The organism is Prosthecobacter vanneervenii, from assembly GCF_014203095.1.
GTDB classification, from domain to species: domain Bacteria; phylum Verrucomicrobiota; class Verrucomicrobiia; order Verrucomicrobiales; family Verrucomicrobiaceae; genus Prosthecobacter; species Prosthecobacter vanneervenii.
Genome location: NZ_JACHIG010000001.1, coordinates 574,757 through 631,722, shown reverse-complemented (window position 1 = coordinate 631,722; position 56,966 = coordinate 574,757). Strand labels below are relative to the sequence as shown.

Genomic DNA, 56,966 nt, shown 5'->3' with positions numbered 1-56,966 from the left:
TCGGCCTCGCATGGCATGATGGAGCACTTTATGCCACCCAGCGCGCCGAGGTCACCCGCCTGCGCGATACCGACGGCGATGGCAAAGCCGACGAATACCTCTGCGCCTCCACCGGCTGGGGCGTCTCCGCTGCCTACCACGAGTACGCCTACGGCCCCGTCTTCGACAAAGAGGGAAACATCTACACCTCGCTCAATTGCAGCATGGGCAAGACCTGGAAAGGCGCGGGCGATGAGGCCACCCATCCCCTCTGGCGCGGCTGGGTCGTGCGCACCACCCCTCAGGCCCAGCTCGAGCCCTTCTGCGCCGGATTCCGCAGCCCCTGCGGCATCGGCCAGAATGCCGAGGGCGACATCTTCATAACCGACCAGCAGGGCAACTGGATGCCCACCACCCCGCTTTTCCACGCCCGCAAAGGTGCCTACTTCTCCCACGCCGACTCCATCCCCGATGCCCAGCGTCCCGAGTCCCCCGTCAAGATCGCCCTCAAGCAGCCCGACGGCATCACAGTCGCCGAGGCCATGAAAAAGGTGCAGGGCTACACCCCGCCCGCCGTCTGGCTCCCGTATGTCAAGATGGGCCAGAGCGGCACCGGCATCGCCTGCGATCTCAGCCCCGGCAAATTCGGCCCCTTTGAAAAGCAGCTCTTCCTCGGCGAATTCGTCCTCAGCGGGGTCAATCGCGTCTTCCTCGAAAAAGTCGGCGGCGAATACCAGGGTGCCTGCTTCCCATTCATCGATGGCCTCCAGTGCGCCGCTCTCGCCCTTGGCTTCCTCCCCGATGGCTCCCTCATCGTCGGCCAGTCAAACCGCGGCTGGAATAGCAAAGGCAACCGCCCCTTCGGCCTCCAGCGCATTGTCTGGACGCACAAGACCCCGCTCGAGGTCCGCACCATGCAGCTCACCAATTCCGGCTTCCGCTTCACCTTCACCCTTCCCGTGGATGCCGCCAGCCTCACCGCCCTCACCGGCACCAGCTACACCTATCCATTCCAGAGCAAATACGGCGGCGACGAGCTCGACACCCAGCCCCTCAAGATCGACTCCGTACAGCTCAGCCCCGATGGCCTCACCCTCCACGTCCAGTGCCCCACCACCCTCCGCCCTGGCTACGTCCACGAGTTCGAGCTTCCACCACTCAAAGCCAAAGACGGCACCCCGCTCTGGCACCGCATGGCCTACTACACGGTCAACAAGCTCATCACCGACTAAAGCCTGGGGCCCCTGGCTTTGATCAGCACGCACACACCGCACACCTGGGCCTCGATGTTCCCAACGCTCCGCCACGAGTAGCGCAAATTTGGACTGCGGTCGCGAAGCTACCGCTTTCGTGAGTCTCGTGTCGTCAAACCTACCCACCACTCACAGCGAAAGCCCTTCATCCTGCTCATAGCGATGACTCCACCCCTTCATAAGTGGATCTCAAATGAAGAGGCGATTGAAAAGGTCCTGCAGCCGCATACACAAGCCACCGGAGGGGGGCATCTTGATCCCACCCACCTGCAGCGGCTTCGAGGATGTTCGAGGCCGCTGAGCGATGCGGAAGCGTGTGGGATCTAGACGATTCCACGCCGCCAGCCCCTAGTTGGCCGCATTGAAATGCCGGCATCCAGAGAGAGACCCGTTTTAAGCTCTGCGTGGTATCATTCCAAAAGGATCTCGCCACCGCCCCCTCGTTTCGGGTAAAACCCACCGCATGACACCCAGCGCTGGTAGGGCTGCTTGTCCTCAAGCAGCCGCGCACGTCTCCAGGCTTGATTTTTCACCAGACTCAGTCGCTCAGCCTCTAGCAGAATCCTCTCGCCACCGCGCCCTCGTTTCAGGTAAAACCCACCGCATGACACCCAGGCTCTGGAAAGCGCTCCTGCCATGCCTCGTACTGCTCGCCTTCGGCAGTTCTCACTCCCAGTTCGCCCCGGCCACGCGTCGCGGCATCTATCGGGGCAGGGAGGTCCAGTTCCCGCAGGACCCACGCCAGTTCAAAGGCTGGCGTCACAGTGGCCACAAGGCCCCCGTGTGGGATCTCCACCCCGACCTCCCGCACGACGTCTTCACCTTCGCCCGCCTCTGCTACCCCTTCCGCCGTGGCGGCCGCTGGACGGCCGACTACCCGGAGGCCGAGCTCAATTTCTCCTTCCGCCTCCACCAGCTCACCTCCATCCAGGTCAGCCCTTATCCAGTCATTCTCGACATCGACCCCGATCAGCTCCGCCATCACCCCTTTCTCTACGTCTCAGAGCCCGGCCACATGGATATCACCGATGCCCAGGCCCGCATCCTGCGTGACTACATGCTCAATGGCGGCTTCATCCTCATGGACGACTTCTGGGGCGGCGATGAATGGAAAGCCTTTGAGCCCGTCTTCAAAAAGATCTGGCCCGACCGCAGCTATGTCGAGCTCCAGCCCGACCACCCCATCTTCCACAGCGTCTTCGACCTGCCCTCACCACCCCAGGTCCACAGCAATGTCTATTGGGAACAGATGAATAAACAGGGCCGCACCGCCATGCACAACGAGATCCGCCCCGACTCCGCCACCCCGCACTTCCGCGCCGTCTTCGACGATCGCGGTCGCATGGTCATGCTCATCTGCCTCAACAACGACCTCGGCGACGGCTGGGAGCAGGAGCAGAGCGACCCCTGGTACTTCACCCACGTCTCCGAAAAACACGCCTACCCCCTCGGCATCAACATCGTCTTCTACGCCCTCACGCATTGAGCCAGTACGATAGGCACTCCTGCCTGTCGATCAGCGCTCCCGCCATCCCCCTGACTAGGCGCACCCCAAAGCCCCCCGGCGCGCGGGCCTCCGAGCCCGCAGCACTACGCCAAAGCGCAAACTTCCGCCTTCCCCCTCATCCCCATAGCCCTTCGGCCAACCGCCACCTCTCCTCTCGCAAAAAAAAACAAACCTCTACAGCGCTCCCATCTGCACGGTGAAAAATCTCGCTTCAGGCTCCCTTCGTCCGCTGCCCACTCTTCATCCCATCCAAAAGCCTCCGCATCTCCATCACCTCCTCCTCGCTCAGCTTCGTCCCCGGCGCGTTCAGGTAGGCCGCCAGCGCCTGCGTCAGCGATCCCCCAAAAAACGTTCCGATCACCCGGCTCAGCGTGCTCTGCCCCACCTCCTCCCGCGAGTGCACCGGCTGGTAGATAAACTCCCGCCCCTCCTGGCGGTGCTTGAGCTGCCCTTTCCCCTCCAGGATCGTCAGGATCGACCTCAGTGCCGCCCGCGTCGGCGCCTTCTCCATCCCCTCCAGAATCTGCGACAGCGTCGCCTCCCCCTGCGCAAACACCAGGTCCATCACCTCCCGCTCACGACGGCTCAATTGGGCAATCTTCTTCATGGGTTGAAATTTCAACCCATCTTGGCCCAAGAGTCAATGTCAAAGATTGGTTTTTCAACCCTAAGGTGAAAGGGGGGGGCTGTAAATCCTTATCAATTGAGGCTAATCAGTTCTGGTAACGGCTCCAGCTAACGTGTCCAAAATGAAGTTCTTTAAGCCGGTTCCATCGAAGTCCTCGGCTTTCATCCTCTGGAATAGCAACCAATTTTTGGTTTTGGCCCATTTGCTACCATTGGTGCCAAATACCTCAAAAGGACCGAGCGCTTTGTGGCCTGGAATTAGCTCATCAAGTGCAGCTTGAGTGATATAATTTTCAGTTGAATGCCGATCCGTCGGAAATACTTGAAATCCCAGCGAGTGACAGAGATTCAGAAATGGTTTCAGATGAGGAGCGACATCCATTTCGTACGAGGTGCGTTCACTGTCAAAAATCACCGATATCGATCGAGCATTAAGACGTTTTAGCTCGTTCAATTCATCACTGATCATGGCGGGATCTGCGCGTAGCCAATCAGAGCCATTAAGAGACCAGATTAAAAAGTGTTTCTCCAAGTTAAATTTTCTCAAAATTTCCCTAAATGATTTGATGTCTGTTCGCCCTTCAACAAGCAATAAATGATTACCACCAATTTCAGCATACTGGCTGTAACCAAGCTCGGAAATAGATTGAACCATCGTTTCCGTTCGATGTTCGCCATATGGTAAGCAGCGTCGCCTTCCATCTGATTCTCGAGTGATGGTTACAATCTGATCGGCCACGCTTCGTGCAAGACCCACAGAGTGTGAGGTGGCGAGCAACCCATATTTCGCTTTAGAGGCAAGTGTCCGAACGAATATCTCTTGCATTCGTGGGTGTAAGCCGATCTCAGGTTCATCTATGAAAATGAAGGCAGGTCGGCGTGTCATGGCATTACCCAAAACGATTACGTAATGAGCAATGCCGTCCCCTAGTTCATTGAGAGCGAACCTGCCATCGTCGGTGTGTAAATGAAGCTGGGCACTATCCTGAGATACTGAAATAGAAAATCGATTGAACCCAAATAATTCTTTGAGTTCTTGAACTAATGCTTCCACTTGATTGCTGTGATCAATTCTGATGCCGTTCGCCCACAAGTCCCACTCTGCCACAAATCTCTTGCCGATTTGAATATCATACAATTTATCAGACACTTCGACGGCGGGACTTCGAAAAGAGCCAACGTACATCGAGGAATGAAATAAGTCATGAACTATAGAAATTAATTGGTCGGAAGGATTTCCTATGGTATTAACTGTTACTGCTAACTGTGAATTGTGTGGTTGGGCATTTACTGGTCGCAACTTCAAAATCCATCCGGAAGTTTCATCTTCGATTTTTATGGTTATAGCATGGTTTGGGGTTGATCTGTTGCATAGCCTATCAAATGAAGTCTGCATTGAGACATTCAAAGACCGGGTGCCTCCACGCGAATGTCTTAATTCTTGTACTAGTATTAAGGGGCGCAGTTCAAAAAAGGCTTTTAAGAGTGCACTTTTTCCAACATTGTTAACTCCAAGAAGAAAGGTTATGCCTTCATGCACTTCGAAAGTAACAGGCGCACAATTAGGAAATGCTCTGTAATTTTGAAGAGTAATTTTTACAAAGCCCATAATTTAATCTTCGCGGTTTTACTTTTAGCGCCTTTTGTGTGTTTATAAAAAACTGTTGTCTGCTGGGTTCCCTCACCACGCCGCCACCACCTCATACGCATACCCTCGCAAATACTCCGTCTCCGGAATCGTCGCCAGGATCGGATGATCCGGCCTTTGCGTATACGTCGTCACTCGCCTCAGCGTCTTCTTCGCATCCACCGCCGCATCCGTGATGCTGCTGTGAAACTCGCTCGCGCTCACATGATGCGAGCACGTAAACGTCGCAAAGATCCCGCCCGGCTCCAGCATCTTCATCGCCCGCAGGTGGATCTCCTTGTACCCACGCAGCGCATCGCGCACCGAACTCTTCGTCTTGGTGAACGACGGTGGGTCCAGGATGATCAGATCATACTTCGCCCCCGCCGCCTCGCTACGCTTCAGGAAATCAAAGCAATTCTCCGCGATGCACTCGATCTTCGCGCCCGCGATCACCGCATTCTTCTTCGCCACCTCCGTCGCCGGTTCGCTGATGTCCACCGCCGTCACCTCGCTCGCACCCGCCAGCGCGCAGGCCTGCGCAAAGCCGCCCTGATTCGAAAAACAGTCCAGCACCCGCCGACCCTTCGCCAGCCGCGACACCTGCTGATAGTTGTCCAGCTGGTCCAGATATAGCCCCGTCTTCTGCCCCTCGATGAGGTCCGCATGAAACGCGCTGCCCTGATACCGCACTACAAACGGTTCCGGCGTCTCCCCGCTGATCACGCCTTTGACCAGCTCCATTCCCTCCGCCTTGCGCACCGCCACCTCATTGCGCTCCACGATCCCGCGCGGCTTCAGCACGTCATTCAGCGCCTGCACGATCAGCTCCTTCCGTTGATCCATCGCCAGCGTCAGCGTCTGCAGCACCAGAAAGTCCCCGTAGCGATCCACGATCACCCCCGGCAGCCCGTCCGACTCGCTCCACACCAGGCGGCACAGCTTCAGGTCCACCCCCGACTCCTCACGCACCTTCACCGCCCGCTGAATCCGCCGCGTAAAAAAGTCCAGGTCCAAATCCTGCCGCCGATACGAAAACAGCCGCGCCGAGATCTGCGACTGCGGATTATAGATCGCGCTCCCCAGCGGCTTCCCCCTCACATCCTGCAGATGCACCACATCCCCCGGCTTCGGATCCCCAAAGCGTTTCTGGATTTCAGTGGCATAGACCCAAAGGTGACCATGAAAAAGACGCGCACGAGGCTGGACAGTAAGAGCAGGCATGGTTGGAGGGAAGGGGAAGGGTTGTTAAACAGGAATGAGCCGAAGTTAAAGCTCTTCGTGCAAATGACGAATGAGTAAATCCGAATGTCGAAATAATGACCAGCTTCAAAGGACAAAGGTCGCTCTGTCGAATGCCTTGTTTCGTCATTTGGCATTCGGCCTTATTTAGTCATTCGGGCTTACTCATTCGTCATTGTTCGAGGCTTACGACGGCCTTAATCACCCTCGCCTCCGGCTTCAGCCACTCCTCCATCTTACCCGGCAGCTCCCCAAACACGCACCGGTGGCTCATCCACGGCCTCGTATCAATCTGCCCGCTTTGAATCATCCCCAGGATTCTCGGAAAATCGGAGGCCACCGCATTCCGGCTCGCCAGCAGCGTCAGCTCTCTCCGGTGAAACAGCGGATCATCAATCCCCACCGGCTCCTTCGTGATCCCCACATACACGATCCTCCCGGTAAATCGCGCATACCTCAGCGCCCCCGCCATCGACCCCGCATGCCCCGTCGCATCAAACACCACCTGAAACGCCCCTTCATCAGCCAGCGACTCCGTCACCCGCACGCCCGCATAGTGTTTCGCCACAAACTCACGCCGCGCCGCATTTAGCTCCAAAACGGTAATCACCGCACCCGCCGCCCGCGCAAACTCCAGCACCGTCAGCCCGATGGGTCCCGCGCCAATAATCAAGACCTCATCACCCGCCGCCACCTGCGCCCGGTTCACCGCATGGCAGCCGATCGCCAGCGTCTCCACCAGCGCCAGTTGTTCAAAGCCCAGCGCGTTGCACACATGCAGCTTGTGTGCCGGCAGCACCATCCGCTCCCGCATCCCGCCATCGCAATGCACCCCCAGCACCTGCAGCGTCTCACAGCAGTTCGTGCAGCCGCGTTTGCAGGCATGGCACGTCCCGCAGTTCAGATAGGGCTCCACCGAGCATCGGTCACCCGCTTTCAAGTGCGTCACCCCATCGCCCACCGCCAGCACCTCCACCCCCAGCTCATGCCCCAGGATGCGTGGAAACTCAATGAACGGCATCTTCCCCAGATACCCGCTGAAATCCGTCCCACAGATCCCAATCGCCCGAATCCCCACCAGCACCTCCCCCGGCCCCGGCTCCACCGCCTCCGGCAGCGTCGTCCATTCAAAAGTCCTGGCAGCGGTCAGTGTGAGGGCACGCATGAAAGTAGGAAAAGGTGGTGGTGGGGTGATTGGTAATTTACGACTTATGATTTACGATTTTGTCTGGCTCGACGTTTCGTGGTGCTGCGAGTGGCATTGAAAATTTTAGTGAGTTCTTCGGATTCTTGCAGGAGGCCTTTGAGGCGTTTAGGTGGAAGAAGTTCAGCGCGTTCGGCCAGTTCGATCCAAAATCCAGATTCATCCGCCTCCTCCAAGACGATAGTGATCTTGTTGATGAAATCGGCATCAGACTTTGCCCGCAACGCCGCCCTGTAGTTTGCCGCCACCGAGGTGCCACTTCTCGCGATTTGTCCGCCTACCGTTCTCCCGGTAGTCGTCTTCGGAAGCGCATCCACCATCTTCAGTACCCGAACAGCAAAGTCCATCGTCCTTTCCTTAAGCTCATGGGAAGTCATAAGGTTCCCATCTCAAATCATAAATCCTCAATCGTAAACCCTAAAATCCTCCCTTCTCCAAGACTCAACCATCAAAGCCTCTCGGACACTTCCGGAAATCATAAATCATAAATCGTAAATCATAAATCCTTCACCCCATACTTCCCACCCTCAACGATGACCTGCGGCACGCGGTGTTCCTTCTCAAACACCTCATACACTGGCACAAGCTCTCTCCAAAACTCCACATGCTCCGCTTCCGCCTGCGCCATCCGCTCCTTCGTCATCCGAAACGGAAACACATGCACCGGCACACTCTCGCCACTCTGCACCGCCGCCTCCACCACTAGATAAATCTCCTCGATAACCCGGTCCGTCATCGCAAAGCACCCGATGCTGCACACGTCCCCATGCACCATGATCAGGCTCCCTGTCCGCCCATGCGCCAGATCATACGCGTTCGGATACCCCACATTAAACGCCAGGTGATACCGGCTCGCCGGATTCAGCTGCTTCTGCGCCACGCTGTAAAAACCCTCCGGCGCCTGCATGTCTCCCTCCCGTGTCTTCGGCCCCAGCGTGCCTGAAAAACACGCAATCGGGTACGTCCGAAACAGCCGCCACTCCGCCTTGTCCCCCTGCATCCATAGCTCCAATTCCCGGCTCTCTTTAAAGATGCGCACAAACACCGGCTGCCCCAGACGACACTCCTTGGCGGCCAGCTCTTCATTCAGCCGTGGCAGCAGTCGCTTTCTCACATCACTCAGCCGCTCCGCCGTAGGCATGCTCTGCCACTTTTCGGCGGCGGGTGGCTCAGGGTAGGGCAGGGGCATGGCTTGGTGAGTGATGATCTGCATGGCGGGTCGGATCCAGGCTTCGGCTTTCTTCACCAGAGAATCTCCTCTCGGGCTGGCTGCATCAGCTTTTTGAGCTGGCGGCTTCGACATCAGGCTCGAAGCCTTCGAGGAAGACGCAGCCGCCGTCGTGGTCGGACTCAGCTCGTTAAACGCCATCTTCAACCCATGAGCGCACAGCACAATCATCGCCGTCGCGAAAGCCGCAGCCACGAAATTCATGACGCGCGCCTTTTTCATGCTGCGTCCTCTCTTAGCTTACCGGGGCAGGAGTGATCGTAGGCGGCAGTTGTTTGGCACGCACGATGTTCATCGCACCGTTCAGCTCACCACCAGGCTCGATGGAAACAGAGCGCGCCGTCACATCACCATTCACCGAGCCATTGCTCGTGATCAGCACTGGTCCGGTGCTGTAAATCGTGCCTGTCACACGTGCCTGGATCTCCACCTCCGTGGCGTGCACGGGGTTCAGGAAGGCCACATCTGCTCCTTTCTCCACCACAAAGCGGCAGCAGCGGATCTCTCCGATGATGCTGCCCGTGCTGCGGAAAGACGCGTCTCCCGTGCAGGTCACATTCGCCTCAATGATGCCGTGGCATTCCAGGTCACGGCACTGAACGCTGCTGGCGGAAAGCCGGCCACGTTTGCGGATCAGCACATTGCCACGCGTCTTCACCGGCTGGGTGGAGGTCATGTTGATCTCCACGTCTTCCAGCGAGATGTAAGAGCCGCAGGCAGGACAGTTGGCAGACTTGGCCGAGCGCCCGGTCTTAAATTTGTGTCCGCAGTCAAAGCACTCGGCATCCTTGAAATACTGGTTTCGGTACATGCCCTGCTCCTTCATCTTCTGCAGAGAGGAGGCCGTTTGCGGAGCCGGAGACGGCGTGGGGGGCGGGGAATTGGACTGCGGTCTGCGCATGCTGCCTGTGGCAGGCTCGCTGCTCACCGCTTCCTCAGGAGCAGGAGCGGCGGGTGCGGCTTCTACCACCGAGGCAGTTGTCGGAACTGGTTCGACCGTAGCGGGGGCGGGTGCCGCATCTTCAGGTGGCGGCGGCAGATTCTTGCTCTGCAGGAATGCACCAAAGCCATCGGTAGCAGACGGGGCAGGCTCAGGGGCACGAGTAGGGGCGGCTGTGGCCTGCGGGCTGGGTGCCGCCACCTCAGGTTTGGGCGGTTCGGCAGCCTTGGTTGCTGGCGCAGAGGCCGGAGCATCCGTCTCGGCCCAGGCTCCACTCATCCCCATTCCAGAACGCGTGACGTCGCTGGCCACCACCCGGCGCTTCTCCACAGTTAGATGAACTCCACACTTTTTACAAAAGGTAGAAACAACGAGGCGCGGCTCATACTGAGCCGCGCCACAAGAGGGGCACACCACTTCGATTTGATTCTTGGGTGGTGTGGGTAGGATGCTGCTGGTCTTCTTGCCGAAGAGCCGTCCGAACACTCAGGTAGGACAGTTAAGGTTACAGTTTGGGAGCACCAAGGGCAGGCTTGGAGTCTGCCTTCTTGCCGACCTGGGACTGGCCCATGAAGGTTGCTCCTTCTTCGATGGCAAGTGTGCCGGCGGCGATGTCACCCACGAGGATTGCGTTGCTCTTGAGCTCGCAGCGCTCAGCGACGGTGATGTTGCCTTCGACTTTGCCGAAAATGATGACAGAGCGGGTCTTCACCTCGCCCTTGATCAGCGCGTTTTCACCCACGGTCAGACTGCCGTCGGAGATGACTTCGCCCTCGATTTTGCCGTCGATGATAAGGTCGTGGGAGAACTTGATGGAACCTTTGATTTCGACGTCGTTGGCGAGTACGTTTTTGCTGGTGGTCATGACGGGAGCTGAGTGTGAGCGTTGGGGTTGTGCAGCAGGAGCAGGTGCGGCGGAGAGAATGGGAGCGCGCTCGACTGCGGGAGCCGGTGCGGGAATCTCGGAGCGTCTGTCGTCCTTGTGCCCTTCGGATTGTCCAATGATTTGCCTTAACATGAGGATTAAAATATAGCTGGCTATTAACTTGAGTGTCAATCTTTGGCTTGCTTATTTTTTGTGAGCGCGATGTAACACGGTTGAGGAGCGAGGTTGCACGGGGGCGGTTTTAGCGCTGTATCTGTTCATAATGGAATCTGTGTTCATCACAGCCGTGGAGACGGCTTGTGCGCTAGGCATGTGTGTGGAGGAGTGCGTCACTGCGCTGCATCAGCAGCGCAGCGGACTGGTCATGAATGCTGATGTTTTGGGTGGGGAATTTGCATCTTTGTCTATAGGGTCTTTCCCTGACCGATCCCTGGTGAAAGGCCGTCGTTATGGCGCGGCTGGCAATGCAGCTCATAAAGTCGCGGCGCTGGCCGTGCAGCGTGCGGGTTGGTCCGCAGCCCAGACCCGCGAGTCGTGGATCTTTGGTGCCAGCAGCCGTGGCAATGTCGGGGAGTCTCTGGGGGTGAACTCATGGCGCAGACCTCTCCGCAAATTCAGTGCCAGCAATACCATGCATAGTGAAATACCCGCCGCCGTGAGCATCGAGCTCGGCGTGCGCGGCCCCTGGCAGATGATCTCCAATGGCTGCTCCTCCGGCCTCGATGCCCTCGGCCTTGCCTGGATGGCCGTCCTCTCTGGCGCAGCTCCACGCGCCATCGTGGTGGCCGTGGACCTCCCTCTCATCCCCGCACTCCTGCGCGATTTCCAAGACACCGGCCTCCTATCCACCAATGGCATCAACAACCCCTTTGCCACCGAGGGCCCTCACACGACCAGCGGTTTCCTCCCCGGAGAGGCCGCCGTCGCTGTGACCCTCGAGCGCGGAAACAGCGGCAGGCCCAAGCTCTGCAAGCTGGAGCACTACAGTGCCAATAGCGATGCCTACGACACCCTCATGATCCCCGCAGACGGCGGCGGCATCTCCGAATGCGTGAATGCGGTACTCCATGCGGGTGATCCCGCCCGCGTCGTCGCACTTTGCCCTCATGCAACTGGCACTCTCAACCATGCCCGCGTGGAGCCCCCCGCGCTGCTTCGCGCTCTGGAGGGCCGTGCCGTCCCGCTCCTTCCACTGAAACCCCAGACCGGCCACACCCTCGGTGCCAGCGGCCTGCTGGATGTGGCGCTTCTCGCCGCCAGCATGGGCCAGCGCCACCTGCCCGCCACGCTCCCCGGCCTCACTCCTCCCACCTGCGGCCTGCCTCTCAATGAGTCACCTCTGCCCCTGCACTCGGGCGATCGCCTCCTCAAGCTGGCCTCCGGTATGGGTGGGCACAATGCAGCGGTCTCTCTCGCAGTCGTTTGATTCGCGCTTGGCACCAGCGCTCAGATTCGCCAGAATCGCCCCACCTATTCCGCATGTCCCGACTGCCTCTCTCGATCTCCATCATCTCCCTCAATGAAGAGGCCAACCTGCGCCGCTGCCTCGCCAGCATCCAGGATCTCGCGGAGGAGATCGTGATCGTGGACTCCGGCTCCACGGACCGCACCGCCGAGATCGCCGCGGAGTTCGGCGCTCGTTTCGTCCATCAGGACTGGCTCGGCTACACCGCCCAGAAAAACCTTTGCCTCAGCCTTTGCACCCAGCCCTGGATCCTCGGATTGGACTGCGACGAGGAACTCACCCCGGAATTGCGGAATTCGATACAAAACTTCTTCATTTCCGGCGATGAAAACCGCTTTGATGGCGCATGGATGTCCCGCCTCGTTTGGTTCATGGGCCGCTGGATTCACCACGGCGACTGGTATCCGGATCGCAAAATCCGCCTCTTTCGCCGCACCAAAAGCCGTTGGGCCGCAGATGGCGGCGGCCAGGTGCACGAGCGGCTGGATGTGGACGGACCTTGCACCACGCTGAAAGGGGACCTGCTCCACTACTCCTTCAAAAACATCCAGCACTACCTGGTGAAGCACGTTCAATATTCCAACGTGTTCCTTCAAACGCAGCAAAGTAAGGGAAAACGCTGGTCCTTGCTGCATACGCTCTTCCGTCCTTGGTGGCGTTTCACCCGCGCCTACCTCCTCAAGCGCGGCTTCCTCGATGGCTTCCCCGGCCTCTGGATCGCCGCCGCCACCGCCTTCTTCACCTTTGACCGCTACAGCCGCATGTACGAGAGCGAAGCAGAGCGCAGGACGCAGCAATAAGATGAAAATCGCCCTCATCCATCCGCAGATCATCCGTGGCTCCGGTGTGGAGAATTACCTCATCGACTTCGCCCGCCGCATGCACGCAGCAGGGCATCAGCTGACCTATGTCACATCTTTGACCACGCCTGAGATCGGCGCGTCACTTCCTGGAAATTGGGAGCTTCAGCCGCGTTTACGTGGTTCGGCTGTGCTCCGCATGTGGCATTTCAACCGCATTGCTCCTCGCGCGGCACGATCAGCCGGTGTGGACATCAGCATCGGTTTTGGGCGCACCTGCGCGCAGGACATCCACCGCAATGGCACCGGCTGCCATCGCATCTACGGAAACCTGCTCCCCCTTTGGCAGCGCTACAGCCTGCGTCATCTGTATGAACTGCATTTGGAGCGCAAACTCTACACTGGGAATGAAACGCGCCGCTACGTCACCAGCTCCGCCCGCGTTGCCGCTCAGCTTCAAGGCGTGTACGGTACCGATGGCGAGCGCTTTCACATGCTCTCCCCGCCCGTGGAGACGCAGCTCTTCAAGCCCGCCGAAAACCGTGCTGTCGTACGTGAGCTTAACTGCAGGAAGCTGCAGACAGATGCATCCAAGCCCGTGCTGCTTTTTGTCTCTCTAAGCCACCGCCGTCGCGGACTGGAGCCTTTGATCGAGGCCATGTCTCAGATCGACGCCACACTCTGGATCGTGGGCAAGAAGCCCGGCCCAGCCATCCAGGAAAAGATCCAGCGCCTCGGCATCGCTTCACGTGTGCGTTCTGTGCCGGTGACGAGCAATCTCGTGGAACTCTACCAATCTGCCGACTGGTATGTGCATCCCACGCAATACGATGCCTTTTCAAACACCGTGCTGCAAAGCATGGCATGCGGTCTGCCTGGAATCATCTCAGTGATGGACGGGGCCGTGGATCACGTGCGCAATGAGGAAAACGGCCTCATGCTCTACCATCCGCAGCAGCCGCGCGAACTCGCCGCCCGCATCAAGGAAGCACTGGCCTTCGATGGCACCCAGTGGCAATCCCTTTCCACCGCTGCCTGCGAAACCGTCCGCTCCCTTACCTGGGAGCGCCACCTGCAGGAATGGGCCGAGGTGCTGCAAGCATGATTCTTCCGTGTCCTGCGCTCACATTGACAAAATCGCATTCAGGTGCATGATAACGGCACGCTTATGACACCGCGTGTTCTCAAAATAGTTTCTTCAGCCCGGCTGCGGCCAGGGCTCGGGATGACTATGTCATAGAGGACAAAAGTCAGATATCGCTGCTATCCCCGGGAGCCCTGAATGCCGCCAGTCGCATCAGGGCCTTTTCATATCCGCCCGGGGAGCAGCCGTTCCGCTTTGAACATCTGACTCTTATGAAACTCAACACGACTGACACCGGCCGCATCCGCAACATTGGCATCGCGGCCCACATTGATGCTGGCAAAACCACGCTCACCGAGCGCATCCTCTTTTACGCAGGAGCCATCCATGCATGCGGAGACGTGCATGAGGGAAACACCGCCACCGACTTCTCCGACATTGAGCGCGAGAAGGGCATCACCATCTCCTCTGCTGCAGCTCCATGCGAGTGGACGCAGCAACCAGTATCAGGACTCACGCGCCTGCATTCAGGCCAGCCGCACCGGCTCAATATCATCGACACCCCCGGCCATGTGGACTTCACCGCCGAGGTGGAGCGCTCCCTGCGCGTGCTCGACGGCGCTGTCGCCGTCTTCTGCGGAGTCGGTGGCGTGCAGCCACAAAGTGAAACCGTCTGGCGACAGACGGACCGCTATCGCGTACCCCGTGTGGCGTTCATCAACAAGATGGACCGTCAGGGGGCGGACTTTGCCCGCGTCGTGGGCGAACTGCGTAGCAAGCTGGGCGCTAATGCCTGGCCAGTGCTGCTGCCATGGGGCGCAGAATCTGGACTCTGTGGGCAGATCGACATCATCGATGAACGTGCACTGCGTCCCAATGCAGAATCGCCCACCGGATTCATTGTGGAGGACATTCCTGCCGAATGGTGCTCTGCATTGGAAACGGCCCGGCGTGAGCTGATTGAAGCGCTCGCCAGTCTGGATGATGAGATTGCTGCCTTGTGGATCGAAGGCCAGCCTGTGCCTGCGCAGGTGCTGCGCGCAGCGGTGCGTCGTCAGACCATCGCATGTCGCTTTGTGCCTGTAATCGGCGGCAGTGCCTACAAACACATCGGCGTCTCCGCGCTGGTGGATGCCATCGTGGACTTCCTGCCTGCACCCTCAGAAGTGCAGCGTGCGGAAGTGGCAGAAATGCCGCTGGCTGCGCTGGCCTTCAAGGTCGTGCGTCATCCGCAGGCGGGCAGGCTCGTCTATGTGCGTGTTTATGCAGGAACGCTCCAAAAGGGCGTACCACTCCTCAATCCGCGCCTCGGCAAAACCGAGCGCTGCGGCAGGCTCCTGCGTGTCTTTGCCGACCGCCGTGATGAACTCGAAAGCGTTCAGGCTGGCGACATCTGCGTCGTCACTGGTCTGCGGGATTTCAGCACAGGAGACACCCTGTGCCTGGAGGGGCATGCTCTCATGCTGGAGCCCCCGGTGTTCCCAGAACCCGTCGTCAGCATGGCCATCGAGCCTGCGAAGTCCTCCGATCAGTCCCGTCTGTCCACCGCGCTTGCGCGTCTGGCCGATGAGGACCCCACCTTCCGCGTGCGCACTCATGAGGAGACAGGCCAGTGCCTCATCTCCGGCATGGGCGAACTCCACCTTGAAGTGATCCGCGAAAAACTCCTGCGCGAGCATGGCGTCGAAACCATCGCTGGCGCACCGGAGATCGCATGCCGTGAAACCATCACGCAAGAGGCTGAGGCCGATCATTTGCTCAAAAAGCAAAACGGCGGCTCAGGCATGTATGCGCGGGTGAAGCTCTCCGTGCAGCCGCTTGAGCGTGGCGCAGGCATCGTCATCGAAGACGCCATCATCGGCGGCAGCATCCCCTCCCAGTTCCTGGGAGCGGTGCGTCGTGGCATCACCGAGGCGGCTCTGGCCGGACCTCTGGCTGGCAGCCCCCTGGTGGACATGCGCGTTCGCATCATTGACGGAGCTCTCCACGCGAAAGACTCCAACGATCAGGCCTTCCGCATGGCCGCTGCTGTGGCGCTGCATGAAGCCGTGCGTCACGCGGCTCCCGTTTTGCTGGAGCCCGTGATGCTGGTGGAGTGCACCGTTTCAGGAGAGCACCAGGGAGACATCCTGGGCGATCTGAACCGCCGCCGCGCTCGTGTCATGAACATCGACCACCGAGGCCACGAGGCAGGTATTCTCGCCGAAGTGCCATTGTTAGAGATGTTCGGCTACGCTGGCGCCATCCGCAGCCTCTCACGCGGCCGTGCCAGCTACACTATGGTTCCCACCTCATATGAAGTGGTGCCGGAGTCGGTGCTGAAGCGACTTGTTGAAGGATAACCAAGTGCAACAGCGCGGAGCCTGTCTCGAAAGAGACAGGCTCCGTTTTTCAGTGCACAAAAAAGACGGCCGGGTTGCCCCAACCGCCTTCAAAGTTGCCCAGTTGCGCCGCAACTGGGGTTTCACCAAATCACCCGATCACCTCAGGCCACTCCGTATGGAACATCTGGCCTTCAGGCTTGTCCGTGCGCTCATAGGTATGGGCGCCGAAGAAGTCGCGCTGGGCCTGCAGCAGGTTGGCGGGCAGGCGGGCGGCGCGGTAGCTGTCGTAGTAGCCGAGGGAGGCGGAGAAGGCGGGGACGGGGATGCCGTTCAGTGTGGCCAGGGCCACCACTTCGCGCCAGTTCTGCTGGGTCTTGCTCAGCACGTCCTTGAAGAACGGGTCGAGCATCAGGTTGGCCAGATTGGAATTGGTGCGGTAGGCGTCCGTGATGCGGTTGAGGAACTTCGCACGGATGATGCAGCCGCCGCGCCAGATGGCGGCAATGCGGCCGAGGTCGAGGCCCCAGTTCTTCTTCTCTCCCATGGTCTTGATCAGGTCCAGACCCTGCGCGTAGGAGATGATCTTGGAGGCATAGAGTGCGTCGTGCACCTTCTTCACGAGTTCCTTCTTGTCTGTGGTGATGTTCACAGCCGGGCCAGTGAGCTGGGTGCTGGCGGCGACGCGCTGCTTCTTCTGGCTGGAAAGAATGCGCGCCTCCACGGCGGCGTTGATGGTGCTGATGACGACGGCGTTTTCAGCGGCGTTGAGCAGCGTCCACTGGCCGGTGCCTTTCTGGCCGGCCTTGTCCACGATGAGTTCCACGATGGGCTTGCCGGTCTCGGGGTCCTTCTGCTCCAGGGCTTTGCCGGAGATCTGGATGAGGTAGCTCAGCAGGTCGCCTTCGTTCCACTCGTTAAAGATGGCGGCCATCTCGTCGGTGGTGAATCCGGCGTTCTTGAAGATGTTGTAGGCTTCGCAGATGAGCTGCATGTCGCCGTACTCGATGCCGTTGTGGATCATCTTCACATAGTGGCCGGCGCCGCCGGGGCCGATGTGGATGACGCAGGGCTCTCCATCCACCTTGGCGGCGATGGATTCAAAGATGGGCTTCATCACCTCCCAGGTGCTGGCAGGACCGCCGGGCATGATGGAGGGGCCTTTGCGGGCACCTTCTTCACCACCGGAGACGCCGGCACCGATGAAGCGCAGGCCTTTTTCCGTGAGGTAGGCGTCGCGGCGCTCGGTGGTCTGGTAGAAGCTGTTGCCGCCGTCGATGACGATGTCGTTCTTGTCCAGCAGGGGGATCAGTTGCTCGATCACGGCGTCCACGGCATCGCGGTCGGTGTCCTTCACGGCGGTGGATTTCACCATGATGTGAATCTTGCGCGGGGTGGCCAAGCTCTGGACGAACTCCTCCAGGGTATGGCAGCCCACGAGAGCCTTGCCGGGGTGCTTGGCCACAAATTCATCCACCACGCTCGTGGTACGGTTGAAAACGCTCACCTGGAAGCCGCGGCTCTCCACGTTGAGAACAAGGTTCTGGCCCATCACTGCGAGGCCGATCAGTCCGAAATCACTTTTTTTGCTCATATTTAGGGGCCGCAGACATAGCCGCCCCCTCCGTCTTGGCAAAGGAGATTTTCCTCATGGTAGACATGAGCCGGATCGATGATGGGGCAAAAAACGCCTTTACCCGCCCATAATTTGGGTCCTCAAGGCACCGGCTGGCCCTTGGTACCGATGCAATACAGCGAATTGGCGGTGCGGACGAAGAGACGCTTGTCGCCGATGGCTGGCACGGAATTGACCGGGCCGTCGAGCTTGCTGGCGGCGAGTTTTTCAAACTGGGTGCCTGCCTTGATGACGATGAGGTCGCCCTGCTGGCTGGCGCAGAAGATTTTGCCATCGCCTGCCACGGGGCTGCTGAAGAACTTGGCGCTTCCCTGGGTGCCTTCCACACGCTCTTCATAGACGACCTTGCCAGTTTTGAACTCCACGCAGCGCATGATGCCGCCATCGCCCAGGAGGTACATCTTGTCGCCAATGACAAGGGGGGAGGGGACATAGGGGAGTCCTTTGGGGATGTCGAAGGGCACGGCCTGGGGCTTGCCGCCCTTCAGGTCCAAGGCGGCGATCTCTTTCACGCCGCCGCCGGTGCCAAAGGTGCAGAAGTAGAAGTCGTCGCTCAGCACACCGGAGCCGAGGCTGCGCTGTTTGTAGCCTGGATTGTGCTGCCAGTTGATCTTGCCAGTCTTGAGATCGATGCCCATGACGCCGCTGCCGGTGTCCGCGCAGATGATTTCCTTTTTTCCGCCTTTCAGCTCATGCACGACCGGGGTGGAGAAGGTGTTGAGGCAGTTGGGGATTTCCAGCTTCCAGGACTGCTTGCCGGTCTTGGCATCCAAAGCCACGATGCAGCTCTTCCACTTCTGCTGCTCAGGGTCTTCGGTGTACACCTTGCCGTCGCGCTGCCAGTCAAACTCGCTGCGCACGATCATGAGGCCGTCCACCACAATGGGGGAGATGCCGGTGCCATGCTCGTGGATGTAGTCAGCTACGTGGTCGTTGCGCCACACAAGCTTGCCTTGGTGATCCAGCGCCAGGGCCTGGATGTTGGTGCCGCTGCTCCAGTTGATATAGATGCGCTCGGCATCCGCAAAGGCGGAGCTGCTGGCATAGGTGTTGTAGGTCTTGTGGATCGGGTGCGGTACGAATTCCTCCTCGTGCTTCCAGAGCTCCTTGCCATCTTTCGTCGAGTAGGCGATCACGGCACGCTTGGTGGGGGCGGTTTCTGCGGTGAGAATAACCATGTCCTGCCAGATCACTGGGGAGGACCAGCCTTTGCCTGCAGGCACTTTCCACAGCGTGGTGCTGTCATCGACCACGGCTGGGAGGCCGGTGGTTTCTGCGACGCCGCTGCCGTTGGGGCCGCGGAAGCGGGACCAGTCCTGAGCGGAGAATGCAGAGACAGAAAGCAGTGTGAAAAAGGCGAGAGTGAGTTTCATGCGGGCGAGTTAAACGGAGGTGGCGGGCAAAAAATTGCCCGGAGAGCGCAGGCGGTAAAAATGCCGTCTCAGACGGCGGTTTCTCCGGTAGCAGGCGGCGGGGTTTCCAAAGCTGCCGCAGGTGGTGGTACGGTGACCGGGGGCTCAATAACTGGTGGCGCAGGTGGTGGAAGGGAAAACGCAGGCGCAGCAGGCTCGACCACTTGTGCCGGGGCAGGGGGCTCTTCCTCACCTTTAGGTTGCTCTGTGGCCACGGGCTCTGGTCTGGGCTCCTCAAGCTTCACGGGTGCTGAACCCACAGCCTCTGCCACCGCTTCGACCGCGACGGGGGCGGGGATCGGCGCTTCTGAGGCCACTGCGGGGGGCGCCATCACCACAGCGGGAGCTGGGGCAGGCTCGGGGGCCGGAGTCGGATCAGGTGCGGGAGCGGCAGATGGTGCCTGGGCAGCGCGGGCAGCATCCAGGGCTTCACTGAGCCTGTATTCCAGTTCGGCGATTTTGTAGCCGTCTTCGCGGGCACGCTTGCGGGCCTCGGCCTCGTTTTGGGCGAGTTTTTCCTCCAGTTCGCGCAGCTTTTTGTCGCTGACTCCGCCAGTGGTGCCACTTGCGGCCGGAGCGGAGGCCATGCCCATGGCGTTCATGAATTCCTTCTGCACCATCTCCACACGGGCCTCGGCGGCCTTGAGGGCGCGTTGCAGGTTGGTCACCTTGGCCTCGGCCTGCTGGGTGGCCTCGCGGGCCTTCGCCAGCTCTGCCTCCGCGCCGCCGGCTGCGGCGTAGGCGGCCTGTTCGTCGCGGATTTTCTTCAGCTCCACCAGGGTCTGTTGCAGCTCAGACTTTTGCTTCAGGGTCGTCTCCTGGGCGTCGATCATCCGTTTTTCAAAGTCTGCTGCACGGGCGTTGGTGGCGGCAATGGCCTGTTCCTGGGCCAGCACACGACCCTGCTCGGCGGCCAGGGCGGTCTCCAGATCCTTGATGCGGCTCTGTGTGGGGGGCAGCTGTGCGGCGATTTCTCGTGTCGCGGCCAGCTCAGTCTCCAGGCGAGCGATCTGCTGAGAGGCGTCGTTGGCTCGGCGCTCCGCCACCTCCCGGTGGGTGCTGAAGCGCTGCTGCAGGTCCGCCAGGCTGGCGGCTGCGGTGGCGCTGGCCCGGGCGTGCTCAGCCGCATCGGCGGCTGCCTTGGCCTGCACGGTCTGCAGTGCTGAGTCGGATTCAGCGCGCAATTTCTCCAGCGCGGCGGAGGCTTCGGTGGCCTGCCTTTTCAGCTTCGAGCGCATGACCGCCCAGAGGATCAGCGGGGGCAGGAGGATGGCTGCGGCCACGGTGGTGATGATTTCCGGGGAAATGGGGCCGGTCACGGCCAGCATGGCATGGGCAGACGGGATTCCTGCAAACATGTCTCCTATATGCATGCAGCCCCCGTATTCTGTCCAGCACGCATTGCTCCTTGTGTGATGAGCAAAGATTGCTAGGATGCGCGCCCTTTCCCCCAACCCCTTCCCATGTCCAAGTTCAACATCCTCATCGCCGGCAACAACGACCCCATTTCGAGCAAGGGTATCGACCTGCTCAAAGCGGAGCCGTCCTTTTCCGTCGAGGTGAACATGAATCTCAAGGCCGAGGACGCGATGATCGAGGCCTCCCGCAACGCCCACGCCATCATCGTCCGCAGCGGTGCCAAGGTGACCGCCAAGGTGCTCGAAGCCGCCCCCAATCTCAAGGTCGTGGGCCGCGCCGGTGTCGGCGTGGACAACATCGACGTGCCCGTGGCCTCCAAGCGCGGCGTGGTGGTGATGAACACCCCCGGCGGCAACACCATCTCCACCGCAGAGCAGGCCTTCACCCTGATGATGGCCCTTTCCCGCAAGACCCCGCAGGCTCACGCCACCATCGTCAGCGGCAAGTGGGACCGCAAGAGCTTCCAGGGTACCGAAGTTTACGGCAAGACCCTCGTCGTGCTCGGCATGGGCCGCATCGGCGCGGAGTTCGCCAAGCGTGCCAAGGCCTTTGGCATGAACGTCGTGGCCTATGACCCCTACCTTTCCAAGAACCGCGCCGAAAGCCTCGGCGTGACACTTTGCGAGGACCTCGACGCCGCCATCGTGCAGGCCGACTACATCACCATGCACATGCCGCTGACTCCTGAGACGAAGCACATGATCAATGCCAAGCGCCTAGCCTCGCTGAAGAAGAGCTGCCGCATCATCAACTGCGCACGCGGTGGCCTCATCGACGACGCCGCCCTCGCCCAGGCCCTCACGGACGGTACCATCGCCGGTGCTGCGCTGGACGTCTTTGAAGTCGAACCCCCTCCAGCCGACTACCCGCTCCTCAGCGCCCCGAATACGGTCTTCACCCCTCACCTCGGCGCCTCCACGGAGGAAGCTCAGGAAAACGTCGGTATCGAAATCGCTGAAGTGATCAAGGCGCACCTGCTGCAGGGTACCGTGGTCAATGCGGTGAACATGCCGAATGTTGACCCCAAGGTGCTGTCCGAGATCGGACCCTTCCTCAAGTTCGGCGAGCTCCTCGGCCGCCTCGTCTCCCAGTTTGCTCCGGCGCGTGCCAACGTGGTCCGCATCAACTACAGCGGCAAGGTCGGCAGTGGCGACACCACCCTCATCTCCCGCGCTGTTCTCAAGGGCTTCCTTGAGCGCGCCGTGGGTGCCGAGCAGGTGAACTACATCAATGCCAACGGCGTCGCTGAAAACCTCGGCCTCCGCTTCACCGAAAGCCGTCTCACTGAACCAAGCGAGTTCACCGACCTCATCGAAGTCGTCGCCAAAAACGACGGCGGCGAGTCTGCCAGCATTGCCGGCACCTTCTTCGCAGGCGAGCCGCGCATCGTGCGTGTGAACGGCCAGCGCATCGAGGCCCGTCCTCAGGGCACGCTTCTCTTCATTGAGAACATTGACCGCCCCGGCATGATCTCCGCCTACAGCACCACGCTGGGCAAGAACCAGGTGAACATCGCCGATATGAGCCTCAGCCGCGACAAGGAGTCTGGCAAAGCCCTGACCCTCCTCACGCTCGACTCCACCCCGAGCGCGGAAGTCATCGCAGAACTGGAGAAGATCCAGGGCATCAGCAAGGTGCATTGCGTGGAGGTCTGATCCTCAGCACTTCGCATACCAGCCATTCACAGCAAGGGGCCCATGGCGGCCCCTTGTTTTTTGGATTTCAGCGCTTGCAGGTCATCTTCCGGCAGCAATCTGCCTCCTGAAAGCCCCCGGGGTTGTGTGTCGGTGCCGGCTCATCATCCGGGTCAGGTAAAAGCGGTTGGCGAAGCCGCATTGCTCCGCGATGTCGTCGATCGAAAGCTGTGTTTGCCGCAGCAGGAGCTGGCACTGGTTCAGCCGCAGTTCGGTCAGGTAACGCATGGGGGGCAGGCCGGTCTGTTCTACAAAGAGGCTGTTGAGGTGGCGCACGCTCAGACCGGAGGTGCGGCTGAGGTCTGCAAGCGTGAGCTTTTCTGCCAGCTCGCGCTGCATGCGGGCATGCACATGCTCCAGGCGGACGTCGTGGCTGGGGCGGTTTTCCATCAGTGGAGCCGCCTGCTCCAGTGCCAGGGCTAGCAGCTCCAGCATCAGCCAGGGGCCGGGTTCGGCCTGCCGTCTGCCGGTTTTGCTTTGGGCCGGGCAGAGCACCTGAAGCAGAACTTTCATACGAGTGTCTGCTTTCAGCTCAGCAACAAAAGGCGCGGGCTGGTTCCTAGCGCTGTGAAGCGTGAAGTGAATGTACCACTTGCTGAAGGCGCGTTCGGCGCGGCTGTCGAAACGCGTGTGCGGAGAGATCAGATACAAACGCCCCGGCTTCATGGGGTGCTCTGTGCCGTCAAAGCAGATCACTCCGCCAGCGCTGAGGGGCCGGTAGAGTCTCCAGTAGGCGTCCGCTGCCGCTGCGAGGGTCCAGCGTTTAAGGCTGATCTTACGGTGCATCAACACTTCCAGGCCACAGGCCGGCAGGTCGGCGCTGCGCACACCTTCGATGTGGTGGCGCACCTGAGGCGGCTTGTGGCGAACTGTTTCGAAAGGCATTTGGAGTGCAGGATCAGATACAAAATTACGTCCTTATGTGCATGGAATGTTTCCGGGGCGTCCGCATTCTTTTCGCAGCAGTCTCACTTATTCCGACCATGAACACCGCAGACGCCACCTCCAGCCGCCGTCGTTTTCTTGCTTCCAGCGCCGCCGCCGCATTTCCAGTTTGGCTGGCACCAGCAAGTGCTGCAGATGCCACTGTCCCGCAGTCCGTCGCAGAACTCTGGGCGGACTTTGATCCGCGCAAAGATCCCCTGGAGACCGAGGTCATCCGCGAGTGGACGGAGGACGGCGCTGTACTGCGCCATGTGCGCTACCTTATTGGCACCTTCAAAGGGAGGAAGGCCTTCATGGCCGCCGTGCATGGCTTTCCGCAGCAGGCCCAGGGGCGCATCCCCGCTGTCATGCACATCCACGGCGGCGGCCAGCGCGGCTCCGTTGCGGAGGTAAAGCTGCTCGTCTCCCGCGGATACGCCGCGCTCTCCGTCAACTGGGGCGGCAGCGGCACTGGAAAGCCGCCCTTCAACACCTGCGAAAAAGCAGAGCCCGGCGATCCCAACACCGACTGGGGCGCCGTGGACCCCAGCCAGCTCAATGTGCAGGGCTACGCCTCCATGATTCCCGGTCCCAAGCAGTTCTTTGGAGACCGCGAGCACCCGAAAAACAACAACTGGTATCTTCTGGCACTCGGCTGCCGCCGTGGCCTCACCTTCCTGGAGCAGCAGCCCGGCGTGGATGCCGCCCGCCTCGGCGTGCATGGCTACTCCATGGGCGGAAACCTCACCATGTATGTGGCGGGTACGGACACGCGCGTGAAGGCAGCCGTCCCCGCCGTCGGCGGCCAGGGCTGGCGCTGGCAGCCGCATGTCTTTGGCGGAGCCAGGGCAAACCCCCAGGATGCCGTGAAGGGAGACGTGGAGGTCTTTCGCAAAACCCTCAGCTTTGAAAGCTACGCTCCCCTCATTCACTGCCCCGTGTTGCACCGCAGCGGCACCAATGATTTCCACGGCTGGATGGACGATGTTTACCGCACCAATGCGCTCATCCCACAGCCAACGCAGTACAGCTGGGCCCCGCACCTGAATCACCGCCTCACCCCGGCCGTGGCCGTCACCATGCCGCTGTGGTTTGACCAGCATCTCAAAGGCGGCCCTCCGCTGCCCGAGACACCGCAGAGCCAGCTCGTTCTTTCCCCGGCTCCCGCCCTTCACGTGCGCCCCGCAGCACATCCATGGCCCGTGGCCCGCTGCGAGATATTTTTCAGCACCGATGACGATCCCCGCGCACGCTTCTGGCGCAGCGCGGAGGTCAGCCCCCAGCCGGGCGGTGCCTTCACGGCGGAGCTTCCTTTGCACACGCGCGAGTCCTCCCTGTACGCCTTTGCCAATGTCTATTTCACCCTGCCGCAGCCTGTGTCGCTCTCCGTGCTCGGCGGCTACAGCACGCCTGTCACAGAGGTGTGCATCAGCACCCTGCTGCACACCCGCAGTGTGGAGGAACTGCAAAAATCCCAGGTGCCCCTCGCCGCGCAGCCCAGCCGCCTCATCGACGACTTCTCCCACGGCCTGCGCGACTGGTATGTGCTCAATCAGGGTAATGCCAACCATCAGCAGATGTGGACCCGCAAGATCACCGATCCCCTCTGGCGCGCCCCCGAGGGCGCAAAGCTTGCCATCACCCTCAAGATGCCGAAAACAAACCGCATGGCCTTCGTGCTGGAGGAAAACGAATGGCGCAGCTATCGCGGCCAGCGCAAAACCTATCTCTGCAGACGCGAGATCACCGGCGCTGAGGCCGTGCAGACGCTGACTCTTGATCTCAAGGATTTCACCACCCGCGAAGGATCTTTCCCCAAGAGTTGGGCGCAGATCGATCAACTCGGTCTCTGCGCCCGGCACACACTGCCCGGCGAAACCGACACCGCGCCTGCGCAATGGACAGGCCCCGCCCCCGAGTTCATCCGTGTGGAATGGGTTTGATGTCGTGGCTGCTTTCACCTGCCTCACGCCACCTTTCATGAAGACACTTCTCTCATGCCTCCTTTCAGTGCTGGCCTCTCTTGCATGCCTGCAGGCCGCGCCAAAAGACTGGATGCCGCAGGAGCAGGACGACACCCAGCTCTGGTGGCAGGATGGTCCGCCGCGCATTCTCAGCATCAAGGAGCCCCCGCCCAGCGCCGTGCTCTGCATCAAGCACGGCTCCGAGCTGCTGCGCTTTGACACGCAGACTATGAAGCCGCTCGATGGCGAATGGGAATGCTCTCTCCAGCACGAGGGCAAAACCTACCACTGCACCGGGCACAGCACTCCCGCAGACACCTTTCTGCAGCCCGTGCGCTTCGTGGAAAGCGGTCGCTATTTTCAGCGCGTCGTCATCGAGGGCCTCACCTTTGCAGACGCGGAGCGGCGCCAGTGGAGCGGGCAGGCGCGGCTGGAGATCACCGCCTGGCCGGACCGCATCGCCTTCCGCCTGGAAAGCGATCCCGAGGTCTCGCTCACCCTGCGCTGGGGCGCGATGAAGGCCGCTGGCACCGGCTCAGTGTTCATCGGAAAAGGCTGCGGCATGCCCGAGGCCGTCGTCGAGTCGGAGCTGCCTGTCGTGGTAGATCCTGTCCTGGCATGCCATCGTCTGGCCCTCCCGGAAAAAGCCTGGAGCAATCCCGGCCGCACCTTCTATCCCTCCGGCGAGCTCGATCGCACCGACCGCTGGAAGTTCACCCTGCGCAACGACTCGGAAAAAGAGGCCGTCGCGCGGGTCATGTTCACTCAGGAAAAGCACCTGCCCATCACCGGCTTCACCCCCATGCTCTGCGATGATCAGGGCCGCCCCACCGGCATCCTCGTACAGCTTTCCAAAAATTGGCACCGCAGCGAGGCCAAAGGCTCCATCCTGCATGAGGGGCCCTGGTTCCACGGCTTTGCCTGGGTGCGCGTGCCGCCGCGCTCTCGTCGTGAATTCACCCTGCAGATGGTCTATGCCCGCTACGGTGGTGTGTACGCCGCCTCTCTTGCTCAGCTTTGTCTCATCGGCTGGGGGCATAATCAGTTCTGGGATCAGGCCGCTATCGGCAGCTTTGGCGAGAGCATCTGCTTTGAGCCCGGGCGTGTGCAGCGGCGCTGCTTCATCACCGATGTGCGTCCGCTGCTCACTCTGACCCACGAAAAAGACTGCAAACCCTGGGGCTGGGCGGAGAACTGCGGCGGCGGCGACCTCCTCATGTGGAAAGGCACTGACGGAGCCTGGCAGCCGTTTCATGGCACACGCGTGGACTACCGTTCCCACGGCCCCTGCCTCACTCACGCCAGCTACCAGGAAGACAGCGCAGGCGGCGAGATCTCATGCCGCACCCAGGTCTCGCTGCCGCGCAGCAATGACCACCTGCGGGTCTTTTTCCACCTGCGCTACGATGTCCACAAGCCCCTGCACTGGCAGCGCCTCGCCTTCTTCCAGCTCGGTGCCGATTTCTACAATGACACCCCCGCACGTCTCGCTGCCGTGGGAGATGCCCGGGACATGAAGGACGAGTGGCGGCCCAAATTTGCCAAGGACGAATTCGACCGCCAGTGCATGCCCCTCAAAGGAGAACAACCGTGGATCTCCATGCACGGCGTGGAGCCGGAGGCCCGCCCGCACACCCCCGCCATGGCCTCTCGCGGGCTCATCGTCCGCTCGTGGAAAGCCGTTCTCGGCAGCGCTGCGGCTGGCCCGCATGCCTCGTTCTTCTGCACCGAGTGGGGGAAGGGGAACCACCGCACCGTCGCGGAGCTCTCGCCACCTCCGGAAGTGCACGAGCTCCTGCCCGGAGACTACGTCGAGGCGGATCTCGAATTCATCGTCCTACCAGCAGATGCCAGCGCCTACTATGGCACCGATGCCCCGCTCAAGGAAGCCCTATCCCAAGATGCCAACACCTGGCGACTGGTCCAGCGCGAGGCTGCGGGCAATGCCTTGCGTGCCCACGTGGCTTCAGGCACTCTCACAAACACCTATCCCGTGCGAGTCGCCGTCGCTGCAGATCAGTCGGCAGAGCTCACCCTCCGCGGCGGCCTGGGCCATCTGCCCGTCACCTTCACCGGCTTGTCCTCACCAGACGCCCATCAGCTTCTCGTCAATGGCATGCCAGACACCTTCTGGCAGACCGACTGGGACGCCGCCTCTCAAAGCTGGCAGATGACCTTCAATGTGCCCGCAGAGGGCACACAGCCGGTTCATCTCAGCTTTGGCAAAAAGAACTGACTTCCCGGATCTACTCCATCAGCCACTTCACCGCCGTCACCTTGGGCTCCTTGCCTTCGCCTTTCACCCACTGCGGCAGGCTGGCCTGAAGGGAGAGCATGCCGGGCAGATCCTGGTATTTGGCGCCACCGGGCAGGAACATCGGGTCACGGTAATCCAGCAGCTTGCCAAAGCGGAAGCCATGGGTGTCGATCGCGGCGCGGTCGATCGCATTGCCTGCCAGTGCACGTGCTGCCACGGCGATGGGCCCTGTCTGCTCTCCAAAGGCGGCTAGGTGCACGGTCTTCGGGCTCGGGTGTGTTCCCACCTTGGTGTTGCGTAGGAAGGTGGTCAGGGTCAGCACGTCGTGCACACGCTGGGCGTAGAGCGCGTGGTTGTAGCCGTAGGTGTAGCCGGCAAACTCACGCGGATTGGCCACCACGCGGTTTTGTTTGCCTTCCGCATTGCCTTGAAAAAGCAGATCCACTCCCAGCACGGCCGAGCCACCTGCCACGATTTCCTTCACCTCTTTGCTGTCGGAGATTCCTGACTTGCCCGCGTCATCCAGCCAGATGACCACGCGTCCATTCCACTGCTTGGGATAAAGCCAGCAGACGGCCAGCTCCTCCTGATAGGTCTTGTTCGTTAGCGTGCCGCTCATGGCCAGGTGGTCTCCCTTGTCCTCTTTGTCTTTCAGGGTCCACTCAACCTCGCCCGCCTTGTCATAGCTGCGGCCGATGACGGTCTCCACGCCCTGCTGCAGCACTTTCGGCTCAGCTTTGCTGAGCTGCTTCTCGGCGTCACTGGTCAGGTAGGCCAGCAGCTTGCGCTCAAATTCCGGATCGCCTGCCTTAGGGGCAGGGTGCTTGTCATCCCAAACGGAGAGCTGCTCCTTGGTCAGCGGCTCGTAGTCATTCTCGATCACAGGAGAGGGAAAGCCCAGCTTGAAGTGCTTGTTCACAAACGTGTAAAACGCACTCCGCGTCACCGCGTTGTAGTTGTGCGGGAAGTGCTCGCCGCGCAGCAGGAAGACATTGTCCTTGGCTCCATAGGTGGTGTACAGCTTCTGCAGATCGGGGAAGCCCTTCGTCGCCATCTCCTTCGTCCAGTCGTTGGCCGTGTTCATGCCCTGCGGCTTCGGAGCAAAGAGGCCGGCAAATTCCACATTGCCCGTGCCGATGCGCAGCAGCGAGGTGTTCTCACACGTGCAGCCGCCCTGCATTGCCGTGCTCACCATCACACAGGGAAAGGAGAGCTTGATGCGGTCGTCGATCGCCGCCAGCAGCATCGTCTGCGTGCCGCCGCCGCTTGCGCCGGTGATGGCCGTGCGCTCAGGATCCACCTCAGGCAGCGAGAGCAGAAAGTCCAGCCCGCGCACCGCATTCCAGGTCTGCAGGCCCATGATGGACTGCAGGTGCGCCTCAGCCTGCGGACTGAAAAGCCCCCAGTTTTTCTCGGTGTTCATCTCGGGCCGCTGCTTGGCAAAGGTATGCACGATTTCACGCGGGATCTGCACCGAGTCCGAATCACTCAGCATGTCCCACTGCCAGACCACGCAGCCCATGCGTGCCAGCTGCACGCAGAGAGACTGAAAGATGCTCTTGCCGCCGCGCTCAAAGCGCTCGCCACCTGCGGCGATCTCTGCGCGCAGCTTGTCCGGCTCGGTCAGCGAAAGTCGCGCATCCTTCCAGTGGCCGTGCGCAAACATCACCCCCGGCACCTTGCCCTTGATCTCCTTCGGCTTCCACAGGCTGCCCGTGACATAAAATCCCGGGGCGCTCTCAAAGTAAACCTTCTCCACCGTGAAGCCGTCTCCCTCCACCTTTCCATGCACCACGGCATTCAGTGGCGTCTTGGTGGGCATCGGCCACAGCCCTTCCGCCACCAGGATCTGCCGCCGCACTTGTTCCTTGCGTACATCCCACTCGCTCAAAGAGGAGGGTGGATTGAAAGGGAAGTAACCGTTGAGATCCTTGGGCGGCTGCTGGCGGATGTCCTCGGCCTGGGAGAGGGAGGTGCAGGCAAGGGTGGCGAGGAGAAACAGATGGGCTTTCATGGGAGAGAAAAGGGCTGCAATCAAACGCGGCGAACTGGCCGAGTTCATCAACTGAGGGGAGTGAAAACTGGAGCTCTGCGGCGGCGGGAGATCATCTCGCCAGTATTCAGGCCAGTCGCAGCGAATAACGTTCACCTCGACGGCCAAGCTTCACGGGAGCTCCATAAATGTGGCTGAGGTTCTCGCTTTTCAGCACCTCATGCTTGGCACCCGCAGCGTGCACCTGGCCGTCTTTCAGCAGCAGGCAGTGGGTGATGCTGGGCAGGATCTCCTCCACATGGTGCGTGACCATCACGAGGGAAGGGGAGTGCGGCTGCACCGCCAGCGACTGCATCCACTGCAGGTAGTGCTCCCTCGCCACAGGGTCCAGCCCGGCGCAGGGCTCGTCCAAAATCAACACCTGAAACTTCGCCATCAGGGCGCGACAAATCAGGACTTTCTGCTTTTCACCTTGGGAAAGCGGCCCCCACAGCGCCTCCCGCAGGTAGCTGCAGCCCACCTGCTGCAGCAGGCTGGCGGCCTCCCGGCGCACCACAGGCGGCGGCAGCTCGATCAGGTTCAACTTGGCCTCACGCCCGCTGGCGATCACGTCCAGCACCGGCTCGCTGCTTTCGAGGTAGGTCGTAAGGGTGTTGGTCACCAAGCCCACGCGGCGGCGCACTTCACGCCAGTCGTCGTCGCCAAAAACACTCTCGCCGATCTGGAGGCTGCCGCTGGTGGCGCTGTCATAGCCGGTAATGAGGTTGATGAGGGAGGTCTTGCCGCAGCCGTTCGGACCTAGAATGCACCAGTGCTGCCCGGGTTCCACCCTCCAGGAAATGCCCTTCAAAATGGGGCGGCCGCGGCGGAAGGTGAGATCTTTGACTTCGAGTACGGGGTGGGTCATGCAATGCAGGATGGTTGAAGCATGAATGAGGAATGTCGAGCAGACTTGAACCGATGATGATTTTGACGCTAAGGATTTGCTGCGTTTTGCGTAGCAGAATATCATCTGAAAACTGGCACGGCTTTAGAAGTGGATAGAATTTATCCTTTCGCTTTTTCTCCCGTGACAAAAATGTCCATCCTGCTAATCTCGAACCTCTTTTTGAAAAATGCCCCTCCGCCTCAAAGCACAGACCAAGTGCGCAATCATCTGCAATGACTTGCGTTATTTCAGGCTTGTGCTTCGTCGTGGTTTTTCTGTACCTTGTGCTGACGTGGACCGCACCCTGCAACTCATGAGACCCATTTTTTGTGCCGCTTTGACCCTGGCCGCCGCATCGCCTGTGTTTTCACAGGCTCCAGCGCCCGCGCCTGCTCCTGCCCCCGCCGCTCCAGCAGCCCCGGGAGCTCTGAACATCCAGCAGGAGACTGAAGCCTTGGTCAATGCTGCCAGCGCACTCTTTGCAGAGGCCAAGTATCAGGAGGCTCTTGCCAAGCTGGCGATCGCCAAAAAGAACCTCAACAACAAGCCTTTCGAAGGCATCCTCTTCACCGAAGGCGCCTGCCATTACAACCTCAACGACTACCCCAAGGCCATCGAGTCTCTGGAAGCCTACGCCAAGGAGTTCCCCCAAGGCGCTGCCATCATTGACGTGCGCATGGCCCTAGGCCGCTCCTACATCGCAAACAAGCAGGAGGACAAGGGGATCGAGGTGCTGACAGAAGTGGTGCGCAGCTCTCCCGAGAAGAAGGCTGAGGCAGGTCTCATCATTGCAGACACCCTGAGCAAGAAAGATCAGAAGGACAAGGCGCTGGATATCCTCAAGTCCGTGCTCGAGGGCGGGATCCGCAGTGCTGAGTCCATCCAGGCAGCCATGCTTGCCGCCAACATCTATGTCAGCAAAGGCCAGCTCGATGATGCCACTGCTCTGATGGACAAAGTGCGCAACTTTGCCTCGGGCGGCGACAGCATCGCCCAGATGAACAACATCTATCTCAAGCTCGGTGACGAGATGATGGAGAAGAAGTCCTACAAGGAGGCTCTCGGTGCGTACCAGCTGGTGCGTAAAAAAGCCGAGATCACCCGCATCCAGAGCGAGCAGGTCAAGAAGCTGCAGGACCAGCTCAAGAAGGCCACCGGCCCGCGCAAGGACGAACTTGAAACCAAGCTCAAGGCCAATGAGGAAATCATGGCCGAAATCGAGAAGCGCACCGACTACGATGCCTCCCTCTACTACCGTCTGGGACGCTGCTACTATGAGATGGGCGCTCCTAAAGAAGACGGTTCTGCTGCCGACCCCTCCCGCCTCTGGCAGGCCATTCTGGCCTTTGAGGTGATCGTCAATGAATACAAGCAGTTTCCTCAGCGCGACAGGTGCATGTACGGCCTGATCACGGTCAATGCTGCTCTCAAGCGCACCAAAGAAGCTGCCAAACTGTGTGAAGGCTTCATGGATCAATTCCCGGACAGCGAAATGGTTGGTGAGGTCGCCATGATGGTCGGCATGATCTATTACCAGAACAAGCAGCTCAAGGAAGCCGTGGCCGCTTGGAAGAGGTCTTTGACTGCTCCCAAGGCAGACAAAGAGCGTCTTTACTTCCTCATCGGCAGCGTGCAGTTCGAGCTGCAAAGCCTCGACGAGGCCCGCATGACGTATGAAAACCTCATCCAGCAGTATCCGACCTCGACGTACAAGGATGATGTTCAGTACCGTATCGCCCTGACCTACTTCTACCAGAACGACTCCAAGAGCGTGACCAAGGCGCTCAAGACCTACATCAAAGACAATCCAAAGGGGCAGTATGTGGTGGACGCTCGCTACCGCCTGGCCTTCATCGACTTCCAAGGTGGCGACAAAAAGGGTGCCGAGGCCGACCTGCTCAGCATCGTCAAGGACGCTCCTAACGACAACAACATTGGCCAGGTGCATGCCCTTCTCGGAGACACCTACAATCAGCGTGCCGACTATGAAAATGCGATGATCCAGTTCGAATTCGCCGTGGACAAGGCGAAAACGGATGACGTTCTCAGGTATGCCATGGACCAGCTGACGGACCTCTATGTGGGGGCCAACAAGTGGAAGGAGCTGGCTGCCATGTGGCAGAAGTACTACAATTCCAAAAAGGATGACGATGAGCTCGCCCTCAAGGCCATCCTCTGGATCAGCCGAGCCCAGATTAAGGACGGCAAGGTGGAGGAAGCCAAGAAGCTCCTCGCTGAACATATCCGCCTCCGCATTCCCATCGTTGCCAATCAGCAGGTGGAAGGCCTGATCCAGCAGCTGGTGACCATCAGCGCGCCCAAGCGCCGTCGTGCAGCCGCCGTGCAGCCTCCTGCTGAAGGTGCCAAGCCTGCCGAAGGTGCTGCCGCTGCTCCTGCCCCCGCGCCAGCCGCACCGGAAGTGACCTTTGAAGACGTGGAGAAGCAGCTCGAAGAACTGCTGACCCCGCCTCAGGCCGCCATGAATGGCACAGCGCAGATGCGCATTCTCTTTGCCAAGGCCTGGCTGGCCAAGATCATGAAACTTCCTGAGAAGGCGGAAAAATACTTCAGCATCATCATTGAAGTGGCCAAACCGGAAGACCTCAGCCCCATGATGCTTTCCGTCGTGGGTGACAATGCCCGCAAGAAAGGCGATCTGGACAAAGCCAGCGCCTGCTACATTCGTCTGCGTGATCTGTTCAAAGACACCGACTATGCCGACGGTGCACCTGTTGGTCTGGCAGAAATCGCCTTTGAGAAGGGCGAGTTTGACAAAGCCTTGGAGCTTTTCCGCGACGCCCTGAACAACTATCCTGGCAGCTCTCACGTGCTGGACGCTACCCAGGGGGAGGCCAAGACCCTCGTCAAACTCAAGAAGTATGACGATGCCAAGAAGCTCTTTGAGCAAATCTCGAACACCAAGGAATGGCGTGGTCACGCCACCGCCAACGCCCTGCGTATGCTGGGAGAGATCGAGGCCCTGAGTGGCAAGCACGAAGTGGCCATCCCCTACTTCCAGCGTGTCTTCATCGCCCACCAAAAGTGGAAGGATGAAGTGGCCAAATCCTATCTGCTCTCCGCCAAATCCTTCGTGGCTCTTGGCAAGCGTGATGAGGCCAAGGCGACGCTGCAGGAAATGGTCAAGCGTCCAGACCTGCAGAAGGAGCCCGAAGTCAAAGAGGGTGAAAAACTCCTCAACACTCTGTAATTTTCATGCGAACCCCCACCTCGAATTTCATGCGCTCGTTCGCCCGCTTCTTGTTTGCTCTCGCTTTTGTCGCCGCAGGCTCCGCCTACGGCCAGGCCATCGTTTTGAAGGATGGCAACCGCGTTTTCTCCTCCGAGTTCTCCATTCAGCCGGATGGCAAAATCGTCCGCACCATTCAGATCGGGGAACAGAAGGCCACAAGCGTTCTGGACAAGAAAAACATCGACTCTCTGGAGTGGCCCTATCCGGCTGAACTGACGGAATCCGCAGACCTTCTGGCCAAGGGCAAGACGGAGGAGGCCATCGCTGTGCTGAAGAAAGGAAAAGAATTCTTCGAGCATTTTGAAGGCATCGAAGGCAACTGGTATGTGGATGTCTATTTCGCCTACATCGAGGCCCTGAACCAGGGCGGAAAGTTTGACGATGTGGTCAAGTCGATGCCGTCGCTGCGCGCCCTCAAGCTGACCGACGCTCAGAAGATGCGTCTTCGCATCATCCAGCTCGATATCGAGCGTCAGACCAGCTCCGACTATGTGGCTATCATCCTGGAAGCCCAGAGCATCTTGAAGGAGACGGACGACTCCGCCATCGGTGCTTCCCTGTGGGGTATCATCGCAGACGTTTACACCCGTAAAAAGGAATGGGAGAAGGCCCTGCTGGCTTACCTGCGCATTCCGGTTTTCTACGGCACACAGATGCAGCGTGTCCCCGAGGCCGAGCTCAATGCCGCCAAGACCCTCATCAAGATGAAGCGCTACGAAGATGCCAATGCCTTCCTGGCCCGCATCAGTGATTCCTATCCGGGCTCGCCAGTGGCAGAAGCCGCCACGAAAGAGAAGGCGGCCATTGCCGGAATGAAGAATGTCACCGATGAAGAGGCCGCTGCCGGTTCAGATGGCAAGCCCAAGTCTGACGCTGACAAATCCAAAGACGGCGCTCCTGCCAAACCTGCTGATTCCAAACCCAAAGCCTGATTTAATCTCACATGCAAACCAACACTGCCAACATCATGACCCGCTACATCTCTCACGCCCGCGCCCGTGCGTCCTACAGCATTCTGCTGGCCATGGGTGTCTTTGCATCTGCCTCCGCCTTCGCTCAGGAAGCCGCGGCCGAGGGAGGTGGACACGCCGTGAAAAGCGAATCCGCGATCGATCTCTTCCTCCAGGGTGGCTGGGTGATGTACCCGCTCGCCATCTGCTCCGTGGTGCTCGTCTGGCTCACGGTTGACCTCTGGATCCGCACCGGCATCAAGAAGATGGCCCCTCCCGCCCTCGTCGGCCAGCTGCAGGATCTCTTCCGCGCAGGTGACTACGTGGGTGCCTACCAGTTCTGCAAAGGCAATCCTTCTCCTTTCTCCGATGTCTCCCGCGTGGCTCTCAGCTTTGTGGGCGATGGTGAAGAAGCCGTGGAAAACGCCATCTTTACCGAGCTGAACAAGGTGAACGCCACCACTCAGACCCGCATCAACTACCTCTCCGTGCTTGGTGTTTGCACACCGATGATCGGTCTGATCGGCACGGTGAGCGGTATGAAGGGCGCCTTCGCATCCCTGGGCTCCAGCGGTGCTCAGGACGTGTCCGCTCTTTCCGGCCACATCGGTGAGGTGCTTGTGGCTACCGCCACCGGTCTTATCGTTGCGGTGCCAGCCTTCCTCTTCTTCTACTTCCTGCGTAACCGTCTCCAGGGCTCCATCGGCGGCCTGCAGGACATCGTTGCTGCTCTTTTCCGCAAGATGCCTTACAGCCACCTCAAGGACGCTCACGTCGGCGAGGAAGAGTTCTACGCGGCCATCCCGAACTGGGTCGCTGGCGAAGCAGCTCCTGCAGCTTGATTGGTTTCCATCCCTTACTTCATCTTCAACCCTTGACTCTCTAACACTATGGGCGGCGGCGGCGGCGGTTCAGAAAACGGCGAACCGGAGTTTCAGATTGCTCCGATGATTGATGTGCTCCTCGTGTTGCTCATCTTCTTCATGAGCATCACCACCTCCCAGGTGGCCAAGATCGACAAGGAGATCCAGCTCCCTGTCGCTTCGGATGCGAAGAAGAAGGAAGGCAAAAACCTTGCCAATGAGGCCATCGTCAATGTCCGCTGGAGCACCGCCAAGCAGGAGGCGCTAATCATGTTCCAGGACCAGCCGTTCCCGCAGACGGAGCCGCTGGTGGACATCCTCAGCGGCAACAAGGCCAAAAATCCCTCCTACCGCGTCATCATTCGTGGGGATAAAAATCTGCCCGCCATCGAGATGCAAAAAGTCATGGCTGTCATCGCCCAGTCAGGCATTGACGACATCTCCTTCTCAGCTCTTAACCAGTAGCCAAACACCGCATGTCCTCGCACAAACATAGAACAGTCGAGTCTGACAATGTGAATCTGGGCTTCCAGATCGCACCGATGATCGACGTGGTGTTCGTTATCATGCTCTTCTTCATGGTGATGGCTGGTGCCGTGAAAAAGGAGATGGAGCTCAAGAGCCAGCTCCCGGGCGTGGCACCGGCTTCTCCGGATGCTCCCCAGGAGATGCCTGACGAAATCATCGTCGGCGTCGAGGAGTCCGGCGTGGTGACGCTGAATGAGGAGGAGTTTGATACTCCTACCGACAAAAAGCTGCCCAACTTTGTGGCCACTCTCAAGCGCCTCAAACAGGAGGCGGACAACCGCAACGCCAAGGTCATTGTGACCATCCAAGCGGAGGAACAGGCCAAGTATGAGCGCGTCATCGACGTGCTCAACGGCCTCGCCGTAGCTCGCATCGCCAACGTGACATTCACCGTTGGCAGCGACGCAGGATTCTAATTTGTCCTGAAACTTTTTTCGACGGAGGCACCCAATAAACAGGGTGGCCTCTGCGTCGTGCTTAAATTGTCCCCCATTTCGTCATGAACCCTTCGCAGCCAGGAAACCCACAGAATCCGCAGCAGAACCCCGGAGCCACCCAGCCGCTTCAGCCTGGGTACGTGCCGCCGCCCGGTTATCCGCCGCAGATGCCTGGCTACCCACAGGGTTATCCCATGCCGCAGGGCTATCCTCCCCAGATGCCTGCTGGCTATCCCATGCCCCAGGGTTATCCGCCGCAGATGCCTGCCGGCTACCCCATGCCACAGGGCTACCCGCCGCAGATGCCAGGCTATCCCCCGGGCTATGTGCCTGCCATGCCCATGCCAGCCATGATGCCGCCTCCCGCTCCATCCGCAGCCACAGGAGCTGTCCCGGCCCCCAAACCTGTGAGCGCCGCCGTGCCGGTGGCCATGCCGACCCCTTCCATGCCCGCTCCTTCGGCCGTCGCTGCCGCGATGCCGGTGCCTTCCGCTGCAGCCCCCGTGGCTGCAGCACCTGCCGATGACGCAGGAGAGGCCGCAGTGGCTGTCGAGCACGTCGAAGGCCAGGTGTACCATCCTCCCGCGTTGACCCACATCGAGGCAGGGCCTCCGCCCAACAAGTTTGTGCAGATGTGGCGCAAAGCGGGTGCCAGCTCCCTGCTGCTCAGCATTGCCATCCACGCCGGCTTGGGCGTGGGCGCACTCTTCATCGTCTTCACCAGCGGTGTCATGGACAAGCAGGTGGACTTCCTGCCTGGTGGCGGCACCGCCGCAGGTGCCAAGGCCAGCTCCGACCTGCAGCACAAGGTGCAGCAGAAAAAGCGCAGCTCGGTCAATAAATCCATGCCGATGAAGAAGCTGGTCAGCACCAGCGTGAACTCCTCCATCTCCCTCCCTGAGGCACCGCCAGACTCCCTGGACATGCCGGACATGAGCGCGATGATGGGCGGCGGTGCCCTGGGTGCCGGTGGCAGCCTGGGCTTGGCCGGAGCCGGTGGCGGCTTTGGCAAAGGCGTGGGCATGGGAGCAGCGAACGGCTTTGTGACGCTGCCGCCCTCCATGCGCAGCCGCTGCTCCACGCAGGAGCGACTGGAAAAGCTGCGCCAGAACGGCGGCACGCCTGAGTGCGAGGCCGCCGTGTCCGCCTCCCTGGAGTGGCTGAAAACCCAGCAGAACGCCGACGGCTCCTGGGGCCGCAACAACAAGTGCGCCATGACCGGTCTGGCCCTGCTCTGCTACCTCGGCCGCTGCGAAACCCCCGAATCCCCCTTCTACGGCGAAAACGTCATGAAGGGCATCATGTTCCTCATCGAGGCGCAGAAGAAAAACAAAAACAAGCTCTTCAGCCAGGGCGAAAAAGGCAATGCCCCCGTTTACGAGCACGGCATCGCCACCTACGCCCTCGGTGAAATGTACACCCTCGCCCGTCTCGGCAGCAAATCCCTCCCAGGCATGCGCGAGGCCTTTGAGCAGGGCGTCAAACTCATCATCGACAATCAGCAGGACAGCGGCAGCTGGGTGTATGATGGCGACACCGGATTCTATGCAGGCAAAAAGAGCCGCGAGGACCTCTCCGTCGCCGGATGGCAGTTCCAGGCCCTCAAGGCCGCCAAAAACACCAGCCTCAAGATCGACGGCCTCCACACCGCCATCGGCAAGCTGACCAAATACCTTGAGGACAAGCAGACCAAAGACGGCGGCTTCGGCGTCACCAATCGCGACGCGCACTACAATCAGTGGAGCCTCTCCGGCGTGGGCATCCTGGGCCTGCAGACCATGGCCAAAGGCAAGACCACTCCGATCAAGAAGGGCATCAAATTCCTCCGCGACTTCATCACCGCCGAACCCCTCGACTGGAACAAAAACTGCAACCTCTACTGCTGGTACTACTACACCCAGGCCTTCTTCCAGCAGGGCGGGGACGACTGGAAGTTCTACAACCAGCAGTTCCTCCCTCAGGTCCTCAGCGCCCAGCAGGCAGACGGCTCTTTCAAAGCCGGTCGCCCCAACTGGCCTTCCGGCGACGCCACAGACGCCATCTACCGCCAGTGCCTCTGCACCCTCCAGCTCGAGGTTTACTACCGCTACCTCAAAGTCGGCGACCGCGAAGAATCCTCCTTCTTCGACAAGTAGACCTGTTCGCGAAAAGAATGTCCGATTGAACCGGTGAGCGCAGTGGCCCCAGTGGCAAGGCGGGAGCGCCAGCTGCTAGTTGAAAATAACAGGCAAGCGACTAACGCAGCCAATCGGGCCGCTGCGCCGCCCGGACAATGTGACAGGCTTTTCGAGAACAGGTATAAGCCCCAGCCCGCGCGTCGTGCAGGCAGTCCACTTGCAGGGGCTCTATGCCCGTTCAGACCTTCTGCGGGCAGGTCGGCTCGTCCACACTTTGAAAATCTGATCATTCCATCAGACTGACCTTACCCGGACTCCTAGATTCTGGTTTCCGTGTATTCAGTGCATTCCGTGGTTAATCCCGCCCCCTCTGCCAACCATAGTCAACAACGTTCAACCACAGCAAACTCTCACCGCGGCCTCCCCACCACAATCCCCGCATGACTCTTCACCGAGTACAAATATTCATGAATCGTCTTGTCCACGACCACCTTCTTGTACGTCGCTGACGCATGCATGAAGTGACACGACCCATCCTGAAGGCGTAAGGCCAGTCCCACGTGCGAGCAGAACACATGCTGCCGGTTCGTCACGATCCCGATGATATCTCCGCTCTGAATCCTCGGCTCACATGCAGCCACCTGCTCCTTCGGAATGAAATCAAACGGCACCTTCTCCAGCTTCGCCTCCATCTGTCTCAATTGGGGCACCAGCGACGGATTCGCCCGCAGATAACGGTACAGCTTCGGATTCAGCGACATCTCATCATTCGCACGTCCCGTCAGCCTCACCACCGGCCCCACCTCCCGCGTCACATAGCGGATGTTCCCACGCGCCGCGTTGTCCGTGAACCATTCGTCCAGGTAATGAATCCGGTCTAGGTAACGCCCCCGGCAAACCCCGCCACGATACCGCGTCCACTCAATCTCCCGCAGCAGATCACTCGGCGAGTAAGCCCGCTGCCGCCTTGCAATCATCCTCGCCATGCCCAGCGACACCTCAAAAAACGTCCAGCAGTCCAGCCCCGTCAAATTCACCGAAGGCGACTCAATCCGGTCATCAATCTCCAACGTCCACCCCACATATTTGATGCCACGCAGCGCCAGGCCAAACTGCGCCACACGTGTGCCCATCGGCAGCGCAGCCCAGTTCTCCGCCACGGCTCGCGCCACGATCTTTTGAAACACCTCCACCCCTTTGAAGCAGACACTCTGTGGCAGAAACTCCTCGGCACGCAGCCAGGTGCTGCCACCTGCCATCAGGCCCAGTTTCAAAAGATGGCGACGAGTCAGCATGCGGTTAGTTCTACTTTGCTAAGGAAACGCTGAATAATCCAGCTCATAGAGAATAAGGAATACCGCAAAGCATTGATTCAAAAGGTATTCTCTGCGGTCTTCTAATCTCTCGCGGTGTTAAATCCGTGTCCCCCTAACTCTTCAGGGAGTTCATAAAGTCATCAAGAGATTTCCAACCTCAGCCTCAGGCATCCGTGTCAATCCGTGTGATCCGTGTGATCCGTGGTCAAACATTTTGGAATAATCAGATCTGACCAGCCCATGTTAAAAATCACTAAAGTAGAGTTAATACAAGTTTTCAGCCATGCCCAGCCGGTCGTCGCCTGGGGCGCAGGAGTCCAGCCAGCGCGATTCATCCACCAGCCCATACTGCTTGGGCAGTACCTGGCACACCTCCACCAGTTGTCGGTCCAGCTCCCTGGCAAACGATTCAATGGCCTGCGCATAGCGCTTTTTCACCAACGGCTGATGCGCCGCCTGCAGGCAGGCCTGCAGATAGTTTTCCTGCAAAAAAGGTTCCAGGCCGTAGCCCATCATGGCGATGGCGCGGTCGGAACTCGTGTCGATCAGCAGCATCACCAGACGATTCTCGCCGCCTTTCTCCACCGCACTGGAAAGGCTGCCGCGGTTGAAGAGCCAGAAGGCATACGGTACGATCGGAGCCTGCTGCGGCACCTCCATCAGCACCGCTGCGATGCTGAGCTGCGGAAAGCGCCGCTCCACCCCGGCGATGATCTGCGCGGCCCGGCGTCTGGAAAGGGAACCCAGCACGCCGCTGAGGTCGGAGATGGGTTTTTGCAAGGTGGGGGCGATGCCAAAGGAGCGATCCGCCACCTCCAGCGAAAACCCACACTGCCGGCAGGCGGCGTCGGTTTCAGTCGCAGGGGCTCGGCAGGCAGGGCAGCGCACGCCTGCACTGTACCACGCATCTCACTGCACCTGCAAACGAGAACATCACGCGTTGCGCGCACGTCGTCTCAGGATCATGCGCATCAGCCTCCGTGGCATCAGCCGGAAAACACGCCCGGCGATGGAGACCCCCACCCCCGGAAACACACACGCCTGCCCATGCCTCAGTGCCGCGAGCGACTCCCGCACCACCTGGGCAGGCGGAATCCTCAGCAAGCCCTGCCCATCCCGGTTCGTGTCACTCCCATCTTCCCGCTTCGCCGTCTTGCTGAAATTCGTCGGCGTCGGTCCCGGGCAGGTGCAGCAGACAGAGATATTTTCCGGTGCCAGCTCAATCGCCAGCGCCTCAGAAAAGCTCGTCACATAAGCCTTGGACGCCGCATACACCGCCAGGTCTGGCATCGGCAGCGTGCTGGCCAGGGAGCTCACATTCACGATGCCCGCCGGGCGCTCCATCAGCGGCAGCAGCGCATGCGTCAGCATCGTCAGCGCCGTGATGTTCAGCTCAATCTGCGAGCGCGTTTTCTCCGCCGAGGAACTCACAAAGCTGCCGTAGTCCCCCATGCCTGCATTGTTGATCAGCAGGGTGGGCTTTATCCCGTTTTCCACAAGGAAGGCAGCCACCGCGTCTCGACCCTCGTCTTTTGCCAGATCCGACACAAAACAAAGCACTTTCGCCTTCAAACCGGACAGCTCCTTTTTCACCATTTCCAGAGCCTCAGCACGGCGGGCCACCAGCACCAGCAGCTCAGCCTGAGGCGCTAACTGGCGCGCAAATTCAGCCCCCAGTCCGGAGGACGCACCGGTGATCACCGCACGGCAGTTTTCGACACAAAATCCATTCGCTTCCATTGCATGCAGCATTACCACACTCCCTGCATGACCATCAACCAGCTTTCCCAGCAGAATCCTTTCACCACCAAGGACGGCAGCACCATCCGCAGCATCCTGGACCGCACCAATGCACCCGTGCAAAACCAGAGCCTCGCCGAAGCCGTCGTGCCCGTAGGTCGCCCCACCGAGCGCCATTACCACAAACTCAGCGAGGAGTTCTATTTCATCCTCGAAGGGCAGGGGACCATGGAGATCGATGGCGAAAACCGCACCGTAGCCCCAGGAGACGCCATCCTTATTCCACCCGGCGCCTGGCACCAGATCACCGCCAGCCAGACACTTCGCTTCTTGTGCTGCTGCGCACCACCGTATTCGCATGAGGATACCTACTTCACAGCGTAGCAAACCTTGATTAAACCGAACCCCATGCCATCACTGATCCGCCCCTGGTACTGGCCTGAACGTGGCCAGCCCGAACGCACCGAGCCCTTCACCTGGATTGTGGAGGGCGTGATCGCTGCTTCGTGGTGGCCGGATCCGTATGTGTTTGACCTGTATGACGAGCACGGCATCCGGGTGGTGGTGAACTGCTGCGAGTTTGACAACCGCAAGGATGTGCCGCCGCACTTTGCCTACCATCACATCCATGTGCCGGACTATGGAGTGCCGACGGATGAGCAGATGGAGCGCTTCATCACGCTGATGGATGCGCACAAGGCTGCACGCGAGCCCGTGGTGGTGCACTGTGTTGCAGGGTGTGGGCGGACGGGGCAGTTCATCGTGGCCTGGTGTGCGAAGGCGGGATTGATCCCGGCGGGGAGCGATCCTGTGAAGTGGATCCGCACGCGGCGGAAGTGCTGCCTGGAAACGAGCGAGCAGGTGGACTGCGCGAAGCGGTGGATGGGGAAGTACAGGGCCAAGTGAGGCAGCACAGGATGAGGATGACGCCGACGCGCTGTCCGCAGACTGAAGGCTTATCCGTGGCCAGACAGGACAAAAGACAAAGCGGGCTATGGACAGCGATCCGCTGCATGAGAATGCGTGAGCGGGGGGATCACGGCTTAGCCAGTCCGTCAGGAAGCTGGGTGAGGCGCTCCATGGAGGTGATCTCGTGGTAGAACCAGGGTTTCCCGTCCTTGAGCTTGAAGATGATGGTCTTTGAAGCGTAGCGCAGACCATCGTGCTCTTTCCAGTCACTGAAGCGGTAGAAGTCTCCACGCCAGTCGAGCCGATGAAGCAGGTGGCTTTCCTTGTCGAAGTAAAACTTCATGGGCGGTGTCACGTTGCCGCTTACCTGCACGCCCTCACAGGCCTTGCCCTCGTCGGTGATCTCCGCGATGGGCTCGAACTTGGACTTGGGATCAACGAGCAGATCGAGCGACCAGGCACGCACATCTTCTTTGGCGGGCTCATCGCCGCGTTCCTTCTTGCCTAGCCACCAGCGATTGGGCAGCTCGATGACGGAAGTCCGGCTCGTGCGTTTTTTCCCCTCGGGCGGCTCGGGTTTGTCGCCAAAATGAAAGGTCTCTCCAAAGCGGAAAATCTTGAGCAGCTTGTCCCTGCCGCCGACTGCAGCGAGGGCCTTGTCTACCACAGCCTGAGCGGGGGTGGCAGGGCTGGTTTGTGCATAAACTGCTGGCAGGGCGATGCCCAAAACCACGGCGGAGAGCAGGGTGCGGATCATGGCGGAAGGTTGAAGCCGTGGCATGAGGAGGCAAACGCTTTCTAAGCCGGGCACACGCTGCGCCGGGTCATGGCCAGCTTCCGAAAACTCTTTTGTAACCCAGTAAGCCCCTGGCTGCCAGCCTGGAAATTCTGAGGATGTGGCGGCACAAGCTCGCCTCATGGCCGATGCATGGTGAGTCCTCCGGTCTGCCGAATCGCAGGCCGGAGGAACAGGGTGCTTCCTTATGCCAGCTTGTAGCAGTCGGCCCACTCGGCGCGGGGAGCGGGGCCGGAGAGGCGGGCGTTGGCGGCGTCGTTGTTGATGAAGCGCTTGGTCGCCGGATCGAACTGCAGGTCGACGTTCAGATACTCGGCGATGGTGCCCAGATTCAGCACCTGGGTGAGAGCGCCACCGATGCTGAAAGGCGATTCAGTGCTGCCATTGCCCATGCAGGCCTGGATGAAGCTCTGGAAGTGATTGTACTTCGGCGGATGAAGGGCCATGGCGTCTTTGAACTCGACCATCTTGGAGCGCGGATACACGAGGGAATGACGGTCGTGGGAGCCGCGCTGCACGAGGTAGTCGCCCTGTTTCCGGTGCAGGAGGGAGCCGGTGGCACCGGGATTGGGGATGACGACTTTGCCGTCCGGGCCGGGATCGCCAAATTTCTCCGCGATCTCGATTTTGGTGTCTCCGCCTGCTTTCCAGTGCAGCTCCACGGCGGGCATCTTTTCGCCACGTGCGGGGAATTCAAACCGGATGTCCGAGCTCAGCGGGTAGGCTATCTGGTTGTAATCAGCGAGCGCCAGAGGTGTGATGCGCGTGGGCAGGCCGAGCTTGAGGTGATCATGGGCAAAGTCGATGATGTGAGCGCCCCAGTCGCCAAACATGCCGCCGCCATAGAGGTGGAAACCGCGCCAGTTGAAGGGGTGGTACATCTTGCTGTAGGGCTTGACCTCCTGCGGGCCGCACCAGAGGTCCCAATTGAGCGTCTCGGGCTTTGGCTCCTCCGGAGGATAGCCTTTGATGAGCGCGCGCTCGGCGGCGTTCATGAACCACAGGGAAGGAGACTTCCATGCGTCAATCTTCACAATGTCATCGACAATGCCCGCTGCGAGCATCTGCTTGAACTGCTCGGCACCGGCGGAGGTATGGCCCTGGTTGCCCATCTGTGTCACCACCTTGAATTTCTTCTCTGCGCGCATGAGGATCTCCGCCTCTTCAAAGGTGTGGGTGAGCGGCTTTTCCACGTACACGTGCTTGCCCTGTGCCATGGCGTGGATGGCGGCGGTGAAGTGGGTGTGGTCGGGGGTGACCACGCTGACGGCGTCGATGTCTTTGCCCATTTTATCGAGCATCTCGCGGAAGTCGCTGAAGCGCTTCACATCCGGAAATGCCTTGAGGTTCTTCTCCGTCTTTGCGGTGACAAAGTCCACATCCGTGAAGGCCACGGGGACAGCTGTGCCACCTTCTGTGAGGCCGGGGATGACGCTGCCTGCACGCCCGCCGATGCCGACGCAGCCCAGATTGATGCGCTTGCTGGGCGGCAGCTGCGGATTGTCCGCCGCGCGGGCGCTGGTCAGGTAGGCGGGGATGAAATTGAAGCCAAGGCCTGCGGCGAGGGACTTTTTGACGAAGCTGCGGCGGGTTGGGCTGGTAGAGTATTCAGTGGGTTTCATGGGACAGAAAAGGGACCAAGGCACCACGCTAGATGTCCGTATGAATTAATGCGAGCGTGAAAAACACCCTTCATGCCGTCATGGTGGCTGTTTCTGTTTTGGCACTATTGGTATTCGAAAGTCGCATTTGCACCTGCCGGCATGGTAGAAGGGGGCTTTTACTAGCACCCCTTTGCGAACCTCAGACGTAGGGATGCCTAGCCTTCAGCGCCTCGGGTTATTGTAGCGCCAAATTTTTAATTTTTATTTAGGCATAACTGATTGCTCTTTAGCCAGAGTTGTTGTCATAGCAAAGATACACACACCATGATCGAGCCGATTTCATTTCATGAGCACCGCGACCTTATCGCGAAGATGCGCCGTGAGGTGTACACCACGGGTCTGCTGCGCGAGATTGATGAATTTGACGAGGTGGCGCACCATTTTGCGCTCTATGACAAATCCCGCGAGATCATCGGCGTAGTGCGTGCGCTCAAGAGCAACGAGGTGCCCAAGCTGGAGCTGCAGAGCGAGTCCGATGCGCAGGACCTCGTCTATCCGCAGGATGGCATGATCATGGAGGTCTCGCGGGGCTGTGCACGCAAAAACCTCACCGGCATGCCGCTGCTGCAAATGGCCATGGCCATGCAGAAATATGCCAAGGAGCAAAACGCCTCCTACGTCGTGACCAAGTCCGGCAAGCGCCTCCTGCCGCTCTACCAGACCATGGGCTTCCGCGTGTTTGGCAGGCCGTTTTACTCCGACTACTTTGACGACCGCCGCACCGGGCTGATGAGCATCCCCATCATATATCGCTTTCCCAAAAAAGCCGCCGCGTCCCAGCCCGCAGCTCAGGCGGCCCCAGCTCCATCCCAGGCAGATGACGAGCTGCTGGTCTGGTGAGGAAACAGGTGTCCAGGCTTGAGAGGCGTGGCTAAATGCAGGCTTGCACAGGTCAGGGTGGGGCCTCATGGTACTGCTTCATGAAGCGAGAAAAGCTCCGCCGTTTTCTCTTCGTGGGCGCTGTCTGCCTGCTGTCGTTTCCGTGGCTGACGCCGTGTGGCACCGGCGTCATCGCTGCAGCTGGGATCAGCGGCACTCGAAATGCCTTTACTCGTGGCAGCGAGCCGGAGGCCCGGCTGCCTACACGGCAGCTTAGAGGCTGGGCCAGCAGACCTGCCAGTCCTTTCAGCGTCATCTCCAGCCAGCCAGTGCCCTTGAGTCGGCTGATCGGGGATGAAGAGCTTGTGAAGGCCAGTGGGGGCCAAGATGCTCCGTATCCTGGTTCACTGGTGGGGAAAGGGGCCTCGGCGCTCGTGGATGGGGTGGCTGGCGTTTTTCTGGCCATCGATCCTCTCGGCTGGAGCGATGAAGATATTAAGTTGGATATGAACCAGTTTCGCCGCAGGCAGCTCGTGCTGTGTGAGTCGCCCTATGTCGTGCTTCAGGGGACGGATCTACGTTTTACACGGGATGGCAAAAAAGGCCCTGTCCGCCTTGCCAAGGCTAAATACGCCGTGGTCAGCGTCATCACCGAAGAGGGGAGCTATTCGGCAGCTGCCAAAGTCATCCACTATCGAGGTCCGTCTGAAGAGCTGATCCTGGAAACACCTTATCGCTTGTTCAGCGGGTATAAAAACCGTCTGAAGCTGCCTGTGCCGGCTGGGACAAAGATCACTCTGAACTACGTGAAGCGTACTCTCTCCAGCAACCTGCCGCCAGAGAATGCCGGTGCGCAGTGACTGATGGGGTGGCCTACCCGTGCCTGCACCGACCATGTGGCAGCTCCGTCTTCAGGACGGCTGAAAGCAGTCTTGCATAATGCGGGGCTGGGACCCATGCTCAGTCCATGAAGCGAGAAAAGCTCCGCCGTTTTCTCTTTGTGGGTGCTGTCTGCCTGCTGTCGTTTCCGTGGCTGACACCGTGTGCGGGCATCTGGTTTGCGGCTGCTGTGGACAGCGTGCATAGTGTGGTAACGCACCGCGATGAGCGGGAATACAAGCTGCCAAGCAAGCAGCTCAAGGAGTGGGCCGCCAAACAGGTGCCTAAGTTGAAAGTGCGCGAAAATCAGCCCATTCCCTCTGGCATGCAGATCATCGATGCCGAACTGTCTGCCGCAAACGGCGGGCGCAGTGCTTCACGACCTGGCACGCTGGTGGGCAGAGGTGCCTCCGCTGTGGTGGATGGCCTGACCTCCACCCTGACCTGGGTGGACCCCGCCACCTGGCTCTTTTACGACACGCTGGACACAAAGCCCTCCACCCCAAAGCGGCGGCTGATCCTGAGGGAGAAGCCGTTTGTGATGATTGAGGGCGATGACCTCCGCTACACCAGCGAGGGAAAGAATGGCCCGGTGCGGCTAGCCAGGGCCAGAAAAGCCCGGCTCACAGTCATCACTCCGGATGGCACCTGCCGGATCAATGCTTCCGCCATCCACTACCGGGGGCCTGCGGCCGATGAGGTGCTGCTGGAGGGGATGGATTCTGTGAACACCCGCACTCAGGTGCTATGGCCTGCCAATCGAGGTGATGCGGTGGTTCTCAACTTTGTGAATCGCAGTGTCTCTTTCTCTGGCAGGATGGGTGATGGTTTGAGGAGTTTTTCCATCAAGGCTTCGCCTGATTCAAAGATAGGCGGGCCGCCCGCTCCTGGCCCGCCGACAGCCGGAAAAAAACACACGCCGTGATGCCAAAATGAACCACCAAAACCACCGAAACCGGTTGTGGGGGTTTTGGTGGTTCATTTTGGGCGCTGAAATTTTTTTCGGCAGTGGCGCTGTCGGGCGATTTTCCGTTTTCAATTCCGCAAGCCCCCGCCACTCCGCTGCGTTCTCTCCGCACATCATCATGGATCCTTTTCTCGAATGCCACCGCCAGCAGACACGCCGTCAGTTTTTTGGACAGACCGGGCTGCGCATGGGCAGTGTCGCTCTGGCCAGCATGCTTGGCGAGCGCTTTGCTCAGGGTGCCTCCTCCCTGGTGCAGCCTTCGCTGAACGGGCTGCCGCATTTCGCGCCGAAGGCCAAGCGCCTGATCTACCTGCACATGAATGGTGCGCCCTCCCAGCTCGATCTCTGGGATCATAAGCCACAGCTGCAGCAGCATTATGACAAGGACCTGCCGGACAGCGTGCGCAATGGCCAGCGCATCACCACCATGACGAGCGGGCAGGCGCGCTTTCCGGTGGCACCGAGCATGTTTAAATTCACCCCGCATGGCCAGTGCGGGCGCTACGTGAGCGAGCTGCTGCCGCACACGGCCAAGATCGTGGACGAGATCGCGGTGATCAAAAGCGTGCATACCAGCGCCATCAATCACGATCCGGCCTGCACCTTTGTCATGACTGGCAGCGAGGTGCCAGGAAAGCCGAGCATCGGCTCCTGGCTCTCCTACGGTCTCGGTAGCGAGAGCAATGACCTGCCCTCCTTTGTGGTCTTCACGCCCAGCTTTCCGGCGGCCAGCCAGGCGCAGGCGCTCTTTACCCGCATGTGGAGCAGCGGCTTCCTGCCCACCAAGTACACCGGCGTGGCCCTGCGCGGCCAGGGAGATCCCGTGCTGTATGTGAAGAATCCGCCCGGTGTGGACCCGACCGATCGCCGCACGATGATGACGGCGCTGAATCAGCTCAATTCCATCAACCACGCCCGCATCGGCGACCCTGAGATCCAGACGCGCATCGCGCAGTATGAGATGGCCTTTCGCATGCAGACCAGTGTGCCGGAGCTCACGGATCTGAGCAAGGAAAGCAAGGCCACGCTGGAGATGTACGGCCCGGATGTGAACCGCAGCGGCAGCTTCACCCACAGCGCCATCATGGCCCGCAGGCTGATCGAGCGCGGCACGCGCGTGGTGCAGATCCTGCATCGCGGCTGGGACCAGCACAACAATCTGCCCAAGCTCCTGCGCGGCCAGGTGGAGGACAGCGAGCGCGCCTGCGCCGCCCTCATCATGGACCTGAAACAGCGCGGCCTGCTGCAGGACACGCTGGTGGTCTGGGGTGGTGAATTTGGACGCACCGTGTACTCCCAGGGCACCCTGACGAAGGAGAACTACGGCCGCGACCACCACCCGCGCTGCTTCACCATGTGGATGGCCGGTGGCGGTGTGAAAGGCGGCGTGGAGCACGGCGAGACGGACGACTTCAGCTACAACATCGTGAAGGACCCCGTGCACATCAATGACCTCAATGCCACGATCCTCCACCTCATGGGAATCGACCACCGCAAATTCAGCTTCAAGTTCCAGGGACTGGACCAAAGGCTGACCGGCGTGGAAGAGCACAGCCCGGTGAAGGCGGTGCTGGCGTGACGGGGGGCATGAAGGGAAACCAGCCAGCGCGTTTTGAAGGGCAGGATCACACGCTATGGTCATTCACTGATCATGTGCTGGTGGAGTGCTCCAATTGCGGTCAAAGCGCCTCAGTGTATCGTTCTGATGGGGCTCATCCCGCAGGCGAAGTGACGGAGTATCGCCTTGAGTGCACCCACTGCGGAGCACTGAAGGCCGCATCATATGCACAGGACATGCTCACATCTGATCCAGCAATGTGGCAGGGGTTTCGTCTTTGGTTGCAGACACGCTGCAAGGGACGTGTTTTCTGGGCGCTGAATGCGCAGCACTTGGATTATATCCGTTCATACATCGTGGCAGATTTGCGCCCCAGAGAGAAAAAGACCGCACCAGATCCCAAAGTAAGGCAAGTCCTGAAACCTCAGTCTCATGGCTATCACCTGACATCCCGACTGCCGCGCTGGATGGTTTTGAAAACAAGCCGTCAGCACGTCCTGAGGGCCATCGCGCTACTGCGGGTGAGGCACGATAAAACAAAACTGCGCACCTCGAAATGAACCACCGAAACCCCCACAACCGGTTGTGGGGGTTTTGGTGGTTTGTTTTCGCCATGTGATCTGCGTTTTTTCTCTGCCGAGAGCGGGCATAGGCTACGGCGTGGCGCGCACGATCTCGACCAGCACGGGGCAGTGGTCTGAGCCCAGCTCGGGGCCGAGGGTACGCTTTTGGACGATGAGGCCGCGCCTGAGCAGCACGTGGTCGATGGGGATCATGGTGGGCAGGTGGCGGCCCCAGGTGGGTGGCCATACGGGGGCCACCGAGCGGAAATCGAGCCCGCTCTTTTCCCGCAGCAGGCGCATGCCCTCGCACCAGGGCGTGGCATTGAAGTCGCCAGCCACGATCACCTCGCTGCTCAGTCCGGCCACCAGCGCGGCGATGCCGCTGAGGTGCCCGCGCCACTCCTCCGCACGCACACCGCCGATGGGCGGCTCGGTGTGCAGTCCGATGAACGTCAGGGGTGTGCCCAGGTGGTCCAGATTCAGCACCAGCACGGGCAGCCGCCAGATCGTGAAGCGGCGCACCTCGGAGCTTTTGAGCGGCAGGCGTGTGTAGCAGGCGATGCCAAAGAAGCCCCCGATCAGCTCCTCCACGCGGTGCGGGTACTTCCGCCTCAGCGGCTCCAGGCTCTGCTGCCAGGTGTCGTTCACCTCCTCCAGGCAGACGATGTCCGCATCTGCCTGCAGCACGTGGTTGATCACTTCCTCGTGGCGGGTGTTGGTGGCCAGCACGTTGTAGATCATGAGGCGCAGCGGCTTGCCGGTGGGGGCGGCAGGGGGCTCCGCCGTCTGGTCCACGGCGTGGATGATCTGCGCATTCCAGAAGAGTGAGACCAGCGCCGCCACCACCAGCCAGGTGCGGCGGCGCAGCAGCGCATACAGCAGCACCACGGCGCAGGCCACCACGTGCTGCAGCCGGAAGTGGGACATGAGATCCAGCAGCCAGTGGTGGCGGCCCAGACTGGCCAGCCAGGTGCAGGCCAGCGCGGCAACTGCCAGCGCCTCGCTCATTCCACGCCAGGAGAGGAATCTCCTCGGAGGCACAGGGGCAGGGGCGGTGGGTTCGGCTGGCGGCGCGTCGTCAGTCATCGGCAATAAGCGGCAATCATGGCGCTTTCCGGGCCTGATGCACCTTCTTCTTGCACGGTGGGGCATGCCGTTCATGGATGAAGGCATGGGTAAACTTCAAGACCAGATCGCAGTCGTCACCGGTGCCGGACGTGGCATCGGCAAAGCCATCGCCGAAACCTTCGCCGCCGAGGGGGCCAAAGTGGCCGTCGTCAGCCGCACGCTGGCCAATGCGCAGAGCGCCGCAGACGCCATCAACGCCAAATTCCCCGACGCCGCCAAGGCCTACGCCCTGGACGTGGCGGACGGCAATGCCTGCGCCGAGGTGGGCAAGCAGATCCTGACCGACTACGATCACGTGGACATCCTCGTCAACAACGCCGGTGTGACCAAGGACGGCTTGCTCCTGCGCATGAGCGAGGCGGACTGGGACGCCGTGCTGGACACCAATCTGAAGGGTGCCTTCAACATGGTGAAGGCCTTTCAGCGCAGCATCCTCAAGCAGAAGGGCGCACGCATCATCAATATCAGCTCCGTCATCGGCCTCATCGGCAATGCCGGGCAGGCCAACTACGCCGCCAGCAAGGCGGGCCTCATCGGCTTCACCAAGTCTCTGGCACGCGAGTTCGCGGGCCGTGGCGTCACCGCCAACTGCATCTGCCCCGGCTTCATCGCCACGGACATGACGCACGTGCTCAATGACGCGGTGAAGGCGGAGATCCTCAAGAAGATCCCGCTGGGAGACCTCGGCAGCGCCGACGACATCTCCGCCGCTGCGCTCTACCTCGCCAGCCCCGCCGCCCGGTACGTCACCGGCCAGGTGCTGACGGTGGACGGTGGCATGGTGATGTAATCCCAGTCCCAGCCGAGCGCCCCCAATCTCGAGGCGGAGTCCAGGTATCACAGCCTGACTCCGCCTTTTTCTTGGCCCGCCTTGCCGCTCAGGGCGGGGTGGTCTTGGGCTCGTAGGGTGGGTAGAATTTGCGGGCCCCAAACTCGATGTAGCGATTCTCCCCGGCCTTCAGGTAATAGACCGCCGCCTCGGCCGTGGGCGCGGGGGCAGGGGACTTGGGGCTTGAGGACTGGGCTGGCTGGTAGATGAAATGGCGACCGCTGGCATCCCGGGCCAGTTTTAGCATGGTGGCATCTTCCCGCTCCACCGGCTCCTCGCTGCGGCGGAAGAGGCCCTTGTCCTGGCCGGGCAGGCGCAGATTGGGCTCGTAGCGGTCGTCCTTGCCCAGCGGGGTGGTGTAGTAGTGGGTGTCTCCCAGCGCGGTGGGGTACTCCGTCCATTCATAATCCGCAGGCCGTGAGTGGATGCGCCAGCCCAGCAGTACCAGAGACCCTACCAGCACCGCCCAGCCGAGCAGCAGCCGCCCGGGGGTGTCGCGGATTTCATTGGTGGACATGGAGCGGAATCAAAGCCGGAAAAGCCCCGCCTGAAAAGGGATATGTCAGCCCGAGCAGCGGGCCTAAGGGCAGGGGCTCCGTCTGGCGGAGAGCATTTGTTGTTTGGAGGGCTTTTAGCGCTTGTTTGCGAATGTAGAAATCAGTCTATAAATCTGTTTAACAATGCATTGAATTGTATTTTCACGCTTATGAATGCAATCAGCATTTCCCCGTCTTTTGAGCGCCTGACACCCGCTAAGACCACCTCCAGCAGCCGGTCCAGCCGCTCGCATTTTCCGACTCTGGAGGCCCGGTGGGGCTTGCCAGCGCTCTGGCGGAGAGGGATCGTCCCGATCCCTCACGCTCCCGCATCGCCCTGCGTTCTCGCATCTCCACAAATTCTACCCTCCCGCATCACCCTGCACCATCGCACCTCCGCGAAGCCGCTGCAGGTGGGGGGATCAAGATGATCCCCCTCCGTCGGCTCGTGCCTCCGCCTTCAGACCCGCTTCTCTGGGGCTGGTATGAGAAACGAAAGCGCTAGGGAGCCCCTTTTCTCCAAATGGGACTTAACATGGTTTAAACGTAAAAACCAAGAGAAAGGAAAAGAGAAACAGATATTTAAGATAAATAAATCATATTGGACAGCCATTGTCAGCCCCATGGGCCCTGCGGCCACCACCTCCGGCTGCATGAATCCCGCGCCGCTGCCCGTACTTGTGGGCTTGTCATCCCGGCCCGTCTCGGCTTCGATGCCAGCCCCTCCTTTTTCCCGACCTTCCTATGAGCAAAAAATGGCGCATCGCCGGCATCAACTTTGACCACTTCCACATGGGCGACCTGCTGCGCCAGACCTCCGAGCACCCCCAGGCGGAGATCGTGGGCATCTGCGATGAAAAGCCCGAGCGCCTCGTGGAGGCCACGCGGAATTTCAGCCTGCGCCCCGACCAGGTCTTCACCGACTACCGCGCCTGCATGGAGCAGACCAAGCCGGACATCGTCGTGCTCTGTCCCGCCGCCTCCTGCCATGGCGACTGGGTTTCCAAGATCGCCCCGTACGGCACCCACATCATCATGGAGAAGCCCTTTGCCGGATCTCTGGCCGAGGCCGACGCCATGGTGGCCGCCATGCAGCCGCATGGCAAGCTGCTCACCGTCAACTGGCCGCTCGTCTGGGATGCCGGGCAGCAGACCGCCCACCGCCTCATCCAGGAGGGCGTCATCGGCGAGGTGCGCGAATTCCACCACCACGGCGGCAATCGCGGCCCGCTCTGCCACGGTGCGGACAAGATCGAAAAAGAACCCTCCGCCGCCGAGAAATCCGCCAGCTGGTTCTACAGCAAGGCGCAGGGCGGGGGATCCCTGCTCGACTACATGGGCTACGGCGCCACCCTCGGCACCTGGCACCTCGGCGGGCAGTCGCCCTTGGAGGTCACCTGCACCTGGAACCAGCCCGAGGGCCTGGAGGTGGACGAGCACGCCGTGGCCGTGCTGCGCTACCGCCTGGGCCTCAGCAAGACCGAGACCCGCTGGGGCACCTTTACCGATCCCTGGACCCACCAGCCCCAGCCCAAGTGCGGCTTCGTCCTCAAGGGCACCGACGGCACCATCTCGTGCTACGACTACGAGCCCACCATCCGCGTGCAGACCCGCGCCCGGCCGGAGGGCTACGACCTGCCCGTGGACCCCGTGGTCTCGCCCAATCGCAACCCCATCGAAAACGTCATCCACCACCTGGAAACCGGCGCACCTCTCATCGGCCCGCTCCGCCTGGACATCTCCCGCATCGGCCAGCAGATCGTGGACACCGCCTTCCGCAGCGCCCAGGAGAAACGGACCCTGGAGCTGCTGGGGTAGGCGTGGCTCGGGGCTGGTTTTCAGGGCTCATTCACCCCTTGGAATGAGAGCGCAGAATGTGGAATATTAACTACAAACAATCAATGTAATATATAGTTTCTGACGTTGACAGAATCTAACAGTTGGCAGTTGAACTCCTTGTGTATTGGGTGATTCTTGAGGTGCTGATTCTAAACCTTTTAGCCCGTCTGCTGGCCTGAGAACTAGCAGGCATGCCCGTCGAGGTCTCTTACCATCGGCGGGTTTTTTTTAATTTTATTTCAAATCCCACTGTGACGACTGAACAACTGGAGACGGTAAAAAAAATTCTAAGCGAAAAGTGTGATGGCGCGGTTTGCCCAATGTGCTCAAAAGCTGGTACCTTTGTGGTTTTGCCTGAATTCACTTTTTTCTCGATAAAGGCACCCACGCTTCCTGGACCTTTCAAGGTTATTCCGTGTGCTGTAACAGTATGTCAGAATTGCGGGTTTATGTCTAGCCATGCGGCTGGTATGCTTGGAATCGACCCCAAGTTGTTAGCAGACCCCAAAACAGACGCAGCCCTCGGGGCTCCGGGAGCAGACGCAGATGTCAAAAAAATCTGATGCCATGCCTTCCCCGCCTTTCGAGCAAGCGCCTTTTGTGCAAATGACACAAGAAAAGGTTCTTAGCCTATTAATAGCTGATGGCAGTTCATGCTACGGAGTTGTCTCAAAAGAGCGTTGCAGGGTGATATTGCGAGAGTTTGAGGAATCAGTGAAGTCAAACAAGTCAGATTGGATGACACCCACATCAATTTTGGCTGGATTAATTGTGTTTTTTCTTTCCTCGGAAATCAAAAAAACGGTCTGGGGAGGGCCTGAGCTTTGGTTCAACGTGTTGCTAATTTGCCTAGGTATGTGTATCTTCTGGTTGATTATAGCCATAAAGAGAGCGGTAAGGTTTAAGGCGGTCGAAATTACCGTGGAAGAAGCCGTGAACAGCATATTTAAAGATGCTAGCGTTCTAACAAGGCACGCCAGTGGCAACGTCGGCTTTCAAGTCGTGAGCAAGAAAGGGTTAGACGAAATCGTGGGCTGAAATAGCGTCAAACTATCGTGTAAGAGTATAAAGATGTCAGGCGTTTAGTGTGCATGTTTACGGTCTATTTCTCTGTATTACAAAGGGTTGTGCTGATGTTCACGCAGGCCACGTTTGGCGCGTGATATGAGTGGGATAAGACCATTAGAGGCCAGTCATGCCAGGCCTTTATCCCTGCCCTGACCACCCCGGAAAAAGTTTCCATCCCTAGACACGGCCGCACGACGCAGGAGATCGCCACTGGCTGCTAAATTCGTGGATCTGCATGGCGCTTGAACATCGGGTCGCTTCCGTGCGAGAAATCTACTTTCTTCCATCTTGGATCGTGGGGTTTGAGTCTCATGTCCTCGGGCCACCAAAAATCTTCCAGCAACGTGCCATCAGGTTCATAGCCGCACTGCCTCACACGACCGTCCCAAAAGAAGAAATAGATCTCATGAGGGTGCCTGCCTTCCCAGTGGTGCTGGTCGTAGGAGCACTCTCCGAACTGCTGGACTGCGACCCCGGCAAGATCCGGGTTGTCGCGAAACGGATTTTCCCAGTGACCCACTGAAAAATCACGAACGGCTTGAACTTTTGGCAAGCTGGAGTGGTGAACACACGAAGCAAAGCTGAGACAACAGACGGCTGAAAATAGAGCTTTCACAAAAGAAAAATGTCAGGCGTTTAGCCCCGCACCCAACCATGAGCCACTGTTCGCTGTAGCGGATGGTTCGCCGTAGCAGGTTCTTGGATTCTGTTCATGGGGGTGAGTCCAGTTTCCCAATCGAGCGAGAGCAGCCAAAGGACCGCACAAGAGACTCATCGAAACGAGCAAGGTATGAATGGGCGTGCTCCAAATAAGTAAGAAGGTGAGACGCCAGCTGGCAAAAGGGCATGGGATGCGTGGTCATGTGTGGTGCAGACCACCGGAGGCCAGCCTGGCAGTCATCCACCCAAGCTCCAGCAAAGACGGTATAGGGTATCTCTGGATAGAACTCATCGAATCTCGTCCCGTCGGGACGAACATCCATCGCGACCTGAATACTCTTCCAGAACATCCCGCTGTGCATATGCATCTTTCTATTCGGGTAGCGCCCGCCCATCGGCCACTTCAAGAGCGTGTAGCCATGCCGAAAGCTGAACGGCTGAACCACTGGATCAATGGCGTTCAAATGCGAAGCGAATCGCTCGTAGTCGGCTTCGGTGTCGAGGGGCATGGCGAGAGGCTCAACTTCTTGAGCGGACGTGCTTGATGGAAATCAATTCTGTCAAGTACGTCAATCCTATAACGGGGGCACAGCCCCCCTTCCCGCTCTCCCACTCCTTGCCACCTAGACGCTAGCTGAAAAAGTTTCCGAGTTTCCATCCCTAGAGGTGGAAACTTGGAAACTTTTGGGACATGGCAGCGGATGGCAGGAGGTGGGCGAGAGTCGGTCAGGTGGCGGCTATTCTGCTACTCACTCGACTCGGACTTCTTCTGAGCAGCCCAACGCTTCTTCTGGGCTTCAGCGATACGCTTTTTTCCTTCTTCTGACATGCTGCGCTTTTTCCTAGGGCGGCCGGGACCTTTGCTGGCCGTGTCAGAGCTTCCGCCCAAGATGGAGGCGAGTTCTGACTGCGCGGCTTCGAGTTTGAGGGCGAGCTTGAGGGCCTGTTTGAGCTGGGAGGCCGAGGGGAGAGTCGTGGAAAGCATTACACCAGTTTAGTTCAAAAGTGAAAACTGCAAGATATTCTTATTACGATCCGGCATTTGCCTTGACGGAGCGATGGCTGCGGCCGGGTGGGCAGTACGTGGGGAGTTGGGCCAAGTGGCGAGGTGGGTGCGAGGGGCTTGTGAATTCCATCAGGCGCCCCAAAGGATGCCAGGC

General features: G+C 59.8%; 50 protein-coding genes (1 of these 50 cut by a window edge). 26 read left to right on the top strand and 24 right to left on the bottom strand.

The features are described from left to right. Window positions 1-1,211: the 3' portion of a DUF7133 domain-containing protein gene (locus HNQ65_RS02315; RefSeq protein ID WP_221306017.1), read on the top strand. 304 nt of this gene lie to the left of the window's left edge; only the last 1,211 of its 1,515 coding nucleotides appear in the window; its start codon lies off the left edge, out of view; the stop codon is at window positions 1,209-1,211. Window positions 1,212-1,836: 625 nt separating this feature from the next. Further along, entirely contained in the window at window positions 1,837-2,718 is an 882-nt protein-coding gene (locus tag HNQ65_RS02310; protein ID WP_184337857.1) for a DUF4159 domain-containing protein, read from the top strand. 232 nt (window positions 2,719-2,950) lie between these two features. Here the strand turns inward: HNQ65_RS02310 and HNQ65_RS02305 are convergent, their stop codons facing one another. From HNQ65_RS02305 to HNQ65_RS02270, 8 genes are all read right to left on the bottom strand, one after another. Further along, window positions 2,951-3,346 (bottom strand): BlaI/MecI/CopY family transcriptional regulator, encoded by a 396-nt coding sequence (locus HNQ65_RS02305; protein ID WP_184337856.1) that lies wholly within the window; start codon window positions 3,344-3,346, stop codon window positions 2,951-2,953. Window positions 3,347-3,448: 102 nt separating this feature from the next. Then, on the bottom strand, window positions 3,449-4,975 hold the full coding sequence (locus HNQ65_RS02300) for an ATP-dependent nuclease (RefSeq protein WP_184337855.1): 1,527 nt from the start codon (window positions 4,973-4,975) through the stop codon (window positions 3,449-3,451). Window positions 4,976-5,047: 72 nt separating this feature from the next. Beyond that, a complete protein-coding gene (locus tag HNQ65_RS02295; RefSeq protein WP_184337854.1) occupies window positions 5,048-6,217 on the bottom strand; it encodes a class I SAM-dependent rRNA methyltransferase in 1,170 nt (389 codons plus the stop codon). A 190-nt stretch (window positions 6,218-6,407) separates the two neighbouring features. Further along, window positions 6,408-7,400: a zinc-binding alcohol dehydrogenase family protein gene (locus HNQ65_RS02290; protein ID WP_184337853.1), complete on the bottom strand. Its 993-nt coding sequence runs from the start codon at window positions 7,398-7,400 to the stop codon at window positions 6,408-6,410. Between the two features lie 44 nt (window positions 7,401-7,444). Next, window positions 7,445-7,816, bottom strand: coding sequence for a four helix bundle protein (locus tag HNQ65_RS02285; protein WP_184337852.1), 372 nt, complete (start codon window positions 7,814-7,816; stop codon window positions 7,445-7,447). Window positions 7,817-7,935: 119 nt separating this feature from the next. After that, a complete protein-coding gene (locus HNQ65_RS02280; protein WP_246437511.1) occupies window positions 7,936-8,889 on the bottom strand; it encodes a L,D-transpeptidase family protein in 954 nt (317 codons plus the stop codon). A gap of 13 nt (window positions 8,890-8,902) precedes the next feature. After that, window positions 8,903-9,937: a polymer-forming cytoskeletal protein gene (locus tag HNQ65_RS26935; RefSeq protein WP_184337851.1), complete on the bottom strand. Its 1,035-nt coding sequence runs from the start codon at window positions 9,935-9,937 to the stop codon at window positions 8,903-8,905. A 175-nt stretch (window positions 9,938-10,112) separates the two neighbouring features. Further along, the gene (locus HNQ65_RS02270) at window positions 10,113-10,472 is read right to left on the bottom strand and encodes a bactofilin family protein (protein ID WP_184337850.1); all 360 of its coding nucleotides are present in this window, start codon (window positions 10,470-10,472) and stop codon (window positions 10,113-10,115) included. 283 nt (window positions 10,473-10,755) lie between these two features. On the opposite strand from HNQ65_RS02270, the gene HNQ65_RS02265 reads away from it, so the two are divergent. From HNQ65_RS02265 to fusA, 4 genes are all read left to right on the top strand, one after another. Then, window positions 10,756-11,919, top strand: a complete 1,164-nt coding sequence (locus HNQ65_RS02265; protein WP_184337849.1) for a beta-ketoacyl synthase N-terminal-like domain-containing protein — start codon at window positions 10,756-10,758, stop codon at window positions 11,917-11,919. A 53-nt stretch (window positions 11,920-11,972) separates the two neighbouring features. Then, a complete protein-coding gene (locus tag HNQ65_RS02260; protein ID WP_184337848.1) occupies window positions 11,973-12,758 on the top strand; it encodes a glycosyltransferase family 2 protein in 786 nt (261 codons plus the stop codon). 1 nt (window position 12,759) lies between these two features. Next, a complete protein-coding gene (locus HNQ65_RS02255) occupies window positions 12,760-13,863 on the top strand; it encodes a glycosyltransferase family 4 protein (protein ID WP_184337847.1) in 1,104 nt (367 codons plus the stop codon). A 251-nt stretch (window positions 13,864-14,114) separates the two neighbouring features. Then, a complete protein-coding gene (fusA, locus tag HNQ65_RS02250) occupies window positions 14,115-16,184 on the top strand; it encodes an elongation factor G (RefSeq protein WP_184337846.1) in 2,070 nt (689 codons plus the stop codon). A 130-nt stretch (window positions 16,185-16,314) separates the two neighbouring features. On the opposite strand, the gene gnd is transcribed toward fusA, so the two are convergent. The 3 genes from gnd to HNQ65_RS02235 all read right to left on the bottom strand — a co-directional run bounded on the left by gnd (window position 16,315) and on the right by HNQ65_RS02235 (window position 20,569). After that, window positions 16,315-17,757: a decarboxylating NADP(+)-dependent phosphogluconate dehydrogenase gene (gene gnd, locus HNQ65_RS02245; protein ID WP_184337845.1), complete on the bottom strand. Its 1,443-nt coding sequence runs from the start codon at window positions 17,755-17,757 to the stop codon at window positions 16,315-16,317. 122 nt (window positions 17,758-17,879) lie between these two features. Beyond that, the gene (locus HNQ65_RS02240; protein WP_184337844.1) at window positions 17,880-19,172 is read right to left on the bottom strand and encodes an outer membrane protein assembly factor BamB family protein; all 1,293 of its coding nucleotides are present in this window, start codon (window positions 19,170-19,172) and stop codon (window positions 17,880-17,882) included. A 68-nt stretch (window positions 19,173-19,240) separates the two neighbouring features. After that, window positions 19,241-20,569, bottom strand: coding sequence for a coiled-coil domain-containing protein (locus HNQ65_RS02235; protein ID WP_221306016.1), 1,329 nt, complete (start codon window positions 20,567-20,569; stop codon window positions 19,241-19,243). Window positions 20,570-20,674: 105 nt separating this feature from the next. On the opposite strand from HNQ65_RS02235, the gene serA reads away from it, so the two are divergent. Then, complete coding sequence (gene serA, locus HNQ65_RS02230; protein ID WP_184337842.1) at window positions 20,675-22,285, top strand: phosphoglycerate dehydrogenase; 1,611 nt, start codon at window positions 20,675-20,677, stop codon at window positions 22,283-22,285. 81 nt (window positions 22,286-22,366) lie between these two features. On the opposite strand, the gene HNQ65_RS02225 is transcribed toward serA, so the two are convergent. Next, entirely contained in the window at window positions 22,367-23,209 is an 843-nt protein-coding gene (locus tag HNQ65_RS02225) for a helix-turn-helix domain-containing protein (protein ID WP_184337841.1), read from the bottom strand. A 98-nt stretch (window positions 23,210-23,307) separates the two neighbouring features. Between HNQ65_RS02225 and HNQ65_RS02220 the strand changes: the two genes are divergently transcribed. Together HNQ65_RS02220 and HNQ65_RS02215 are read left to right on the top strand one after the other, a co-directional pair. Beyond that, complete coding sequence (locus tag HNQ65_RS02220) at window positions 23,308-25,191, top strand: alpha/beta hydrolase family protein (RefSeq protein WP_184337840.1); 1,884 nt, start codon at window positions 23,308-23,310, stop codon at window positions 25,189-25,191. Window positions 25,192-25,228: 37 nt separating this feature from the next. Continuing rightward, complete coding sequence (locus HNQ65_RS02215) at window positions 25,229-27,448, top strand: hypothetical protein (RefSeq protein WP_184337839.1); 2,220 nt, start codon at window positions 25,229-25,231, stop codon at window positions 27,446-27,448. Between the two features lie 10 nt (window positions 27,449-27,458). Here HNQ65_RS02215 and HNQ65_RS02210 read toward each other — a convergent pair whose 3' ends face one another. After that, window positions 27,459-29,483, bottom strand: coding sequence for an alpha/beta hydrolase family protein (locus tag HNQ65_RS02210; protein ID WP_184337838.1), 2,025 nt, complete (start codon window positions 29,481-29,483; stop codon window positions 27,459-27,461). Between the two features lie 106 nt (window positions 29,484-29,589). After that, window positions 29,590-30,369, bottom strand: a complete 780-nt coding sequence (locus tag HNQ65_RS02205; RefSeq protein ID WP_184337837.1) for an ABC transporter ATP-binding protein — start codon at window positions 30,367-30,369, stop codon at window positions 29,590-29,592. A gap of 334 nt (window positions 30,370-30,703) precedes the next feature. Here HNQ65_RS02205 and HNQ65_RS02200 point away from each other — a divergent pair, with 334 nt between their 5' ends. The 6 genes from HNQ65_RS02200 to HNQ65_RS02175 all read left to right on the top strand — a co-directional run bounded on the left by HNQ65_RS02200 (window position 30,704) and on the right by HNQ65_RS02175 (window position 38,553). Next, window positions 30,704-33,598 (top strand): tetratricopeptide repeat protein, encoded by a 2,895-nt coding sequence (locus HNQ65_RS02200; protein WP_184337836.1) that lies wholly within the window; start codon window positions 30,704-30,706, stop codon window positions 33,596-33,598. A gap of 29 nt (window positions 33,599-33,627) precedes the next feature. Then, a complete protein-coding gene (locus HNQ65_RS02195; RefSeq protein WP_184337835.1) occupies window positions 33,628-34,572 on the top strand; it encodes a tetratricopeptide repeat protein in 945 nt (314 codons plus the stop codon). Window positions 34,573-34,583: 11 nt separating this feature from the next. Then, the gene (locus tag HNQ65_RS02190; protein WP_184337834.1) at window positions 34,584-35,432 is read left to right on the top strand and encodes a MotA/TolQ/ExbB proton channel family protein; all 849 of its coding nucleotides are present in this window, start codon (window positions 34,584-34,586) and stop codon (window positions 35,430-35,432) included. 48 nt (window positions 35,433-35,480) lie between these two features. After that, entirely contained in the window at window positions 35,481-35,918 is a 438-nt protein-coding gene (locus HNQ65_RS02185; RefSeq protein ID WP_281382048.1) for an ExbD/TolR family protein, read from the top strand. 11 nt (window positions 35,919-35,929) lie between these two features. Further along, window positions 35,930-36,397, top strand: a complete 468-nt coding sequence (locus HNQ65_RS02180) for an ExbD/TolR family protein (protein WP_184337832.1) — start codon at window positions 35,930-35,932, stop codon at window positions 36,395-36,397. An 83-nt stretch (window positions 36,398-36,480) separates the two neighbouring features. Then, window positions 36,481-38,553: a prenyltransferase/squalene oxidase repeat-containing protein gene (locus HNQ65_RS02175; RefSeq protein ID WP_184337831.1), complete on the top strand. Its 2,073-nt coding sequence runs from the start codon at window positions 36,481-36,483 to the stop codon at window positions 38,551-38,553. A 392-nt stretch (window positions 38,554-38,945) separates the two neighbouring features. Here the strand turns inward: HNQ65_RS02175 and HNQ65_RS02170 are convergent, their stop codons facing one another. The 3 genes from HNQ65_RS02170 to HNQ65_RS02160 all read right to left on the bottom strand — a co-directional run bounded on the left by HNQ65_RS02170 (window position 38,946) and on the right by HNQ65_RS02160 (window position 41,591). Continuing rightward, window positions 38,946-39,830 (bottom strand): N-acetylmuramoyl-L-alanine amidase-like domain-containing protein, encoded by an 885-nt coding sequence (locus HNQ65_RS02170; protein WP_184337830.1) that lies wholly within the window; start codon window positions 39,828-39,830, stop codon window positions 38,946-38,948. Between the two features lie 285 nt (window positions 39,831-40,115). Then, window positions 40,116-40,739 (bottom strand): TPM domain-containing protein, encoded by a 624-nt coding sequence (locus tag HNQ65_RS26930; RefSeq protein WP_184337829.1) that lies wholly within the window; start codon window positions 40,737-40,739, stop codon window positions 40,116-40,118. Between the two features lie 45 nt (window positions 40,740-40,784). Next, window positions 40,785-41,591, bottom strand: coding sequence for an SDR family NAD(P)-dependent oxidoreductase (locus tag HNQ65_RS02160; protein ID WP_184337828.1), 807 nt, complete (start codon window positions 41,589-41,591; stop codon window positions 40,785-40,787). 27 nt (window positions 41,592-41,618) lie between these two features. On the opposite strand from HNQ65_RS02160, the gene HNQ65_RS02155 reads away from it, so the two are divergent. After that, the gene (locus HNQ65_RS02155; RefSeq protein ID WP_184337827.1) at window positions 41,619-41,975 is read left to right on the top strand and encodes a cupin domain-containing protein; all 357 of its coding nucleotides are present in this window, start codon (window positions 41,619-41,621) and stop codon (window positions 41,973-41,975) included. A 24-nt stretch (window positions 41,976-41,999) separates the two neighbouring features. Next, window positions 42,000-42,497 (top strand): phosphatase domain-containing putative toxin, encoded by a 498-nt coding sequence (locus HNQ65_RS02150; protein ID WP_184337826.1) that lies wholly within the window; start codon window positions 42,000-42,002, stop codon window positions 42,495-42,497. A gap of 130 nt (window positions 42,498-42,627) precedes the next feature. Here HNQ65_RS02150 and HNQ65_RS02145 read toward each other — a convergent pair whose 3' ends face one another. After that, complete coding sequence (locus tag HNQ65_RS02145) at window positions 42,628-43,257, bottom strand: hypothetical protein (RefSeq protein WP_184337825.1); 630 nt, start codon at window positions 43,255-43,257, stop codon at window positions 42,628-42,630. 224 nt (window positions 43,258-43,481) lie between these two features. Then, window positions 43,482-44,918, bottom strand: coding sequence for a Gfo/Idh/MocA family oxidoreductase (locus tag HNQ65_RS02140; RefSeq protein ID WP_184337824.1), 1,437 nt, complete (start codon window positions 44,916-44,918; stop codon window positions 43,482-43,484). Between the two features lie 306 nt (window positions 44,919-45,224). Between HNQ65_RS02140 and HNQ65_RS02135 the strand changes: the two genes are divergently transcribed. The 5 genes from HNQ65_RS02135 to HNQ65_RS02115 all read left to right on the top strand — a co-directional run bounded on the left by HNQ65_RS02135 (window position 45,225) and on the right by HNQ65_RS02115 (window position 49,743). Beyond that, window positions 45,225-45,800, top strand: coding sequence for a GNAT family N-acyltransferase (locus HNQ65_RS02135; RefSeq protein WP_184337823.1), 576 nt, complete (start codon window positions 45,225-45,227; stop codon window positions 45,798-45,800). 80 nt (window positions 45,801-45,880) lie between these two features. Further along, complete coding sequence (locus HNQ65_RS02130) at window positions 45,881-46,639, top strand: hypothetical protein (protein WP_184337822.1); 759 nt, start codon at window positions 45,881-45,883, stop codon at window positions 46,637-46,639. Between the two features lie 107 nt (window positions 46,640-46,746). Then, a complete protein-coding gene (locus HNQ65_RS02125) occupies window positions 46,747-47,583 on the top strand; it encodes a hypothetical protein (protein ID WP_184337821.1) in 837 nt (278 codons plus the stop codon). A gap of 160 nt (window positions 47,584-47,743) precedes the next feature. Beyond that, window positions 47,744-49,204, top strand: coding sequence for a DUF1501 domain-containing protein (locus HNQ65_RS02120; RefSeq protein ID WP_184337820.1), 1,461 nt, complete (start codon window positions 47,744-47,746; stop codon window positions 49,202-49,204). An 8-nt stretch (window positions 49,205-49,212) separates the two neighbouring features. Further along, window positions 49,213-49,743, top strand: a complete 531-nt coding sequence (locus HNQ65_RS02115; protein ID WP_184337819.1) for a hypothetical protein — start codon at window positions 49,213-49,215, stop codon at window positions 49,741-49,743. A gap of 93 nt (window positions 49,744-49,836) precedes the next feature. On the opposite strand, the gene HNQ65_RS02110 is transcribed toward HNQ65_RS02115, so the two are convergent. Continuing rightward, window positions 49,837-50,832 (bottom strand): endonuclease/exonuclease/phosphatase family protein, encoded by a 996-nt coding sequence (locus HNQ65_RS02110; protein ID WP_184337818.1) that lies wholly within the window; start codon window positions 50,830-50,832, stop codon window positions 49,837-49,839. An 85-nt stretch (window positions 50,833-50,917) separates the two neighbouring features. On the opposite strand from HNQ65_RS02110, the gene fabG reads away from it, so the two are divergent. Then, on the top strand, window positions 50,918-51,664 hold the full coding sequence (gene fabG, locus HNQ65_RS02105; protein WP_184337817.1) for a 3-oxoacyl-[acyl-carrier-protein] reductase: 747 nt from the start codon (window positions 50,918-50,920) through the stop codon (window positions 51,662-51,664). A gap of 88 nt (window positions 51,665-51,752) precedes the next feature. On the opposite strand, the gene HNQ65_RS02100 is transcribed toward fabG, so the two are convergent. After that, the gene (locus HNQ65_RS02100; RefSeq protein WP_184337816.1) at window positions 51,753-52,220 is read right to left on the bottom strand and encodes a hypothetical protein; all 468 of its coding nucleotides are present in this window, start codon (window positions 52,218-52,220) and stop codon (window positions 51,753-51,755) included. Window positions 52,221-52,983: 763 nt separating this feature from the next. On the opposite strand from HNQ65_RS02100, the gene HNQ65_RS02095 reads away from it, so the two are divergent. The 3 genes from HNQ65_RS02095 (at window position 52,984) to HNQ65_RS02085 (ending at window position 55,116) form a co-directional block, all read left to right on the top strand. Continuing rightward, window positions 52,984-54,057, top strand: coding sequence for a Gfo/Idh/MocA family protein (locus HNQ65_RS02095; RefSeq protein ID WP_184337815.1), 1,074 nt, complete (start codon window positions 52,984-52,986; stop codon window positions 54,055-54,057). Window positions 54,058-54,269: 212 nt separating this feature from the next. Further along, a complete protein-coding gene (locus tag HNQ65_RS02090; RefSeq protein WP_184337814.1) occupies window positions 54,270-54,641 on the top strand; it encodes a hypothetical protein in 372 nt (123 codons plus the stop codon). A gap of 4 nt (window positions 54,642-54,645) precedes the next feature. Further along, on the top strand, window positions 54,646-55,116 hold the full coding sequence (locus HNQ65_RS02085) for a hypothetical protein (RefSeq protein ID WP_184337813.1): 471 nt from the start codon (window positions 54,646-54,648) through the stop codon (window positions 55,114-55,116). A 247-nt stretch (window positions 55,117-55,363) separates the two neighbouring features. Here the strand turns inward: HNQ65_RS02085 and HNQ65_RS02080 are convergent, their stop codons facing one another. From HNQ65_RS02080 to HNQ65_RS02070, 3 genes are all read right to left on the bottom strand, one after another. Next, a complete protein-coding gene (locus tag HNQ65_RS02080; RefSeq protein WP_184337812.1) occupies window positions 55,364-55,699 on the bottom strand; it encodes a hypothetical protein in 336 nt (111 codons plus the stop codon). A 157-nt stretch (window positions 55,700-55,856) separates the two neighbouring features. After that, the gene (locus tag HNQ65_RS02075) at window positions 55,857-56,315 is read right to left on the bottom strand and encodes a hypothetical protein (RefSeq protein WP_184337811.1); all 459 of its coding nucleotides are present in this window, start codon (window positions 56,313-56,315) and stop codon (window positions 55,857-55,859) included. 236 nt (window positions 56,316-56,551) lie between these two features. Continuing rightward, window positions 56,552-56,791, bottom strand: coding sequence for a hypothetical protein (locus HNQ65_RS02070; RefSeq protein WP_184337810.1), 240 nt, complete (start codon window positions 56,789-56,791; stop codon window positions 56,552-56,554). Window positions 56,792-56,966: the final 175 nt, after the last annotated feature.

What these genes read in the sequence shown, in the direction of transcription:
- HNQ65_RS02185 (WP_281382048.1), top strand. Translation starts at nt 35,481, where the DNA reads ATGGGCGGCGGCGGCGGCGGTTCAGAAAACGGCGAACCGGAGTTTCAG.
- HNQ65_RS02205 (WP_184337837.1), bottom strand. Translation starts at nt 30,369, where the DNA reads ATGACCCACCCCGTACTCGAAGTCAAAGATCTCACCTTCCGCCGCGGC.
- gnd (WP_184337845.1), bottom strand. Translation starts at nt 17,757, where the DNA reads ATGAGCAAAAAAAGTGATTTCGGACTGATCGGCCTCGCAGTGATGGGC.
- HNQ65_RS02225 (WP_184337841.1), bottom strand. Translation starts at nt 23,209, where the DNA reads ATGCCTTTCGAAACAGTTCGCCACAAGCCGCCTCAGGTGCGCCACCAC.
- HNQ65_RS02300 (WP_184337855.1), bottom strand. Translation starts at nt 4,975, where the DNA reads ATGGGCTTTGTAAAAATTACTCTTCAAAATTACAGAGCATTTCCTAAT.
- HNQ65_RS02095 (WP_184337815.1), top strand. Translation starts at nt 52,984, where the DNA reads ATGAGCAAAAAATGGCGCATCGCCGGCATCAACTTTGACCACTTCCAC.
- HNQ65_RS02130 (WP_184337822.1), top strand. Translation starts at nt 45,881, where the DNA reads ATGAAGCGAGAAAAGCTCCGCCGTTTTCTCTTCGTGGGCGCTGTCTGC.
- HNQ65_RS02100 (WP_184337816.1), bottom strand. Translation starts at nt 52,220, where the DNA reads ATGTCCACCAATGAAATCCGCGACACCCCCGGGCGGCTGCTGCTCGGC.
- HNQ65_RS02145 (WP_184337825.1), bottom strand. Translation starts at nt 43,257, where the DNA reads ATGATCCGCACCCTGCTCTCCGCCGTGGTTTTGGGCATCGCCCTGCCA.
- HNQ65_RS02295 (WP_184337854.1), bottom strand. Translation starts at nt 6,217, where the DNA reads ATGCCTGCTCTTACTGTCCAGCCTCGTGCGCGTCTTTTTCATGGTCAC.
- HNQ65_RS02135 (WP_184337823.1), top strand. Translation starts at nt 45,225, where the DNA reads ATGATCGAGCCGATTTCATTTCATGAGCACCGCGACCTTATCGCGAAG.
- HNQ65_RS02265 (WP_184337849.1), top strand. Translation starts at nt 10,756, where the DNA reads ATGGAATCTGTGTTCATCACAGCCGTGGAGACGGCTTGTGCGCTAGGC.
- HNQ65_RS02160 (WP_184337828.1), bottom strand. Translation starts at nt 41,591, where the DNA reads ATGGAAGCGAATGGATTTTGTGTCGAAAACTGCCGTGCGGTGATCACC.
- HNQ65_RS02155 (WP_184337827.1), top strand. Translation starts at nt 41,619, where the DNA reads ATGACCATCAACCAGCTTTCCCAGCAGAATCCTTTCACCACCAAGGAC.
- HNQ65_RS02280 (WP_246437511.1), bottom strand. Translation starts at nt 8,889, where the DNA reads ATGAAAAAGGCGCGCGTCATGAATTTCGTGGCTGCGGCTTTCGCGACG.
- HNQ65_RS02175 (WP_184337831.1), top strand. Translation starts at nt 36,481, where the DNA reads ATGAACCCTTCGCAGCCAGGAAACCCACAGAATCCGCAGCAGAACCCC.
- fusA (WP_184337846.1), top strand. Translation starts at nt 14,115, where the DNA reads ATGAAACTCAACACGACTGACACCGGCCGCATCCGCAACATTGGCATC.
- HNQ65_RS02140 (WP_184337824.1), bottom strand. Translation starts at nt 44,918, where the DNA reads ATGAAACCCACTGAATACTCTACCAGCCCAACCCGCCGCAGCTTCGTC.
- HNQ65_RS02285 (WP_184337852.1), bottom strand. Translation starts at nt 7,816, where the DNA reads ATGACTTCCCATGAGCTTAAGGAAAGGACGATGGACTTTGCTGTTCGG.
- serA (WP_184337842.1), top strand. Translation starts at nt 20,675, where the DNA reads ATGTCCAAGTTCAACATCCTCATCGCCGGCAACAACGACCCCATTTCG.
- fabG (WP_184337817.1), top strand. Translation starts at nt 50,918, where the DNA reads ATGGGTAAACTTCAAGACCAGATCGCAGTCGTCACCGGTGCCGGACGT.
- HNQ65_RS02070 (WP_184337810.1), bottom strand. Translation starts at nt 56,791, where the DNA reads ATGCTTTCCACGACTCTCCCCTCGGCCTCCCAGCTCAAACAGGCCCTC.
- HNQ65_RS02255 (WP_184337847.1), top strand. Translation starts at nt 12,760, where the DNA reads ATGAAAATCGCCCTCATCCATCCGCAGATCATCCGTGGCTCCGGTGTG.
- HNQ65_RS02150 (WP_184337826.1), top strand. Translation starts at nt 42,000, where the DNA reads ATGCCATCACTGATCCGCCCCTGGTACTGGCCTGAACGTGGCCAGCCC.
- HNQ65_RS02120 (WP_184337820.1), top strand. Translation starts at nt 47,744, where the DNA reads ATGGATCCTTTTCTCGAATGCCACCGCCAGCAGACACGCCGTCAGTTT.
- HNQ65_RS02115 (WP_184337819.1), top strand. Translation starts at nt 49,213, where the DNA reads ATGAAGGGAAACCAGCCAGCGCGTTTTGAAGGGCAGGATCACACGCTA.
- HNQ65_RS02220 (WP_184337840.1), top strand. Translation starts at nt 23,308, where the DNA reads ATGAACACCGCAGACGCCACCTCCAGCCGCCGTCGTTTTCTTGCTTCC.
- HNQ65_RS02170 (WP_184337830.1), bottom strand. Translation starts at nt 39,830, where the DNA reads ATGCTGACTCGTCGCCATCTTTTGAAACTGGGCCTGATGGCAGGTGGC.
- HNQ65_RS02090 (WP_184337814.1), top strand. Translation starts at nt 54,270, where the DNA reads ATGCCCGTCGAGGTCTCTTACCATCGGCGGGTTTTTTTTAATTTTATT.
- HNQ65_RS02125 (WP_184337821.1), top strand. Translation starts at nt 46,747, where the DNA reads ATGAAGCGAGAAAAGCTCCGCCGTTTTCTCTTTGTGGGTGCTGTCTGC.
- HNQ65_RS02085 (WP_184337813.1), top strand. Translation starts at nt 54,646, where the DNA reads ATGCCTTCCCCGCCTTTCGAGCAAGCGCCTTTTGTGCAAATGACACAA.
- HNQ65_RS02110 (WP_184337818.1), bottom strand. Translation starts at nt 50,832, where the DNA reads ATGACTGACGACGCGCCGCCAGCCGAACCCACCGCCCCTGCCCCTGTG.
- HNQ65_RS02195 (WP_184337835.1), top strand. Translation starts at nt 33,628, where the DNA reads ATGCGCTCGTTCGCCCGCTTCTTGTTTGCTCTCGCTTTTGTCGCCGCA.
- HNQ65_RS02200 (WP_184337836.1), top strand. Translation starts at nt 30,704, where the DNA reads ATGAGACCCATTTTTTGTGCCGCTTTGACCCTGGCCGCCGCATCGCCT.
- HNQ65_RS02310 (WP_184337857.1), top strand. Translation starts at nt 1,837, where the DNA reads ATGACACCCAGGCTCTGGAAAGCGCTCCTGCCATGCCTCGTACTGCTC.
- HNQ65_RS02075 (WP_184337811.1), bottom strand. Translation starts at nt 56,315, where the DNA reads ATGCCCCTCGACACCGAAGCCGACTACGAGCGATTCGCTTCGCATTTG.
- HNQ65_RS02240 (WP_184337844.1), bottom strand. Translation starts at nt 19,172, where the DNA reads ATGAAACTCACTCTCGCCTTTTTCACACTGCTTTCTGTCTCTGCATTC.
- HNQ65_RS02190 (WP_184337834.1), top strand. Translation starts at nt 34,584, where the DNA reads ATGCAAACCAACACTGCCAACATCATGACCCGCTACATCTCTCACGCC.
- HNQ65_RS02270 (WP_184337850.1), bottom strand. Translation starts at nt 10,472, where the DNA reads ATGACCACCAGCAAAAACGTACTCGCCAACGACGTCGAAATCAAAGGT.
- HNQ65_RS02305 (WP_184337856.1), bottom strand. Translation starts at nt 3,346, where the DNA reads ATGAAGAAGATTGCCCAATTGAGCCGTCGTGAGCGGGAGGTGATGGAC.
- HNQ65_RS02180 (WP_184337832.1), top strand. Translation starts at nt 35,930, where the DNA reads ATGTCCTCGCACAAACATAGAACAGTCGAGTCTGACAATGTGAATCTG.
- HNQ65_RS02215 (WP_184337839.1), top strand. Translation starts at nt 25,229, where the DNA reads ATGAAGACACTTCTCTCATGCCTCCTTTCAGTGCTGGCCTCTCTTGCA.
- HNQ65_RS02260 (WP_184337848.1), top strand. Translation starts at nt 11,973, where the DNA reads ATGTCCCGACTGCCTCTCTCGATCTCCATCATCTCCCTCAATGAAGAG.
- HNQ65_RS02235 (WP_221306016.1), bottom strand. Translation starts at nt 20,569, where the DNA reads ATGTTTGCAGGAATCCCGTCTGCCCATGCCATGCTGGCCGTGACCGGC.
- HNQ65_RS02210 (WP_184337838.1), bottom strand. Translation starts at nt 29,483, where the DNA reads ATGAAAGCCCATCTGTTTCTCCTCGCCACCCTTGCCTGCACCTCCCTC.
- HNQ65_RS02290 (WP_184337853.1), bottom strand. Translation starts at nt 7,400, where the DNA reads ATGCGTGCCCTCACACTGACCGCTGCCAGGACTTTTGAATGGACGACG.